A 57195-nucleotide genomic window follows, 5' to 3' on the forward strand; every position below is an offset into this window, starting at 1 on the left:
CCGCAGACGCGACGCGGTGTCGCTACGCGACACTTCCCGCGCTCCGCGCGGGAGGGCGGAACTCCGTTCTGCCTGGCCGTATCGCTCCGCGATACGGCGATCCGGCTGACGCCGGATCAGTCCCGTACCGGCTCGCTCCGCAGTCCAGTACGGGACCTGACGCACCCTCCGGGCGCGCCAGAAAGGCGGCAGTAAGGGGGGAGGGGTTGGTTGTGTCTCTGACCCGCTGACTCTAGGTCGACTCGTCACATCTCCACCCACTTCCGAACAACGGTGTGCGTCACTTCTGCTGGGTAGATAGAGTCTGGGATGTTAGGTAGGTGCCTCTCCAGGTAATTTTGGGTCGGAGCGGTGAGGGACTGGATGGATTCCAGTATCTGAGTTCCTTGAACTGAGCAGCCCTCGATTCGCCTCGTGGAAAGAAGCGGGAGAAGGAGGAAAGAATGTCATCTGTGACGTTGCGTCCGCATCAGGTTGAGGCCGTTGATTCGGTTCTGAGGGTTCTCTCTGAGCCGCCGGGTGGTTGGATGCCGCCGGAGGGGTTGCGGGCGCAGGTAATTGCTGCGACTGGGTCCGGTAAGACGCTGATTGGTGTGGAGTCTGCGAATCGTCTTTCGGCTCGCCGGGTGCTGGTTTTGGTGCCGACGTTGGATCTGCTGGTGCAGATGGCCGGCGCGTGGCGTGGTGGTGGTCGGCGTGGGGCGATGGTTGGGGTGTGTTCTCTGCGTGCTGAGGAGAGTCAGGGTGTGCCGTGTACGACGGATCCCGGCGAGTTGGTGGCGTGGACGGCGGGGCCGGATCTGGTGACGGTGTTTGCGACGTATGCCTCGGTCGGGCAGGGCGTGTTGCAGCGTGCGCATGAGGCTGGTCTGCCGGTGTGGGACTTGGTGGTGGTGGATGAGGCCCATCGGGTGAGTGGTGATGCGGGTCGGCCGTGGGCTGCGGTGCATGATCAGCAGCAGATTCCTGCGGTGCGCCGGCTCTACATGACTGCCACCGCGCGTATCTGGGAGGCCGAGGGGGGCAGCCCTCGTCTGGTGGCGAGTATGGACGAGGACTCGCCCGTCTTCGGGCCGGTGGCGTACAGGCTGCGGTTGTCGGAGGCGATCCGGCTGGGGCTGGTGGCGCCGTATCAGGTGCTGTGTCTCGATATTCGTGATCCGGAGCTCTATGCCGCGCTGACGGGCGGGGACACCGGGTCCGCTGCTGTGAGGGGGGCTCGGCTGGCGGCGGTTCAGGCTGGGTTGATGCGGGCTGCTGTTGAGGAGCGGTTTTGTCGTGTGCTGGCTTTCCATAGTCGGGTGGGTGAGGCGGAGGCGATGGCGGCCGGGGTGCCGGCGGTTGCGGCCCGGCTTGCCGGGGAAGACCCCGACACGTTCCCGCCGGCGGAGCGGGTGTGGGCGGACTGGCTGTACGGCGGGCATGCGCCTGTGCATCGACGTCGGGTGCTCGACGAATTCGCCTCCGATTTCCTCGGAGGGCCGGAATTTGAGGGGCGTGATGTTCAGGCTGCGTTGCGGGTCTTGTCTTCCGTTCGTGTTCTCGGTGAGGGTGTTGATACGGCGCAGTGTGATGCTGTGCTTTTCGCTGATGCGCGGGGGTCGATGATTGACATTGTGCAAATGGTGGGGCGGGCGCTGCGTATGCAGCCGGGGGCGGGGAAACTGGCCACGTTGATCGTGCCGGTGTTCCTCGGTCGTGATGAGGATCCGAATGAAATGCTGACGTCGGATTCCTTGAGCACCCTGGCGAAGATCCTCGGGGCGTTGCGGTCTCATGATGCGGAGGCGATCGAGGCGCTCGCGGACCCTCGGATCCGCAGCGGCCGCCCGGCAGCCGAACAGGACGGGATGCAGGGCGGGTTCGAGAGCGAGGACGGCGGCCAGGAGCGCGGCGAGGGGGGCGTGCGGGTGAGTGGAGCGGCGGCCGGTGTGCTGCGGTTCAGCGAGGAACGTGATCCGTTCGCGCTGGCGCAGTTCGTCCGGCTGCGGATCATCGATCCTGAGGGCGCGTACTGGCGGCGCGGCATCGAGGCGGCGACGCGGTGGTTGCGCGAGACCGGTAGCGGTGAACTGCGGGTGCCGTACGTGTTCACCGCGCCAAAGGAGTGGGGCGCGGTGGGGGGGTATCCGCTCGGGCGGTGGATCGCGGACGTACGGCGCTACTACGCCGCCGGCACCCTGGAAGCCGGGCGCGTCGCCGAGCTGGAGCGGCTGGGGATGGTGTGGTCGGCGTGGGACACCGCGTGGACGGACGGGCTGGCGGTGGCGCAGGACTACGCGGCGGTGCACGGGCACCTGGTGCCGCCCACCAACGCGGTGTGGGGTGGCGACGGCATGGCGATCGGGGTCTGGCTTAAGAATCAGCGTGCAGCCGCCCGGAAGACTCGTGAGAACGCCGAGCGGCGTGCTGCCGGGGAAGTGGGCGTGTCGTGGGCTGGAGAGCTGTCGGAGAGTCGCATGGAGGCGTTGGACGCGATCGATCCGGCCTGGTGCCCGGTGTGGGGGATCGACTGGCAGCGTGGATTCCACCTCACGCTCATGTACCTGCGGTCTGCCGGCACTGTGCCGGTGCGGGCGGGTGAGGTGATCGTGCAGGGCGAGGATCTCGGGGCCTGGACGGTCGCGCAGCGGGTCGGATGGGACAAGCTGGCGCCCACGCAACAGTGGCTGCTGGAGAGTGTCCTGGGGGTGGAGCCCGCGGGCGGGGGTGAGCTGCAGCCGGTGCGTAAGACTCAAGCGGACCGGTGGGCCACCCACCTCGCAGCCGCCCGTCAGTTCCATGCACGCGAGGGCCACCTGCGCGTACCACGCAAGCACGTGGAAGAGGTTACGGGTGAGGACGGTGAAGTCGTTGGACTGCGGCTTGGTGGGTGGCTGGACAACACGCGGCGCAGGGCGGCCAGACTCGCCCCGGAACGTCGGACCGAGCTCGACGAACTCGGAATGCGGTGGTCATGACGGAGAAGGGCATCGGGTCGCAGCTTCAGGTCGTCCTTGCGGGTGGCGTTGCTCCTCACGCGGTTACGGGCGGCAACGCCGTCAGCCGGCTGCGCGCTTCTCGAGGGTGTAGGTGTGGGCGCGCTTGAGCGGGTGCACGTGCGGTCCGTCCCCGGCGACGGAGTGGTGCAGGGCCGCGCGTCGTGTCCGGCGGCGTCAAGGGGTCGTTGCACAGGACAGCGCGCACCGGTCTCATGCCCCCACGGTGTGACCGGTGCGCGAGAGGTTGAGAACTCGGCTTCCGCTGTCCGGTCTCGAGTTTTCAGCTGTAGCCCGGCCCCGACCGCGCTCTGGACGGGACCGGGCTACTTGCTGCGCTGGCGGCGTCCGAAGAGCGCGGCGCGCAGGGTCGGGTACTGGCGGATGTCGCTGCGGCAGGTGGGACAGTGCCGGCCATCCTCCGGCGAGTCGAACACGGCATCGTCCTGCCCGTCCTGGCCGGTGACCGGCAGCCCGCACCGCTCACAGGGCGGGACCGGAGCGGGAACAGGATCCGGGGCGGTTTCGTCGGGCCACGGGTCCAGGTCCGGTGTCGGGTCCGGTGTCGGGGGCCAGGCCGACGTGCGTGGCGCATGCTCTTGCCGGCTGGCTTCTTCGGCTTCCTTGTGACGCAGGCGCCGTTGCTCATCGCGGGCGTGCCAGGCGGAGTGGTCGGCTGGGTTGGCGAGAGCGGCGGGGAGGATTTCCCACTGCCCGTGGCCGCACCGCCACCACACCACACCGCGTGGGCCGTCAGCCTGCAGGCGGTCCAGGGTGGTGAACAGCAGCGGGATGGCGTCGGTGTAGTCGTAGAAGCCGTCCTTGTCCTGCGCGCCGTATCCGCGGTCCGGGTGGTAGTCGCCGGACCAGGCGGTGCGGGTCAGTTCCATGACGGTGTTCATGCGGTTCTTCAACGCTTGCGGGCCGGTCCGGGTGCCGGGGTTGAAGACGATGAGGACCGGCGGATGACCATCCCGGCCCGACGGCCGGTACAGGGCGCGCCAGGCCGGCATGTCCTTACCGACCGAGTTTTTGATCTTCGCCCGGAAGTAGCGGAGGTACTTTTCGAACTTCGCCGCCAGGATCGCGGCGGACTCGGTGCAGTTGTCGACTTCCACGAACAGGACCGGCAACTCCTCCGGCGCCTGCAGGACCGCGTCCGCACGCACCCCGGCCCGGCCGGCCTTGCTGCCGGGCAGGCTGAGGGGGACTTCGGTCGACCAGGAACCGATCCAGCCCAGCCCCTGCATCTGCGGCACCCCATCCGCTGGGTTTGGCGGCGGCACGTCGCCGCGGGCCGGTGATTGGTCCGGCACTCCGGGCGTCTGGCGGGGCACGGGGCGCGTGGCCGCGGCGGGCGTGCGGGTGATCGCGATGACTGTCTCGTTCACCGCCATCGCGTGCGCGGCACCCGAGCGGGCCGCGCCCCGGGCTGTGCCGCCCATCTCCCCCGCCGCCCGGCCCAGTACCTCGGCAGCGGCGTCCAAACCCAGCGGGGTCAGGTTCCAGATCTTGTTGCCGTCACGCGCGCTGCCCTCAGAGACCACCAGGCCGTGCCGCGCCAGGTCCAACGCCGCGTTGCGGAAGGCCTTGTTGTCCTTGTGTCCGGGCGCCATCAGCCGGTGCATCTGATCCGCCGTCGCCACCTTCAGCACCCCCAGCGCCGCCAGGACGTGCGCGCGCACCGCGCTCGTCGACCCGTACGGATACGTCTTCGACCCACCCACCCCAACCCCTCACCCTCAGCCCCTGAACCCCGCACTCACAACACCGACCCGGCAGCCCCCAACGCCTCACCCAGGGGCGCTGAGCTGCGCAAACCGTGAGCACGCTACTCCACGGCCCGGCAGGGGACTTGGTCGGGGGAACGGTAGGGGAGCCGGTAACTTCCCGCCTCTGTCCACCACCGTGCGCGGCATCCGCACCCGGGCACGGCGCACTCCGCACACAGACACCACGGAGACTGCGCAACCGGAACACCGATGCGCAGCCCGAGCAGCTCCCTCCCCCTCACGACCGCGGCCCCTCCTTGGGCAGCAGCACATCCGGGACCAGCAGATGACTGCCGGCCGTGGCGCCAGACCCATCCGCACCCCCGGCGCGATCACCAGGTGCTTCTGTTCCGTGGTCGTCATCCGGTACTGCGCCAGCACTGCCAGCGCCAGCCGGTCCCCCACCCGCGTCCACGTCGGTGATCACGGCCGGCTCCCGCCTCGTACGGTGCGGTGCCGTCCTGCCCGGCGTCGCGCGTACGACGAAGCGCAGCAGGCGGCCCCCACCGGAAGGCCCACCGTGAAGGCCCCACCACGGTCACGGTGCGACAACACCGCCCCCGTCCAGTCCGACAACCCCGCCGACATCCCCTCCGACAGCCGCCCCTGCGCTCGCGGGCTCGGTCCACAGCCACGCAGGTCACCGTGCCATTCCGGTCGTGGTGGGCAGCCCGACATCCCCTCTATGCCCCCGGACCACGCCCCTCAGCAGGAAGAAAGAGAAAGGGTGGGGGTGGGAGACAGCTTGGCCGGGCGGCGGGCGAGGGGATCGGGCGCCCCGGGGGGTGGTCCTCGCGCGACGGCGGGGCCGCGCTCACCTTCCGGGCAGACGAGCCGCCCGGAAGGTGAGCCGGGCAGCAGTGGGCCAGTGCGGGCCCGTCCCGTACGCGACGGGCCCCGAGGGGTATCAGCCATGACATCCCCGGGGCCCAGTTCGCGGGGGCGCTTCGGTCCAACGACGCCGATGCCCTCGCCGTCACGCGGGGTGCGGCGGGATTGTCAGTCTTTCTCGGAGTGCAGGCAGTACGTGCATCTGGACGCTGAGTCGACCAGGCCCATGCACCGCCGGCAGGTGCCGCGCTCCCGGAACGGCCCGCGGAAGAAGGGGAGTGGGGCGGGGGCTGGTGTGTGGGAGGGTTTCTGGCATGCGTAATGAGCTTCCGCTGACGGTGATTGGGAATCTTGTGGATGATCCGGAGTTGCGGTTCACGTCTGCGGGGGTGCCGGTGGCGCGGTTCACGGTGGCGTCGACTCCGCGGGTGTTCGACCGGGATTCGAACGCGTGGCGTGATGGTGAGCCGACGTTCATGGACTGCAGTGCGTGGCGGCAGCTGGCGGAGAATCTGGCGGGGTCGGTGTCGAAGGGGTCGCGGGTGGTGGTGGCGGGGCGGTTGCGGACCGACCGGTGGGAGACCCCGGAAGGAGAGAAGCGTTCGCGGATGGTGCTGGATGTCGATGATGTGGGGGCGTCGATGACGTTCGCGACGGTCACGATCACCCGGACCACGCGCCCTGTTCCGTCCCGTGAGACGGCTCCGGATGATCCGTGGGCCACGGCGAGTCCTGTCCGGCCGGCTGAGGCCGTTGGCGGCGCGGAGGCTCTGGCTGGGGAGCCTCCGTTCTGATGGCGGCGGGGCCGGCCGGGGATCGGGCGGCACCAGGACGTGCGCTGGAGCCGGTGCTGCAGCGCGGTCGCGGCCGGCAGCTGCGCGGCCCCGGCTCCACGTCGGGCTCTACAACAACGACGCGGTCAAGCTGGACGCCGTGTACCTCTACGCCTCGGGTGCGATCGGATGGACGAGACGTTCGAGGAAGTCCCGGGTGCTCTCGCGTGCGGTGGCGACGGATGTCGCGGAGCGGGCGGTTGCGGCATCCGCGCGCCCCGTCGCTATGGTCGCGTCCGCCCCCGCGGCGTGCCACCACTCGGTCGGACCCGGTCTCGCCATCCGCTGTTCAGCGAAGTCCCAGGCCAACGACCTGGTCCTACTCGGGTTCGGGCGTGGTGGCGATGAGGATCTGAGCGGCCTGGGTGATGTTGTCGGCGTGGACCGCGCGGGCCATCGCTTCGCGGGCGGCGTCGGCGGTGGTGTCCGGGGGAACCACCAGCAGGGCGAAGTGGTCGTTGTGGCCGCGGGTGATGAGGACGGTGTCGTCGCCGACCGGGTCGGAGTCGAGGTGCACTACCTGGTCGTCGATGACCAGGCGGGTCGGGAGGCCGTTCCAGGCGGATGCGTCCACGCTGACCCGGGTGATCGGCCCGAGATGCCCGGTCAACACGCTGATCAGCGCGGGCAGTTCGGTCTCGATGTTGCGCGTGCGGGGCCACCACGCGCCGTCCAGGAGGCCCTCCCGGGACCGCGTGGTCTCCAGCCGCAGCAGGGCCGTACCCGGTTTGACCGCCTGGTGGATCGCATCCGGCAGGAGCAGTGGGGGCGTGTGAGGGATGTCGGAGTCAGCCATGTGAGTCCGCCCGTCTTCGGGGTGCGGCCGTACGCCGTCGCAGTTCGGCGCCGACGCCGTTGCCCGTTGCCCGTTGCCCGTTGCCCGTTGCCCGTTGCCCGTTGCCCGTTGCCCGTTGCCCGTTCGGAGACGTGCACGAGCCCGCCGTCGTTTCACGATACTCCCGCCGCCCGCCGGAAAATACCTGGTCACGCCGGTCATGGCCCGCCGAGCAGGCGTACAGTGAAACCACCGGGAGTACTTCGCACACCGGCTTTCACGCGGGTGTCATTTCCGGCGATCACGAAAAACCGGGCTGTCGACGGGCAGCCCGGGGGCAGGTCCGCATCATGACCACGACCTTCGACCGGACCGCGCCCCGTGACCTCGCCGCAGAGCTTCCGGCACGCTTGTCCCTCACTCCGAAGACCACGCTCGCTGGCCAGCTGGACGGGGCCTGGTGGCCCTACTCCCGCGACCTCGAAGCCGAGCTCCCACCGCTCGCCGCAGCCCTGCAGGAGCCCTGGGGGCGCATCACCCGCGTCACCGTGAACCCCACCCGCTGGCCTGTCGTCCCGCACACGGTTGCTGTGGACGGGCGCACGCTGCACGTGGGCTGGTTCACCGAACAGGACCCCGACAAGCTCATCCTGCTCTCCTACACCGTCGGCCGCTGGGACCTTCTCGTCATCCCGCCCGAGACTGCACCCACCGCCGCGGCCCGCCTGATGGCCGCCGCCGCGATCCCGGGCAGCGTCCTCACCGCGGGCGTCCTGATGACCAACGAAGCCGTCATCGGGCGCGGCATCCGTGATGCCGTGCGCCGGGAAGCCACCTGGGAGGGCGAGGGCGGGGCCTGCATGTCCCCCTTCGGGTACCCGATGAGGCGAAGCGCCCTGCCGCAGCCCGGAAACGGCTGGAGGTGAGCTCCATGGAGACCCTCGTCATCATCGCGGTGATGGTCCTCGCGACCGGCATCGGAACGCGCCTGATCCACCTGCTCAACGCCCAGCACGACGCACGGATCGCGGCCTACCACTTCAGCGACCCCCTGCCGAGACCTCCCCGCCTGCCAGACGACCGGTGAGGTACGGGCCTTCCTCCGACCGGGGGCAGCGGGTAAAGGCGCCACGGTTCCGCTACCGCCAGCTTCTCGCCCACCCCGAAGGGAACACGCCCACGTGAAGTACATCGAGACCCACACACTGGCCTCGCTCGGGCACGCCGAGGTACGGATCATCGCGCACACGCCCGAAGCCGCCCGAGCGGTCGCGGAGGCGCTTCGCCACTGCTTCGCCGGAGCGGAACAGCGCAGCTATCCCGGCCTCGACGGCGACACCCGCCTCCACCTCACCGTGGACACGGCAACTCCCGCCGGCCCCGCCCGCTCCTGGCTGGCCGCCAGCCGGAGCCCCGTCGGCACCAGCGCCCACTCCGACGAGACGTGAGCGCCGCCGCGGGCCCCGGAACCTACCCCCGCACACAGGCAGGCAGCCGCGGTTTGTTCTGGAGAACCAGAACAAACCGGTTTACCCAGTGCTACCGACCATCCGCGCCACACCCACCTGATACGGCAGCTGTAGATAGTCCTGCTTGTGCTCATCGTGATGGTCAGCGCCGTGATGGGGGTGGGTGCGGGCATGTGGACGGCCGCCCCGATCATGACCTGGTGTGACCCAAGATCAAAAGGAGACGGCCGCTTCGGCCACGGTAGACGACACAGGCCACGAGAGGGCGTTCGGGGCCTTGCTGGCCTCGTTGTCCGACTGCTTCGCCCGCTCCGAGACCCGGGAGACGTTCGCGCGGATGACCCGGGGCATGCTGATGGAGCTCGAGGACGTCAACTGCTGGAGCCTGGCCGAAGCGATCGGCGAGCGGGGCCCGCACCGCCTGCACCATCTGCTCTCCCGCGCGGTTTAGAACGAAGTCATCCCGGGCCCTGGCGGGCCCGCCCCGCGGCCGGGAAAATCCGGGGTGGTGCCCGTCCGGATGACGTCGATGGAGCTTGGTGCCGAGTTGTGAGCCCGAAACGAAGTCGGACGCGGGGGCCGAGCGCAGGAGTCCAGTGATGTTGCCACGAGCACGCAAGAGAGCTTCTTCGAATCCTGTGGCCCCGGAAGGGCGGGCACCGTCACGCGAGCGGACGGGAAGGCAGGGGCGGGTATGGACGTGTTCGAAGAGCGGTGCGCCGGGGCCGACCTGGGCAAGGTGGACTGCAAGGTGTGCATCCGCGTGCCGGGGACGGGCAAGCGGGCCCGCCGTGAGGTACGCACGTTCTCCACGATGAGTGACGGCCTGCTGGAACTGCGGGACTGGCTGCTGGAGAACAAGATCGCCAGGGTGGGCATGGAGGCCACGGCGTCGTACTGGAAACCGCTGTACTACCTGCTGGAGGCCACCGAGGGCATCGAACCGTGGCTGCTCAATGCCCAGCACATCAAGACCGTGCCGGGCCGTAAGACCGACGTGAAGGACTGCCAGTGGATCTGCCGCCTGGTCGAGCACGGCCTGGTCCGGCCCAGCTTCGTGCCCCCGCGCGACATCCGGCAGCTGCGGGACCTGACCCGGTACCGCACCGAGACCGTCCGCGACCGGGCGAGGGACGTGAACCGGCTCGCGATGTTCCTTGAGGACGCCGGGATCAAGCTCAGCTCGGTGGTGTCCGACATCACCGGCCGCTCCGCCCGCGCGATGCTGGACGCCCTGGTCGCCGGGGAGCGCGACCCGCAGGTACTCGCGGCGCTGGCGCTGGGCCGGATGCGGGGCAAGGTCCCGCTGCTGACCCACGCGCTGGCCAACAGTTTTACCGGCCACCACGCGTTCATGGCCGCGGCGATGCTCCGGGCGATCGACGAGGCCGACGCCCGGATCACGCAGCTGAGCCAGGAGATCAACCGCCAGTTGCAGCCGCTTCAACAGCAGGTCGAACTGCTCATCACGATCCCCGGGGTCAGTCTGACCATCGCCCAGGTGATCATTGCCGAGACCGGGGTGGACATGGGCCGGTTCGCCACCGCCGGCCACCTCGCCTCCTGGGCGGGGATCTGCCCGGGTAACAACGAGTCCGCCGGGAAGCGGCTGTCCGGCCGGACCCGCCACGGCGACACCTGGCTCAAGACCGCTCTGTACATGGCGGGCTCCAGTGCCGCGCGCGCGAAGGGAACCTACCTCGGCGCGCAGTTCAGAAGGCTTGTGCCACACCGCGGCGTGAAACGGGCGACCGTCGCGGTCGGACATTCCATCCTGGTCGCCGCCTGGCACATCCTGCACGACCTCGTCCCCTACCAGGACCTCGGCGCCGACCACTTCACCAACCGGCTCAGCAAGGAACGCCAGACCCGCCGCCTGCTCGCCCAACTCACAGCCCTCGGCCTCGACGTCACCGTCACGCCCCAAGAGGCCGCTTGAACTGCACCAACGCGAACCGTGTGCACGTCATTTTCAAGAGAGCTGTTCGGCAACGAAGTCCACTATCCCGGTCGGCACCTCAGCCGGCGCAGTCACAAATGTCCCGAGCATCCGCACGGTGCCCCACTGCACCGCCCAGCCAAGGCGATTGTGCGGACGGCGCTTCGTCCCGGCCACCTCCAGTGCCACGCTGTCCAGCCGGAAGAACTCCTCCAGTTCCTGGGCGGACGGCTCCTCAGCGAACCGGCCGTACCGGGCGACCTGATCATCGGACAGATACTCAACAGACACAGCCCGTCACGCTAGGCACCCGCCGCGCCCAGTCCAGCAACAACGAGCCAGCTTCTCTAGCGTTCAATCCTGGAGGAATACCGGCGAGACCCCGCCTTCGGACGCCGAACCCGTACCTCGGTGCCGTCCAGGCGCGGCTCAACCCCCTTCGCGGTGGCGTAGGCGAAGACATCGGCCAGCGTGTGCAGGCGCAGTCCCGCCTCGCCGGGGACCGCGAAGCCCCGCGCCGCCAGGAGCGGACGGATCTCATGGACGGCCCGCGTGACCGTGGAGCGGTCCACTCCGTAGAAGACGGCGAGGACGGCGTGCGGAAGCTGGAACCGCAGGATCACCAGGGCCGCGATCACCCGGTCGGTGAAGACCAGTTGATGGCTGGGCCCGCCGCCCTCTGCCCGCAGACGCTCATGGCCTCGGCGTTCGCCCAGCCGGGACTCCTCCCGCGCCATCCACGGGCCGGCCAACTCGGCTATGAGCGCCCCGAGTCGACGCCTCGAGATGCCGGTGCAGATACGATGCGAGAGAGCCGTACGGGCCAAGGATCGCTTCACAACCATCCAACCCGTACGGCTCTCCTCACGTTCCAGACCAGCCGAAACCGCTGTCGTACACAACGCCCTAAGGAAGATCACCAGTCGGCGCCAGTCCGATGCTCCAAGACGGAACTGTGTGCGGGCGGCTTTGAAGGATGCCGTCACAGCTCCGCGGGCGTATTGTCCGTTTATGGGTGACGTGTGTTGTGAGTGGTGCGGGGCACTGTTCCCCGGGCCAGCGGCGCGTGGCCGCCGGTACTGCCGGCCGGCGCACCGGCAGGCGGCCTGGCGTGCACGGCGCCGCTGGCAGGAGGCGGCCTCGGCACGGGAAGAGGTGGTTGTGGCCGGTGAAGACCTGGTCTTCCAGGTACTGGCCGTTGTCCGGCAGGCCCAGCCGGCCTCGCCGAGGGTGCTGCCTGCGGGATGGCACTGCGCCACGGTGGTCCGTGTGCCGGACCTGGCCAGCCGGATGATCAGGGCAGCAGTGTGGGCAGATCGGCAGACCGGAGCCAGTTGGGCACAGATTGGCACGAGCCTGGGCATCAGTGCCGAGGCGGCTCGGGGCCGCTTCGGCCGCACACGTACAGCTACCGTGCCTGCTGGCAAGGCCGGGTGAGATCCGTGCAGCAGCCTGGTAATCCTGGAATCGAGTCCGGTCCCGGGCGTCTGGATGCCCTGATGACTGATGTGGTGCGCGATACCAGCGCATCGATCGGCCTGCTGTATCTGCTGCCGCCCGGCGAGCGGGTGCTGGGGCTGGCGCTGGTGTCCGGCGCCTCACCGCGGCTGGCCGCGCCCTGGGCCCGCGTCCTGATGGACACTTCGACGCCGGTCAGCGACGCCGTGCGGCAGCGGCGTCTGGTGTGGCTGGCTAGCCGGGAGGAGGTGGCCAGCCGATACCCACAGCTGGGCTTCGTGCTGCCGTACGACTTCATGCTTGCCGCCGCCCCGCTGGCCAATGGCGGCCCCTCTGCATGGGGCGGGATCGCACTGCTGTGGCCGCTCTGGCACCCTCCGCAGCTCAGCCCGCATGAACACAACACGGTCACCAGATTCAGCCGGCACGCGGCAGACCTCCTTCAGCAGGCTGCCGGCGACGGCCGTCCGCTGCTGCCGCCCGCAGAGCCACGGCTGCTGCCGGCACCCCTGCACGAGGCCGATCCCGCCCAGGCCATGGACGCGCTCCGTTTCACCGAGCGCCTTCCGGTCGGCTGCTGCGCCCTCGCCCTGGACGGCCGGCTCACCTACATCAACCCCGCCGGTGCCGAACTCATGGGCGCCGGCGCCACCTCCCTCGTGGGCAGCCGCCCCTGGGAGGTACTGCTGTGGCTGCACGCCCCCGTCTTCGAAGAGTGCTACCGGTCGGCAGTGATCTCCCGCCAGCCGACCTCATTCACCGCTGTGCGCCCCCCGGACACACCGCTGCTCTTCCAGCTATACCCCGGCGACAGCGGCATCAGCGTCCACATCACCCCCGCCGCGCAGCAGGAAATCCCACCCCGCAAGAATGCACCATCGCGAGAAACGGTCAGTGCGGTGGCGCTTTATCACCTGACGCACCTGGCCGCCGCGCTCGCCGAGGCCGTAGACGTCCACAGTGTGGCCGATCTCGTCGCCGACCAAATCGTGCCCGCCTTCGGCCCACAGGGCCTGGTCCTCATGACCGCAGAGGAAGGCCGGCTGCACATCATCGGGCACCGCGGCTACAGCGCCGAGTTCGTCAGCCGCTTCGACGGAATGCCCCTGGCCGCCCCCACTCCGACCGCGCATGCCCTGGCCACCAACACCCCGGCCTTCTTCCCTACCTTCGCCGACTTCCAGCGCGCCTACCCCGGCGCGCCACGCTATGAGGGCAGAGGCGCCTGGGCCTTCCTGCCCCTGACCGCCTCCGGCCGCCGCATCGGCTCTCTCGCCCTCTCCTACAACCAGCCCCAGCCCTTCCCCCCTGCCGAACGCGCCATCCTCACCTCCCTGGCCGGGCTCCTCGCCCAGGCCCTGGACCGCGCCCGCCTCTACGACGCCACCCACACCCTCGCCCACGCCCTCCAGACCGGCCTGCTGCCCCCGGTACTGCCCCGCATTCCTGGCCTGGACGCCGCCGCCCGCTATCTGCCCGCCGGGCACGGCACGGACATCGGCGGCGACTTCTACGACCTCATCCACACAACCCCCACCGCTACGGCAGTGATCGGCGACGTCCAGGGCCACAACCCCACCGCAGCCGCCCTCATGGGACAGGTCCGCACCGCCGTCCACGCCCACGCCACCACCGGCACCGCCCCCGGCGACCTCCTCGCCCGCACCAACCGCCTTCTCACCGACCTCGACCCCGGCCTGTTCACCAGCTGCCTGATCGCCCAGCTCGACCCCACCCACCACCGCGCAACCCTCGCCACCGCCGGACACCCCCCACCCCTGCTCCGCCACCCCGACGGACGAACCGAAATCCTCCGCCTGCCCCCCGGCCTTCTGCTCGGCATCGAACCTGAAGCCGACTACCCCACCACCAAGATCGACCTCCCGCCCGGCGCCGTACTCGCCCTGTACACCGACGGACTCGTGGAAGCCCCCGGCACCGACATCGACGACACCACCCACGCCCTCGCCCAGCACCTCGCCCAGGCTCAGACCCAGGACCTGGACGACCTCGCCGACACCCTCATCCGCCACGCCGAACACTCCGCCCCCCGCCACGACGACATCGCCCTCCTCCTCATCCGCCCCTCGCCAGACCCGAGGCCCCTCACTCAACTTGACAGCGCCCGGCTGTTCACCGGCTTGCCCGCGCCCGAGCCTCCGATGTCATTCGCTGAAGTCCAGGCGCTGCTCACCTGACGACTGGACGGCGAGCGGCTCCGTCCGTCCCTGCCACTACCTCCACCGATGCGCTGCGGCGCCTATTACGTCGTAATAGGCGCCGCAGCGCATCGCTTCCCTAGTCCGCGTCACCGTGTCCCTGCACAGCCTGCAAGTGCGGATGTCAGCTGTCGTGGCTCGGGGAGGACTCGGCTTGCTGGTACAGGACCTTTTCGAATGCCGCCGGGTTCCGGTCCTTAGCCAGCCGATTGAGCATCTGAAGCATCTCGAAGAAGGCCGGCTCCTCCATCTTCCGCGTCAAGTGCATGGCGATGAAGTACGGGTCGTCGTACGGCAGGGTGCGCGGCTGCTGTGGGGGCTCTGCTTGGTCCTCGAACTTAGAGACTCCAGTGTGGGAGCGCGGTTCGGGCACTGGTTTCCCGGTGCCGCTCTCGTTGTCCCACTCCCCCGCCCTGGTGTCGTCCGTCTTGTTTGCTGCCGTGCTGTCGGGCACCGCAGCTTTGGGTTGCCTCCCGGGCTTACGGTTCGGCTTCTCGGCTTCCTTCCTGGCGCGCTCGGCCTTCAGTTCTTCCAAGGCCGCCGCCTGCTGGTCGGCCTGCTTCCCTCCGACGGCGCGCAGCAGGTCGATGGGCTCCTGGCCGATGCGAGCCTGAAGTTCTTCGGTGAGGTTGAGCAGCGCCAGGCGTTGTGAGACCCATCCCTGGGAACGGTGGAGGCGTTTGGCCAGGGCCACCTGGCTGCCGTGGATGGCGAGGAGGCGTTGCAGTGCGCGGGCTTCATCGAGTTCGTCGAGGTCCTGGCGGTGGATGTTGGCGACGAGGGCGGATTCGAGGAGTTCCTCGGAGGTGGTGCCCTGGTCGTCACTCACCATGATCTTGAGGGTGGCGAGGCCGGCTTCGCGGGCGGCGGCGAGGCGGCTGCTGCCGTCGATGACGACGTGGCTGGTGTCGGGTTCGAGGTCTGCTTCACGCTCGGGGTTGGCCTTGATGTAGGCGTCGCGGTTCATGACCGTGATCGCCTGTTTCTGCCCGTGCGTCTTCAGGCTGCCCGCGAGGTCGGTGAGATCTCCCAGGGTGGACCGGGGGTTGTCGGGGTTGAGACTGATGCGGCCAGTGGGCAGCTCGGTGGGCGGTGCTACGGCGTCGGTAGGGACTCCGGTCGCGGCGGCGACGGCCTGCCGGCGGGCGCTGACGGGGCGCACCGTGCCGCCGAATCGGCCGGCGCCCAGCTGATCGGCCTTGCTCATGCGATCTCCCGTGCCAGTGCGCGCATGCCGATCGCCTGCTGCGATTTGGGCGCGTACGACAGCAGAGGCTGCTTCATCCGTACTGCTTCCTTCTGCTCCTTGAGATCACCGATAAGACCGACGACCCGTGGATCCTTTATGTCCACCCATCCCTGAAGGGAGGAGGTGGCAATGAAGCCGCGGCGGGAGTCGTAGAGATTGACGACGATGCCGAGGTAGTCGATGTCGACCTGAAGGTCGTTGCGCAGGTCCTCGATCTGCGTGGTGAGCAGTTCGTAGGCGTCGGCGGAGCTGTCCTCGGCCTGCACGACGATCAGCGCTCCGGACTGGCCGAGCTTTTCGCCGTCGCGGCGGCGGCCATAGTAGGCGGCGGCGTCCATGCTCAGCCCCAGGCTGGGCGGGCAGTCGACGACGATCACGTCGTAGTCGGCTTCGAGGGGAGCGAGGGCCCGCTCCAGGGCGGCTTCTCGGGCGCGCACGGCCGAGAGGCGTACGTCGAGGAGGAAGGCATCGTTGCATGCGGGCAGCAGGTGGAGCCGGCCGTCGAAAGTGTCGTCCGCGATGGAGACGATGAGGTCGCGTAGGTCGCCTTTGGGGTCACCCGCCATATGGGTGGTCAGGCTGTCACCGTTCATCGGCAGGGGAGTGGCACCGAGTTGATTGGTGAGGTGGCACTGCGGGTCGAAGTCGACGAGGAGGACCCGCAGTCCGAGGCCGGGCAGGTTCTCGATGTCGAGCGGGTCGCTGGCCGGCTCGCTGTCGGCCTGGGTTTCGCTGGAGCGCAGGGCTTTGGCGAGTGCCTTGGCCACTCGGACCGCTTGGAGTGAGTTGGGGTCTTCGGCGAGTGCTTCACCCAGGCCTGCGGTGATGGCGGTCTTGCCGACGCCGCCCTTCTGGTTGCAGACGATGATGCGGCGGGTGATCTCAGGCCGCTCAACATCCGGTGCCGGGTTCGAGTCGAGCCAGAGCTGGACGGACTGGGCCAGACCCTGGATCAGGGAGACGCGCCGGTCGGTGGTGATCTGACGGAACTCCTCCCACTGGCCCGGGGGGAGGAAGGTCGAGAAGGAGTCGGCGCCGGCGGTGTCGACGGTGGCCGGCGTGGATGCCAGGCCGCACCAGTCGTTGATGCCCTGTTCGACGGCCGCCTGAATCTCAATGCCGTGCTGGGCGGCTCTGATTTTGAGGTTCTGCCGGAGCCATCCCGGCAGTTTGGAGACGACCTTCTCGCGGTCGCTGGAGGTGGCTGGAGAGCTCATGAAGGACACCTTACTAACGCGCATGATCTTTTGCAGCATCGACACGTTAGCTAGACGTAGTTGATGAGCCCCCGAGACCAAGCCACCTGTCCTGCGGCGCTATTACGCGTAATTGCGCCGCAGGACGCAGCCCACCCTGAGATGCCTATTACGCCGTAATAGCCTCGAGGAGCAGTCCCGCTGGGGCGACACTCCGGTTGTGATCTTGTCCCGTCTCACTCATCGAGTCGTTGCTCAACGAACCGGGTCATCCGGGCTTCTGTCTCAGCGAACCCGGTCGCCGGCTGAGCGGGGCTGGGGCTGGATGGCTTTCCTGATCGTCTTGCGGTCCACTCCCAACGACGCGGCCAGCTCGCTCTCGGAGCGGCCCGCATACCAGTGGACGTAGATCTCGGTCACATCGACCACGTTGAACGTTCTCCTTGCCATCGTGCGCTTCCCTCGACCTCGAACCACTGATCGAGGAAGCGTCCGCCTTGTCGACGGCCAGGACTATGACCTCCGCCACCCGTCGTCCCCATGGGGAATTACGGGCTCTGTCGCTGATCTTGTTTGCGCCGTGAGGCGCTGTTGGTTCGAGTGGAGGTGAAAGACCGTGCGCCACGAGGTGCTGTGATCCGCGTGCGGGTGTGAGACCCGCACCGTCGTTCCGTCGCAGCGGGACGACAGAAGCAGGGGGTAGCTGGGCCCGGCGAGTCGGCCGGGTCTGGTGGAGAGCAGCCCCGACAACGACGGGACGCACTGGAACTACCGGACGGTGCGGGTCCGGCAAGCGAGACGGGAAGGTGGACGCGAGGAACCAGCGGTGTAAAGCCCCTCAAGACCTCCGCCAGCTCAAACCCGGTGGATCTGGGCTGGATCGCGGTGCGCACTGCCCGTATGGGCAGGAACTCCTGGATCGGATTGATCTTGCCGGTCGGGAGGCCACGGAGAAGGGCTGCGGCGTAACCGTGGCGATGCCGCAGGGGCAAAGCTGGCCGCCTCACCCGACGAGCGGATCACAGTGAACGTGGGAACCACCTCGGAGCTTTCGTCTCAGCGCTCTCTCCAGGTGCGATGGGGCGGGAAGGCGCGACGTCCGCCGACGGCCCGGGGTGGGGCGGAGGGCTGGTAGTAGTCCGGGGGCGGGAAAGCCGTCCACATGGCGAAGCAGCCCAGCGGATTCAGGTAGTTGAGGAACTGTAATGGACGGAGACGCTGGTGAATACCGGTGATCTGTGGCCCGACCCCGATGGGGCCTGGCTGCGGGTACGACGGATGCAGACCAAGCTGCACCGATGGGCGGTCGGTGATCCCGACCGCAGGTTCGATGATCTCTACAACCTTGTCCATCACCCCGATTTCCTCACTGTCGCGTGGGAGAGGGTGAGGGGCAACAAGGGCGCGCGCACCGCCGGCGTGGACCGGGTCATCCCGGCCTTCATCGCCGCCGACGCCGACATCGTGGCCTTCCTGAAGAACACGCGGGAGCAGTTGAAGGCCCGCACGTTCACCCCTCTGCCGGTGCGGGAGCGCATGATCCCCAAGCCGGGCAGCGGGGGAAAGCTCAGGAGGCTGGGGATTCCGACGGACACGGCATAGTGCCGCGTCGTCCAGGCAGTCTTTGGGTTCCTTGACGGTGACCCACCCGTTCCATGCGCTGGCGGGCCGGCAGCTGGACAGGCGTTGTCAAGTTGTCCGTGGTCTGGGTGGTTGAGGGTGTGTCAGGGTGGGGTGGGGCCGGTGATGATGCCGTGTTCAGACGGTGGTGGGCATGCTGGCGGTGCCGGTGATCTGGTTCCAGAGGGTGAAGCGGTGCTGCATCTCGGCGCGGTAGCTGGGTGCGGTCATCCGGTGGCGGCGAGGCCGGAAGTGGGGCCGAGATCTGGCTGAACACGGACAGGAACTGTTGGGTTCTGCCGGCGGAGCGGAAGCCCTTCATCGCGCGTTCGCGTTGCCTCGTTGGCTGATGGCTGTTCTCGGCCCGGTTGTTCAGGCCCTTGTGGGACCGGTGCTCAACCGAGCGCATCAGCGTCCGGCGGGCAGTACCGTAGCTCTTCAGCTTGTCGGTCACCAGAACCCGGGGCACCCGCTGTTGCTTCTTCATCAGCTTGGCCATGAAGCGCCTGGCGGCCTTCGCGTTCCGCCTCGACTGCAGCAGGATGTCGAGCACGTTGCCGTCCTGGTCGACGGCTCGCCACAGGTAGTACCGGACCCCTTTGATCTTCACGAATACCTCGTCCAAATGCCATTTGTCGCCGGCCTTCGGCTGGCGACGGCGTAGGGCGGCCGCGTACTGGGGCCCGAACCGGTCACACCACTGCCGGATGGCCTCGTGGGAGACGATGATCCCGCGCGCCAGCAGCAACTCCTCGACCTCGCGGTAGCTGAGCGGGAAGCGGTGGTACAGCCACACCGCCTGGGAGATGACCTCCGCCGGGAACCGGAAACCCTTGTACGACACCGTCGCTTCGGACTCCACGGCCGCCCCCTCCCCGGACGATCAACAAACCCGACGATCATCCCAGACCCGAGGCCCCTCACTCAACTTGACAGCGCCTACCGGACCACCCCAGAAACGCCGCTACCAGCATCGATCTAAATCAGACGGTCTCTGATCTCCAACTGAAGGGACTGCGCGATGACCTCCACCGGGTACCGGTGACGCTTGTACGAGGGCGACACACTCGCCACGGCAGACCTCCCAGCCCGATCAACCCGAAGATCATCCCACGCCACCAGAGTTAACGTGACAGCACCGTCCAGACCGACCTATCGCGCTGATGCTTACTTGTCACTGGTGAGTAAAAACGGCAACTTCTCGGTCGAAGCCGACGACTAGTTCACCTCCGGATGCGATCGCCAGGCTCGTTATTGGATAGGGGAAAGTCAAATCGGTGCCGAGCCGTGTACGGGTAACGAGATCCCATGCCTGCACTGTCCCGTCTTCGCGGCCGGCAACAACCGTAGGTCTGCCATCCACAATGCCGGTGGCCACCGCGCAGACAGTTGAGGTTGGCCCCGTGAGCGGCTGACCAATCTGCTGCCTACTGGTCAGATCCCACACCCGCACCGACCGGTCCCTGCTTCCTGTAACGGCAATGGGTATGCCATCCAGCACCGTGGACGCCACCGTGCACACCCAGCCGGTGTGTCCGACCAGCGGTGCGCCCATCTGCCGTCCGCTGGACAAATCCCACACTCGCACCGATCGGTCTTCGCCGCCCGTAATGGCGATGGGCTCACTGTTCAGCACCCCTGTGGTCACGGCACGCACTCTGCCCGTGTGTCCGATGAGCGGTGCTCCAACCTGATGTCCAGTGACCAGATTACGTACAGTAACGCATTTGCCTACTTCTGTGATCATGACAAGGGGGATGCCCAGCTCGGCCACATCCCGTTCCGGCCTCTCAGTGATGTTGTCAATGCTGGTAGTGCCGATCTGCCGGCCGGAAGCGAGTTCCCAGGCCAGTACGGTCTTGGCATCGGATCCGGAGACGGTGACGGCAATCTGTGTACCGTTGGCAACCCCCGTGCTGATTGTGTGCACAGGACTGGTGTGGCCGACGCGCGGCTGGCTGAGCAGACGCGGGGCAGCCAGGTCCCACACGCGCACCGTCCCGTTCTCCCCTCCCGTGACGACGAAGCAATGGTTGTCCACCGCGGCCGTAGCGATTGACCACACGGTATCTATGTGTCCGGACAGGGGCCTGCCAGTTTGCTGGCCGGTGGCCAGATTCCGGATCTGCACCCAGCCGCCTGACCAGTCCACGGCCACGACCGTAAGCCCGCCGTCAAATGCAGTAGTGGTCACTGCATGCATCGGATTACTGTCCTGGCTGGTAAGGAATTGGCCTGTTTGTTCGGATTCCCGTAGATCCCACACGCGGAGGGCATCCCCGGTGACGAAGTTTCCGGTAAAGCCGACGGCGACGGGCTTGGCGTTCAACTTTGCTGTCGCTACTACCGTAGGCATGCCAGTAGGACCCATCAAGGGCGCTCCGGTCTGCTGCCCCGCCACCAAATCCCACCGTAAAACTGTTCCATCCGAGCCGCCGGTGATGGCGACGGGCCAGCCACCCACCACGGCTGTGGCGACCGTAGTCACTTCAGAGTTGTGGCCGGTGAGAGGTTTCCCGACTTGCTGGCCGACGGCCAGGTCCCACACGCGGACCGTGCCATCGGCACCACCGGTGACGGCGAGCGCACAACAGTCAACGATGACAGTCTCCGCACACCGGACGGTCCCGTTGTGGCCAGTGAGAGGTTTCCCGACTTGCTGGTCGGTGGCCAGGTCCCACAGGTGGACCGTGCCGTCGGCACCACCGGTGACGGCGAGCGGCCGGTCATTGACAACGGCTGCCGACACCGCAGTCAGTGCTACGCCATGACTGACGAAGCACTCACCGATCTGAGAGCCGGTAGCGAGGTCCCACCACCGAAGAGTTCCGTCATTGCTTCCGCACAAAGCGACGATTCTACTGCCTAGCGTCACCGTCGCCACGCCGCGAATCCCACCCTGGCAGCCATCGATGGAATACAGGAACCGAGAGTCGACCAGCGAGCCTGTCGCCCAGCCCACTCGCCATTGCTCCCCGGGCGCTCCTGCCACATTCACTGCGGTGATCCGCTCGGCCAGATCACGAGCCCCGAAGCGTGCCGCGTCCAGCGCCAGCGCTTGCCGACGCAACGCAGGTGTTGCGGTCCGCCATCGAGCCACTGACGTTCGATACACCGCAGCCATCAACTGTGAATCCCGACCGGCAGTCCTGTCCAGCAAAGGAAGCACCCGCCCGGAGTCGGCAAGCACCATGAAGCGGGGATCCCTCAAACCGCCATCTGCCTCAGCCCCGTCGAACCATCGAGCTTTAGACGACACATCCTGTGACATGCCAGCCAAATCTACAGGCGCCCAGTCAGTTTGAGGCGCCCCGAAGTTCTCGGGCAGTGGTCCCCAGGGCCCGGCGAGTGCCCGGCTCGCCCCGACTTGGGTCGGTTGGCCTTGAGGGTGAGGCCCGGAAGCAGGTGAACACGGCACCTGTGGATCATGTAGTTCTCTACGCTGCAAGATCCGCGAAGGTGCCGTGTTCGTTTCTCCATCATCCCCTGTCGCTGTCCCCGTGCCTTGTGCGCCCTGCCTGGAAGCCCTCGGCGAGGGTGCCGCCAAGGAGCAAGTGCGCTGCCTGGTCGCCGAGTTCGAGTCGGTCACCGATCCGAGAGGGGCTTGCGGAGTGCGGTACCGGCTCTCCTCGCTGCTGGCCCTGGTGGTCTGCGCGATGCCCCCGTCCGGCCACGACTCGATCACCGCGGCGGCGGAGTGGTGCCGACGTGCGGCGCCGGAGGAACTGGCCGCCTTCGGCCTGCCCTACCACCCACTCCTTGGCCGCTACCGGGTGCCGAGCGAGAAGACCCTGCGCAGCGTCCTGGGGCGACTCGATCCCGGTGAGATCGGCGCGGCCGGTTACGACTACCTTCGGCCTCTGCTGTCCGCACAGCCCCGCCGGCCGGAGCCGGTGATGCCCGACGGTGGCACCGAACGTGAACAGCGCCGGGCTCACCGGGCGGCCGCCCGCGCCGAGCCGGTACGGCTCCGGCGGCGGGCGATCGCGGTGGACGGCAAGTGCCTGCGCGGCGCGAGGCGCCCGGACGGCAGCCGCGTCTTCGTCCTGTCCGCCGTCCGTCACGGCGACGGTGTCACTCTCGCCTCCCGCGAGATCGGCGCGAAGACCAACGAAATCCCCGAGTTCGCACCTCTCCTCGACCAGATCGACGACGCGGATCTCACGGGGGTGGTCGTTACCGCCGATGCCCTCCACGCCCAACGCGACCACGCCATCTACCTGCGCGAACGCGGCGCTCACTACCTGCTGACCATCAAGAACAACCAGCGCGGCCAGGCCCGTCAACTCCACGCCCTGCCCTGGAAGGAGATCCCTGTGATCCACCGCGACGACGCCCGGGGCCACGGCCGTCACGAGCAGCGGCTCGTGCAGGTCGTCACCGTCGAGGGCCTGCTCTTCCCGCACGCGGCCCAGGTCCTGCGGATCCAGCGCCGACGCCGTCTCTACGGGGCGAAAAAATGGTCCAGCGAGACCGTCTACGCCATCACCGACCTGCCCGCCGAGGAAGCGAACGCAGCCGAGATCGCGTCCTGGGCTCGCGGGCACTGGACCGTGGAAAATACCGTCCACTGGTGTCGAGATGTCACTTTCAACGAGGACAAGTCCCAGGTCAGAACCCGCAACGCGCCCGCCGTACTCGCTGCCCTCCGCGACCTGATCCGCAGCGCGCTCAAGCTCGCCGGCTACGTCAACACCGCCGCCGGACGACGAGCCCACACCGAGCGCCCCCGCGTCCTCGCCCTCTACGGCATCACATAACCAAACCGGACGATCCAGGCACACGCCGGGGCCCTGTGGGTTCCGCAGAAGTCGGCTCGAATGAGCAACCGGCTCGAACTCGGTCCGCTTGGGAGCAGAGCAGGCCGCTGACCTGCCGCTGACGGCGGGAATCGGACAGTGAGATGGATCTTTGTGATCGTCCACAAAGAGTTCCGTCCCTGACACTGCTCTGGCGTTCTGCGTGATCAGCTTTTGACAGGGCGTCGGCCGGGAAGCAGTGCGTACTCAAGTGTGATCCGAATTCGCTCGCGCAAGCTGGTTGAGATTGGTAGGGGGTCTCTGGGACCGCTGAGGGCGCCCGGTCCCCGCCTTTGTGATAGGGATCACTGCAATGCGTGCGGCTGGTCGGACAGGACTGTGCGTGGACATATCACTACGCGCCCGGGTACGGGCCGGGGACCCGGCCGCATTCGGGCAGATCTTTGATGCGCACGCCCGTGTCGTGTACCGGCACGCGGTGCGCTGGACCGGTGACTGGGCCGCGGCCGAGGACGTGGTGTCCCTGACGTTCCTGGAGGCCTGGCGGCTGAGGAAGAAACTGCGCCCGGGCGGAGAGAGTCTCCAGCCGTGGCTGCTGGGAATCGCCACCAACGTATTGCGTAACACTGCCCGCGCTGCGCGTCGGCACCAGAAGGCGTTGACCCAGCTGCCGCTACGCGAGGCTGTGCCGGATTTCGCGGAGGAGCTGGTCGGGCGGCTCGCCGATACCGAGCAGCTGGCCGCGGCCAAGGCCGCGCTTGAGCGGTTGCGGCCGGCGGAGCGGGAGGTGTTCGCCTTGTGCGTGTGGTCCGGCCTGGAGCACGCAGCGGTGGCCGAAGCGCTGGGCGTGCCGGTCGGCACAGTCCGATCCCGGCTGTCGCGGGCGCGCAGCCGCCTGCGGCAGCTCACGGAGCAGGAGCTGGCCCGGGTTCCGAAAAGTATGCAACGCGACTCTGCCAGCGGACAGATACCGGGTGACCGCGCATCCGCGGTCCGGTCGAAGCAGGAGAAGAACCGATGAATGCCACCCCGCACTCGCCGCGAAGCCCGGAGCGTGAGGAACTGTCCCGGCTACTGCCAGCAGCGGCAAACCCGGATCTCTCCCGCGACCGCCACCGTCTGCTGAAAGAACACCTCATGAATCACGTACAAGAAGAGTCCGGTCTCACTGCCAGGCGTTGGCGGCTGGCCACACGCGTTGCTGCTCCGCTGGCACTGGCAGCGGCCGTGGCTGGTGTCGCGGTGAGCGTCGGCCAGACGTCCGGCAGCAGCGACACCGTTACCGTCGCGGCCGGCCCGGGCCAGATCCGTAACGTGGCCTACACCCTGGACCGGGAGCCCAACAGCACGGTGAAGATGAGCCTGCGGGTCAAGGGAGGGGAGATGAAGTGCGTCAATGGCAAGTGCACCACCCCCGGCGAAGCCTGGCCCGGGCGAACGAGGGTGGTGGCAGACCCCGCCGAGTTGCAGCACGACCTGGACCGCATGGGCGTGCCCGCCCGTGTCTACCGCGATGATCCCACCTGCCCCATCGCCCAGAAGGACCTCAACCGGGACAAGGAGGCAAGCGGGGCCGCAGTAAGCAAGGTTGAACGCGTGCACAACCGGCTGGTGGCAACCATTCACCGGGACAAGATTCCCGACGGATCTACCCTCGTGGTTGTCCTGCCGTCCGGTGAAGGCAAGGATGAGGGACTTTTCGGTACGGATGTCCTCAAGGGCGACCTTCCGTCCTGCTACCACGCCCAGAAGGCGGAACTTCCCTAACGAAGGACATGCCTCGCTGAAGATCTTCAACGCTCACCGCGGCAAGTAGCCACCTCTTAAGAGACCGTCTGATTTAGATCGATGCTGGTAGCGGCGTTTCTGGGGTGGTCCGGTAGGTCGTGACGGGGCTGGTGTTGGTAACTCTGCGTAGCATGATGCCGGCCATGGTCCAGTAGATCTGGGATTCCTGGGAGCGGGGTGTGGTCTCGTAGTCGCGGGCGAGGCGGCGGGAGCGGCCGAACCAGCCCAGGGTGCGTTCGATCTTCCAGCAATGCCATAGGGGTTGGAAGCCTTTGACGCCGAGTCCTTTCGTGGTGATCTCGAGGTCGATGTTCTTGGTGGCGGCGTGGTCGACGGCTCCGCGGTAGGCGGTGTCACCCCACATCTTGCTGATCGTGGGGTGCCGGTCGGCCACCATGTCGACCAGGTGACGGCCGGGATGGACATCGTGGACGTTGGCCGCGGTGACGAGGACCAGCAGGAGCAGGCCGAGCGTGTCGGTGACGATGCTTCTCTTGCGCCCCCGGACCTTCTTGTTCCCGTCGATGCCCACCGTGTCGGCGTCCGTGCTGAACGCGCTCTTCGCGGACTGCGAGTCGAGCATGGCCGCGGTGGGCTCGTCAGCGCGACCGTGGTGCTGCCGGGTCTTGGTCCGCAGCAGGTCGTGAATGGCCTGGTCAGTACCGTCCTTGGACCACTTCGCATAGTAGTCGTACACCGTCTTGGCCGGCGGGAAGTCATGCGGCAGTAGGTCCCACGGCACGCCGGTCCGGTTCACGTAGAAGATCGCGTTCACGATCTCCCGCAGACCATGGACCGGAGGCCGGATCGAACGCCGATCCGCCCGCCACTTCGTCAAGACCGGTTCGATCAGAACCCACTGTTCGTCCGTCAGATCTGTCCGGTAAGGCCGCCTCGTCGTCATACCGCTCACGGTCACGCTCCGCAGCCAGCTTCGTCAACTCACGACCATGACAAACAGGCTTCAACCGGACAACTCAAATTCAGATGGTCTCTTAGTGGTCTGAGTCGTAAGTCCTTCGGGGGTTGACTTCGGAGCTGGTTGTGGGTGTGCGCGGTCAGGTGTCGAGGGCGGTGAGGTGGAGGTGGCAGGCGGTGTCGAGGGCGTCCTCGGGGGTGCCGCTTGCGCTGCCGGTGGGCAGGAGGGCGTCCTGGTAGCGGTCGCTGGCCGGGTCGTGCGGGGCGAAGCCCCAGCGGCTCGCGGTGCCGTGGTAGCGCAGGCGCATCAGCTTGATGCACTCGCCGTCGGCCAGTTCGCCTTCCACGTAGGCGAACTGGCCCCGGTGGCGGACGTGGAGGCCGGCCAGCTGCGGCCAGGCGGCCTGGGCGCGCATATTCAGGTACAGCTCAAGCTGGAGCCGGGTATGTTCCGAGGGCGTTGGCACAGCGGACATCCTGCCGCAGGGCCGGGGACCGGGATGCGGCAGGATGCGGCCTGTCCTGATCCACTTCTCGTGATCGGCATGTCTGCCTTGCCCGTTGCCTCCGCCTGCCCGATCACTCTGACCGCCTCCGAGCGCAAGCGGCTCAAGACCATGGCCTACGGTCACAAAACCGAGCACCGGCACCGCCAGCGCGCCCAGGTCGTCCTGCACGCGGCCCGGAACCGCTCCAACGCCCGCATCGCCCGGGAGACCAGGCTGCACCTGGACACCGTCCGCACCTGGCGCGGCCGATTTGCCGGGCACCGGCTGCCCGCCCTGTCCGACCGCAAGCGCTCCGGCCGTCCGGCCTCCTTCACGCCGCTGCAGGCCGCCCAGGTCAAGGCCCTGGCCTGTCAGCTGCCCGCCGAGAGCGGGATGCCGCTGTCGCGCTGGTCGGCCCCGGAGCTGGCCCGCGAGGTCGTCGCCCGCGCCATCGCCGGCGCGATCTCCGCCTCCACCGTGCGGCGTTGGCTCAAGCAGGACGCGCTCAAGCCCTGGCAGTACCAGTCCTGGATCTTCATCACCGACCCCGCCTTCCGCTCCAGGGCCGAGCGCGTGCTCGACCTCTATGCCCGCATCTGGAACGGCGAAGCGCTCGGCGCGGACGAGTACGTGATCAGTGCGGATGAGAAGACCTCCGTCCAGGCCCGCTGCCGCTGCCACCCCACCCTGGCCCCTGGGCAGGCCAGGGCGATGCGGGTGAACCACACCTACGGACGCGGTGGAGCGCTGGCCTACCTGGCCGCCTACGACGTCCACCACGCGAAGATCTTCGGCCGCTGCGAGCCGAGAACCGGCATCGCCCCGTTCATGGCCCTGGTCGACCAGGTCATGACCCAAGAGCCCTACGCCAGCGCGAAACGCGTGTTCTGGGTCGTGGACAACGGCTCCTCCCACCGCGGCAAGAAGGCCGCCGGCCGGCTCACCGCCGCCCACCCGAACGCGGTCCTCGTCCACACCCCGGTCCACGCCTCCTGGTTAAACCAGGTGGAGATCTACTTCTCCGTCGTGCAGCGCAAGGTCGTCTCGCCCAACGACTTCACCGACCTCAACGAGGTCGAGAACCGGCTCCGAGCCTTCGAAGACCGCTACAACGCCACGGCACAGCCGTTCCAATGGAGGTGCACCACCTCCGACCTGGACGATCTGCTGGCCAGGCTCGACCGGCACACCGCCGATCACCCAGAAGAATCCTCCGCGACGCCGGAAACATGATCAACCCCCGAAGGACTTACGACTCAGACCACTTAGTAGTCGAGATCCATGTAGTCGATGTCGTTAATAGCGACGTCTGATAGCCCCATCGCGCGGCCACCACCGTCCTGGAAATAGATTTCCTTGAACCCTTCGGCGATGATCCCACGCATCTGCTGGTCGCTGGCGCCGACGTTGCGGGCGTCGAACAGCCGCTGTGCGTACGCCGGGGGGAGGTGCACGGTCAGTCGCCGAAAGCGTCCGTCGTCGGTGGTACCGATCGGCGCGGTGTACCCGAACCGGGCCCTCGTCTCCACGGTGATCCCGCCCGTGGTCGCGGCCTGCTGCTGCCGACGCTTGCGTACCTGCGGCTGCCACCGCTGCCGTACCGCGTCCTCGATCTTTGCCGCGACGTCGGGGCGGGCGTGTTTGCGGGCGCCGCGCCGGTAGCGGTTGACGGAGTCGGCCGTGACCCCGATCTCCTGCGCGACGGCCTTCGCGCTGCCCAACTGCCTGATCAGGTAACCGATCTGACCCTTCAGCGTCTTCGGCGGCTGGCGAGTGAACGCTTCCCGGTCGGCCCGCTCGATCGCGTCGTCGATCTCTCCGGCCACGGCCTACTCCCCTTCGTCCAGGACGGCGTCGCCGCCCTTGATATGGCGGGCCGGGTTGAGGCCCTGCTCCATCAGGTCGACCGCCCACAACATCGACTGGACGCCCTCCAGCTTCGCCAGACCCGGCGTCGGCCCCAGCCGGAACCCGCCCGGCTGCGGCTTCCCCGACGCCGCATACGGCAGGAAGTCCAGCGGGCTCTCGCCGGGGCTCGGGTAGACGACGCAGTCGGACAGCACCGCGAGCGGGAACAGGCCCGTCATCCTCGCCATGTTGTGCAGCTTGCGGTGCATGTTCACCCGCGCCTTGGAGATGACCGCGGCGCGGATGTCGGGGCGCCACGTCGGCCGCTCAAGGGCCGGCCACCGCTCGCCCTGCTTGTAGGACTTGCCCTGCGGCCGCTCCCGCAACTTCCCCACCCCGCCCTTCACGGTCGCCTTGATCGCGGACAGGACGGCGGCCATCGCCGGGTCGACGTCCTTGTGCCGCTCCATGGCGGCGAGGAACTGTCGGTCGTCCAGGTCCCGCGTGACGCCGAGATCGGCGAGCGTGTCGACGTAGGCGGTCTTGAGGCGGTCGTGCCACGGATCCAGGTACGCGCCTGTCTCCCGGCGCAGGTACGCCTCGATCGGGGCGACGTTGTAGCCGAGCTCCTGGGCGTAGGCGACGGTGTGCGTCTGATACCAGGCCGGGCCGGTCGGGCGGGTGCCGTCCGGCGTGAACGGCGAGGGCAGGCGGGGGTCGAGTTCGATGTGCGAGAGGTCGACCAGCCAGGAGCCGGGGATCTTCGGGTTGAACGCCGGGGCGTGGAAGTGGTCGGGGGCCGACAGGCCCACGGTGAGGCGGGCCGCGGCGGCGAGGAAGGCGGTGTTCAAATCCAGGCCGACCGCGAAGGGCAGCAGGCACTCCTCATCGCTCAGCGAGTCGACTTCGCGCACCCACTGGTACGCCTCCTCATTGAGGAAACCGCCGCTCCAGCCGGAGTTGACGACGACGGGGTGTTCGGGGGTGGCCTCCGGCGGAGCCGGGTCCACCGGCTCCGTACCCAGGCTGCCGGGATTGTGGCCGGGGATCCAGTTTCCGGTCGCCGGGTCCTGCACGGCACGGGTGGGCGGGCGCAGCGCCGTCATCAACTCCAACCCCGACACGGCGGTGGAGCCGCGCGGGGTGATCACCCGAGTCGCGTAGACGCCCAGGACGCGGGCGATGTCAGCCGGCTCCATCTCCGCCACCCCGGGCCAGGACCGCTCGTCCAGAGCGTCCCAGGACAGGATCGCCAACTGCACGCACTGCCGCTCACGGCCCTGCGCCTTGCGGTAGATCCGGGCCCACGGGCCGAACCCGCGCTGAGTGAGCTGCCACTTCGCCTTCACCACCTGCCTGACCACCGGGTGATCCTGCGGCAGGCGCAAGGAGCGGCGCTGCTCGTGGCCCTCCAAACGCTCCGGCAGCCCCAGCTTCACGGCGGCCGCGGCGGTGAGCACGAGCAGCGGGTCGGAGTCCTTGCCGTACCGGTTCAGCTTCGCCGCACCCAGACCCGACTCGCGCAGCGTCCACTCCACCAACTCCGGGACGGTGGTCGCCGGGCAGTCCAGCACGATCCCATCGACTCCGTACGCCGAGCCGTCACCGTCCAGGACCGCGAGCGGACCGTGCGGAAATCGCGGGTCGGCCGGCGGTGCCGCGGCCTTCTTCGCCGGGCGCCGCGAGGACGTCGCCGAGCGCGCAGCTGGCCGCTCGGGTACGGCCGGGACGGCGGGAGCTTCTACCGGCTCAGGGGCCTTCAGTGCGGGCGCGGCCGGGCCGGTGAAGGTCTCGGGTGTCGTCGGCTGCGGAGCGACCGCAGGTTCCGGTACTGCGGGAACGCTCGGGGTGAGGGGGGTACCGTGCGCGGGGAACTTCGCCGACCACCCGTTCAGCAGCCGCTGGTAGGCCTCCAGTCGGGGCGGGCGCGGCTCGGAGCGGCCGTTCTCCCAGTTCTTCACACTCTGGGTCGTTGTGCGCAGTGTGGTTGCGAGACGCGCCTGGGTAATCCCGGCAGCTTCACGCAGGCGGGCGCGTTCCGCCGGCGGCGGGAGCTGCGGCTCCTCTGCCAGCAACGCGTCGACCGACGCGAACAGCTCTTCCTCGGATGGCATGCGCAGATCTCCTCTCCTACCCTCACGCTAGCAGTCTTTAGCTCTCGATTTATCCTCATCGAAGGATTCGCTTAACCCGGTTGGGATTTCTTGCCCAATCGGGGCGGCCGGCGAGATGGGCTGGCGCGCCGCGTCCTGCAGCCTCCGCACCCAAGGCCCTGCCCACGAGTAAGCCCGTGATCGACTACACGGGCCGCTGAGCGCCGAACTCCGACCCGAGGGGGATCTACGCCCGGGCCGCGAAGATCGACGCCACAAGGGCCCCTCACGCCCCGCTACGGCGATCCCTGCGCCAGCTCACGTCTGCGCCATGTCCACGAAACGGCTGTAGTGGCCCTGGAAGGCGACCGTGACGGTGGCGGTGGGGCCGTTGCGGTGCTTGGCCACGATGAGGTCGGCCTCGCCGGCGCGGGGCGTCTCCTTTTCGTAGGCGTCTTCGCGGTGGAGCAGGATGACCATGTCGGCGTCCTGCTCGATGGAGCCGGACTCGCGCAGGTCGGACACGAGCGGCTTCTTGTCGGTGCGCTGTTCGGGGCCTCGGTTGAGCTGGGACAGGGCGATGACGGGTACCTGCAGTTCCTTGGCCAGGAGCTTGATGCTGCGGGAGATGTCGCTGACTTCCTGCTGGCGGCTTTCTGCGCGGCGGTTGCCGCTTTCCAGCAGCTGGATGTAGTCGATGACGACCAGGTCCAGGCCGCGGTTTTGCTGGATGCGACGGCACAGGGCCTTGATCTGGGTGAGGGTGTTGACCTGCTCGTCACTGATGACCATGGGGGCGGTGCGGATCTGGTCGCTGACGCGGGCGATGCGCTTCCAGTCCTCGGCGGTCGTGGTGCCGCCGCGCAGGTGGTGCAGGCCCACGCGTGCTTCAGCGGACAGGATGCGCATACCGAGTTCGCTCTTGCTCATCTCCAGGCTGAACACCGCGCTGCTGAGGCGGTGTTTGATGGAGGCGGCGCGGACGAAGTCCACGGCCAGGGTGCTCTTGCCCATGGCAGGGCGAGCGGCAACGACGATCATCTGCCCGGGCAGGAACCCGTTGGTGAGGTTGTCCAGGTCGGTGAAACCAGTCGGGATGCCTTGCTCCGTGCTGCCGTGTTCGATGGCCTGGATTTCATCGATGATGTCCGGGAACAGGTCGTCCATGGCGGTGTAGCCGGTGCCGGCGCTGGTGGTGGCCTGGGTGACCTGAGCCAGCGCCTTCGAGGCGTCGTCCAGGATCTCGTCGGCGTCACCCTCGCCGGCAGCGGCCATCTGCGCGATCTCAGTGCCAGTCTGCTGCAGGCGGCGCAGCTTGGCCCGGTCCAGCACGATCTCCGCATCGTGGACCGAGAGCGTGGTGCTCGGGCATGCCTCGATGAGCTGGGACAGGTAGACGTCGCCGCCGACGCGGGCCAGTTCGCCGTCCTTCTTCAGCTGATGCCCGAGGCTGATCGACGTGACCTCGTCCCCCTTCGCGTACATCGCGGTGATCGTGTTCCAGATCGTCTCGTGTACGGGCAGGTAGAACGCTGCGCCCTTCAGCGGTTCCAGGGCTTCGGAGATGTCACCGATGGCGTCCTTGGACAAGATCGCCGCCCCGAGGGCGGAACGCTCCGCGGCCACGTCGTACGCGGCGCGGGTGGGGGCGCTCGCGGGGGCGGTCTCACCGGCTGGATTCTCGCCGGGCCGCCGGCTACTCGGTACGGTGGTCATGTGCACTCCTGAACTCGTGTAATGGCTGGTGATGGGTGCCGCGCGGGCCGCCCTGGCAGGGGCTGGCCCGCACTTTTGTCTGTCACGCGTTCAAGGCGGCGTTGTGTGCTTCGTGACGGCGGGTCTGCTCCTGCTCTTCCGCCACCCGCCGGCGTTGCGCGGCCGTCAGTCGTGGCCGCTCACCGCGCGCGGCATCAGCGGCGGCCCCGGCCTGGAGCCCTTTGACGTAGGCCACCACATCAGTCGGCACCCCGAACTCCCCCGGTTCGCCGGGACCCGCTTCCTGCCCCGCGCCCTCAGCGGGAGCAGGAGCCGTGTCCGCGCCTGGCAGGACAGCGGCGGCGCGAGCGGCCCTGCGGGCGGCCTTGATGCAAGGGCCGCAATCGACCTCGCGGAAACCCGGATGCCGCGCACACATCCCCGCCGGCGCCGCCGGACGGGCCCCAGCAGGCTTCCGGGTCCGCAGCGGCAGCGCCGCGATCCGCTTGTGCTCCAACAGCCACAGGTAGTTGCTCCCGCCACCCGGATTCGACATCAGCTGCTGACGCAGCTCCTCACCGAACGACCAGCCGCGCTCGAGCGCGGTGCTGGCGAGCAGCGGCGCCAAACGATCGGCGTCTGTGGGCCCCACATGCCAGGGGGCCGTCAGCGACAGCAACAGGGATCGGGCCTGCGCCACCTGTTCATCGGAAACGTCGCACCCTGCCCCCACCGGCTTCGGGGGGGCTGAAGCGCCTACGGGTGCTTCCCCCGGGCGCCCGGTTGCACCGTCGAGCGGCAGCTGCTGCCCCACGGCCATGCTCCGGTCGCGGGTCTCCCCCGGCACGGGGGCCCGGCTCGCCAGGTACAGCGGCAGATCCTCGATCCGCTCCTGCAAGACGCCGGCCGCGTCCACCTTGCCGCGGGTGCGGCGTGTCAGCTGCGCAACCAGTGCCGGACCCAGCGACCAGCCCTGCACGGCAACCGCTTCCGCGAGCAGCGGAGCCAGACGCGCGGCCGTCTTGCGGCCGCAGGCCCAGCGCCCCGGCAGCAACGCGAGGAACTCACCCGCCTTCCGCACTGCTGCCTCATCCAGCCCAGGCACCCCGCCTGCCGCAGTGGAGGAACCCTTCAGGGAGGAGGAATCCTCCTCCTCCCTAGAGAGGGGGGGAGTGGGGGGGGGACCGGACCCGGGGACGGCAATGCCGTCTGCGGTGTGACCTGCGGTTTTGTCGAGCTGGCCGGGGACGGCATCACCGGCGCCGCCATTCCCGGCGCCGGTAATGCCGTCTGCGGTGTGACCTGCGGCTTTACCCATATCCGCAGGTCGGACCGCAGACGGCACTGCCGTCCCCGGTGTGACCTGCGGAAACATGGTCCCGGGACGGGTCGTGCCGGACCAGTCGGGGTTGTAACCGGGGTGCAGGAACAGCTCGTACTCGACCTTGCCGAACCCACCCTTCTCGTTCGGCTGAGACCTGCGGATGAACCCGGCCGCCTCCAGCCGGCGGAAGGAGCCGCGTACCGCGTCACGACCGACCAGGCCGCTCCCGTTCGATGCGAGGATGCCCTCGCTGCGCAGGGAAGCGAGTACGTCGGCGACGGTGAAGGGGCGCTGCGCAGCTGCCAAAAACATGCAATGCAGCAGAACCGGATAGTCCAAAGCGTCGGTCAGTCCGGACCCGAACACCATGTGTTCATGCACCGAGACGGGAGGTCGCGGCTCGCGACCTCGACTCGCAGCAGGGACGACCTCGCTGGCTGTGAAGCCCGGATCGGTCACAGCGCACCGCCTACAGCGCGCGTCACGAGACCTTCAGCGAGCAGGAAGTCCACAGCTTGGCGTACTTCCTCCGCAGGCAGTGGCGACTCACCGTCGCTGTCCATCACGCCCAATTCGGTGAGCGTCGACCAGATCGAGTCCGCAGTACGCGGCCGCCCGTCCCTCTCGCGGTCGCGCCAGTGCAGGAGCACCATCAGGCACAGCGGGACCGGGGAGCAGAGCAGGAACTCCTGGTAAGTGATCGTGATGCCGTCGGTCTCGTCCGGCTCATCGGCCCGGACGAAGACAGCGTCCTCAAAGTCCTCGGCTGCACCGGAGTGCAGTTCAGTAGGGTGTTGCGGGCTGTGCAACTGGGTCATCTCCCCAGGTCGGGGAGTCGCAACTAGCGGCTGTGACCTATCCGCCTGCCCGGAGTAGTGGCGTTGCGCAATCTCCTGCGCATACTCTGGGTATAGGTGACCACGCAGGCCCTTGGGCCTACGGGCATCACCCGGCAGACGAGGTCACCTCGCTGCTCACGACTCGGGACTTTTTGAGGGTGCGAGTCGAATCGCTAGGAGAGGCTCCGTTGTGGCGACGGGGCCTCTCAGCGTTTCTACGAGGCGTATTCAGTTGTGTCGCGGCTATGCCTGTTGAGGAAACTTGGTGGCGAGCGCGTCCAGGAATCGGGCGTACGTCTGTCGATGAGGCTGGCGAGGTTCGGCCCGGCCGGTCTCCCATCGCACCACCTGCACCCGATGTACACCGAGAGCATCGGCAACTTCGGCCTGCGTCAGGTTCGCTGCTACGCGCAGTCGAGCCCTTTCCGCGGGACCAGGAAGGGCCACGGCCCGACTCAGCAACGACTCGATCGGTTGAGGGAGACCTTCTGTGGTCGACATACGCCTCCTTTCAGTGACTGGCTTCCCGAACGCTACACGAGAGTGATCAGCTATGGACGGCATATGGGACTTGCTGACGTGTCGGGACCAAAGGGGTCGGGCGCGTACTCAGTTGCGCTCCTTGGGCGCATAGCGGATGAACACGACGTCATCAATTGCGCGGACTTCCAACACCGTCATCCGAGCTGTCGTCCCGCCCGGGTAGTCGGCGGTGCCAAGGAAACGGGCAGCTTCAGGCTGGCCGACCAGAAGCGGGGCGATAGCAAGGTGAACTTCGTCAGCGAGGTTCGCGGCCATCAGCTGCGTGTGGATGGTGCCACCGCCCTCCACCATGAGCCGACCGACGCCGCGGCGCCCGAGTTCATCGAGGACCAGGCCCCAGTCGAGCTCAGGGCCGACACCGACCACGTCAGCTAGGTCGCCCAGAGTGGCGCACACTTTCTCCACCGCGCTGTCCACAGTGACCACCAGCTTGTCGCCGCCGTGGTGCCAGAAGTTCAGGTCGGCGGAGAGGTCGCCGGACTGGGTGACCGTGACCTTCAGCGGGTACTCCGGCTTGCCGTCTGCGACGCGCTGAGCGCGCCGTTCATCGCTGTTGACCAGCAGACGCGGGTTGTCCCGACGCATGGTGTTCGCGCCGATCAATATGGCGTCGGATTCAGCGCGGACCTGGTCGACGCGGTCGAAGTCCTCCGCGTTGGACAGGCGCAGCCGCTCAGGGCTGGTGTCGTCCAGGTAGCCGTCAACCGACATGGCGGCGGAGAGCAGGACGTACGGGCGGGAGGTCATTTGATCAGGCTTCCGTTTCTGTCTCGTGGACAAGGGTGGAGTCGAAGGCGGCGCGGAACTCCGCGACCTCGGACACGCGTTGCCAAGGGATCAGGGCCCTGTCGAGCCGAGTGAGCTCATTCGTAATCCGGCCCGAGCCGGTATCCCCCGCGACCATCAGCGCGTGCATACCGACCGCAGCGGCCTGCTCCGGCACCCGGGCGCCGGCCAGAGCCACGGCCTGCCGCGCCATGTAGACGCCGCGGTCTCGGTGGTAGCCGTCCGGCATTAGCTGGAGAGCGGCGTCGAACGCGTCTGCCGCTTCCTGGTGCTTACCGAGGGCCTCCAGGCCCTGAGCACGGTGAACCTCCACATACGAGGCGTTCAGCCATACGCCCCACGGGGTGGGATCGGCGGCCGCGCCATCGAGGGCGTTGCGGACGTCATCGATGGCGCGCTCGCTCTCGTCAGCGTCACCGCGGAGCGCGTGCCCGTACGCCTCATAGGTGCGTGCGACGGCGGCCAGCCGGCTGCGCGGCCGAGCCATGCGCTGAGCGGCTTCGGCCAGGTCGACGACGTCGACCAAATCCGCCGTGTCGCCAGCCAGCTGAGCCTTGCGGGCCATGACGTATGTGCTCAGGTCACCGTCGCCGACGGTGGTCGACCACTGCATCGCCCGGTCCAGCCAGTATGCCGCGGCCTGCGGGTTGCCCAGATCCTGATAGATCCAAGACAGGAACTCTCCGTATTGCGTCTGTAGCTCCATCAGATCCCGCCGGTCGCTGCCCTTCGCGTCCCGCCGGAGTTCCTGAATGACTTCGATGTAGTCATGCACAGCTCCCACCGCACGCCCGGGCCCGAGCAGGTTGTCCGTGTCGATCAGCACCCGTCGCGCGCGGCGTAGATGTTCCACCGGCGTCGATCCGTACGCCGATGCGGCGCGCGCCTTTCGTACCAGACCGGGCACGGCACTTGAGTTTGCGGCGGCCGGCGAACCGATGCCGACGGTCGCCGCGGCCCCGAGTCCCACTCCAGCGCGTAGCAGCGCACGCCGATCCAGAGCCACCCAAACCACCGATCCATCCGTCAGACGACACGGGACAGAGATCCCCTCACCGTTCGACGCTGCCTGGTCGGGCAGGACGAGGGCTAGATCCACTGACGACTTGGCCACATGAACCGATGAATTGGCCACATGGCCACGCTCATCGCCGATGCGCTCCCACAGTCGGAATAACATCCCGTTCGCGCCCAAGACCTGGTCCAGGAGCGCGGCCTGGGAACGGTCGGCCTTCCGCTCGGCACGTTCGAATCGTCCCAGGTGGCTGTGGTCAATCCTGGCCGCACGCGCGAGCCCGCGCAGGGTCATCCCACGCATCTTCCTGAGCTCCCGCAGCTCGTAACCCCAGTTGTGCAGGGGGGACACCCAGGGCGTCAGCTCCCGAGGTTTCTGTGCCATCCCGCCTCAATCCTGTGGCTAATGTGGCCAGTCCGCCCGGCCACATGTGAGTTGTGGAACTGGTGGCTCCTCCGGGTTAGAACCGACTCGACGGTTCAAGCCCACGAGGGGGTGTCGTTGCTAGTGCCTATTGTTGGACGGTGCGGTCTCCAGCGTCGGTCCCGTTCCTCGGGCGTAATCGGCTGGGCGCTGGAACAGGGCGCCGCTGCTGCGATCGTCGGCTTCTACGGTTCGAATGTGTGTGAAGCCGCGGTCGGCGTAGTACCGCTGCAATCCCTCGTTGGAACGCCAAGCGTCCAGGCGGAGCAGCTGCTTGCCCTGGCTCAGGGCCTGCCGTCCAGCCCAGTCGAGCATGGCCGATCCAAGGTCCAGGCCCGCGGCGTCACGGCGCACGACCATGCGATGTACGTAGAGTGCGGGTTCGGCGGCCTCGGCAGAGCTCCAGAAGTCGGAATCCGCGTGCTCGTCAATCGTGATGGTCGCTACCGGGGCGCCGTCTGCTTCGATAATCCAGCATTCGCCTGCCTCGATGTTCGCCTTGATGCGGTCCTCGCGCGGTGGGTACTGCCACTGGTCGATGCCGCGCTCGCTCAGCCACGATGCGGCGTGCTCCCACAGGTCGATGACCGTGCGAAGGTCGGCCGAGATTGCCTGACGGACGGTCAGTGCAGCCTCAAGCTGCGGTCGGCTGCGCTCGTAGGTGATTACGTGTCGGTCACCGGGCAGGACGTTGACCACTGCGCGAACGGGTCTTCCGTCCACGGTGTAGCCCGTGCACAGGTGCACCGCGACGGGGGTACCGGGGCCGAGTTGCAGGCGGTCGGCTTCCTCGGGCGTCGGCATGCGGACGTGGAACTCATCGAGCGCGCGGACCTGCTCGTAACCAAGCTCCGACATGACGACATTGGCGCCTCGCGCGATGTCGTCCGGGTTCATGATCTCGCTGCTCTGCACCACGGACAGCGGGAAGTGGCTGTCGTTCGTGTTGTAGGGGATGCCATCGATGAAGCGGACGCGCCGACGGACAACAGCCAGTTCGCCTTCGGGGAGTTGGAGTCGCTCACGGATTTGGCGCGACGGGGTCTCCACCTTCACCTCGATGTGCTGACTGGCCTCCCGACCTTCCTCGGACATCTGGGTGAGGAACTGGTCCATCTCCGGGCTCAGCGGGCGCTTGCGGAATTCAGCCTGTGGCCGGTAAACCATCGGCTTCCGACTGCGAACGAAGTAGCCCCGGGGGCGATCCGCGATGATCAAACCTTCGTTGACCAGGACTTTCAGTCCCTGAACGGCAGTCGAACGAGTAGTGGTCCACTCAGAGGCGATTTCCGCCTCAGTCGGCAGGCGGTCACCTGGAGCCAGGGTCCCATCGGTGATCTGGACGCGGATGTTGTCCGCGATTCGCTGGTAGAGGGCCCGTGCCCTGCCGCTGACTGCCATGGGAGATGTCTACATGTCAGGGAATGACTAGTCAATGTAGCCGAAGGGACTTGACCTCGCGTCGCCCACCGTGCATGCTTCATTGCGGCGGGCATTGAGTAGTCAATGTCATTCTACTAGCTGATGCCCGTCGCTTGACCGCACTACCGAAAAACAGCAGGAGTCCGAAGCCCTAGCCACCTCGGTGGCCGGAGCCTGAGGTGAAAGCCGGTAGGCAACACCTCACATTGCACTTGCACCACCGCAGTTCTGTGGCTCGTCTTTTCGGAGGTGGGCAGGTGGTCGGAGGCGGTAGCACGATCAAACCCCCCGGCCGGCAGGACTGGTTTGCACGACCTCAGCGCTGATGCGCTGTCTGTCTGCCAGGACTCGGGCGTTGGCTCGCGGGCCTGGTGGGCGGAGAGAGCATCCGCCCCGCGAACACCCCCTCTTTCTCTCTTCCTGTAGAGGAGTCGCCATGCCTGAGCTCGCCATGCCCAAGGCCGCTAAGCGCAAGGGCCGCACCCGTACCTCCCGCGTCAGCCCCCTCGACGCGATTGCCCTCTCGACCCTGTCGCCCGGACACATCGACATGCGGACCGTGGAAACGACACAGACCCGCCGCATCTCGTTGGTGTGCCCGGACTGCGACACCTGGGTGGCCGTGACCCCCCACCGCGGCACCTACCTGCTCAAGACGGTCCCGCACCACACCGGCAAGGCCGGCGTCGCCGACGCGATCCGCTGCCGCTCCAGCAACCGCCTCATCGACGTAGACATCACCGACTACGCCTGGCGCCGCCAGTACAAGGACTGGGCGCGCGACGAACGCCTCGCCGTCGACCTCACCCGCTACCGCCGCGCCACCGTCCAGACCCTCAAGGTCGCCCGGCCGCAGGAACGCCCCGCCGACCGGCGAGCCCAGTGGGAACGTGCGATCCCCGCTGCCCGCCAGGCCGACGCCGCCCGCGTTCCTGCCGACGCGATCCCCACGACTCGCGGTGCGGCCGTCGACGGACCCGCCGGCGCCCCGCTGGCCATGAACCCCCAGACCGCCGGGGACCCCCGCTCAGTCCGCGCCTTAGCCACCGGCATCCTTCGCGCCCTGACCGACGCCAACCAGGACCGGTGCGCGAGTGACGCCCTCGCGGAATACCTCACCCGCGCCGCCTACACGCACCTGGCCACGGTCTGGCGCCGCCCCCTGACCCCGGCAGACCAGCCCACGCACACCGTCCTGGTGACTGCGGTCAGGGCCGCGCTGCCCGCCCCGACCCCGGGCGAGACCACCGCCGCGTACACCGCCCGCTGCAAAAGGCCCGCACTCGCCGCCTGACCCGCACAACCACCCACGGCCCGGGCCGTTCTGCTCCCTAGAGATGAGGACGACGTGACCGACCCCGACGCAGAGCGCGGCGGGCAGAACTGACGCAGCCTGCGCTGCCCGCCGCCGACCGACCCGTTCCGCGCGGGCCTGGTCGACGGTGGAGTGCGCAGGACGCACTCCCCGCCGGCTGCGGCGGGGCCACGACGCGACGAACCCCCAGGGATTACGCCCCTGGGGGTTCTTTGTCGCAGGCCACCCTCACGAAAGGTCCGACCTGCATGCCCAGCATCGCACCACTCATCGAGGCTGCCCGCCCCCAGCTCCCCATGCGGCCGACGCCGCACGAGCGGGACGGGCGCCAGCCCGCCCCCTCCACCGGCCGCCCCCACCCCCAGCGGGCGATCGCCGACGAGATCGGGCCCCGGCGTCCGGGCGCGATTTACCAGAACACTGACGGCCGTTTCGAGGTCCTGGCGCTCATCACCGACCCGCGCGAGGCCGCGCAGCTGCTGCGCCGCGACTGCGCGCAGTGGGCGCTCATCGTCCGCGACACCCTGCGCCCCGACGGCCAGCCGTTTGGCGTGGGGACGGTGTGGATGTGCTCGGACTACCTGATCCGCCCCGCCACGCCGGCCTACGCCCCCGCTGCCTGACACCCCTGCACGACAAACCCTTCAACAGAGACAGGGCACGGCCATGGGCGACAACTTCACCACCCGCATGTTCAGGGAGTCCGAAGACGTCTATGCCGCGATCGAGCGCGGCGAGGTGACCGACGTGGAGGCCGCACTGCTGGACGCCCAGGTACGGGCGTCCGTCGCAGACGAAACGGCTTGACGGTCCGCCACGGTCCCTCTCCCACCCCACCAGAGCGTTGGGGGTGGGAGACGGGCCGTGGCTGGCCGTCCGGCCAGTCACACGGCGACAGCCCCGGAACTGTGACCTTCCGGGGCTGTCCGGTCAAAGGAACAGATGGAGGCCCCCTTGACCACGACGATCATGACACGATCCGCGGTCGGTGCGACAGAGACCGCCGCCAACCTCGAGTACGCGTGTGAGCGGTGCGGCACCTGGCATGCCGGTCCTTGCTCGGCCCTCGCGCACCGTCAGCTCGGTGTCCTTGTGGCGCGCATGGTCCGCGAGGCCGACGCCGGCATCCCCGCCGGGCGCCGGGCACGGCGGACCGTGCAGGAGATGGCGCCCGGCTACGAGCGTCAGCCGGTCCTGACCCTGTACCGGCCGGTGATGGCGGACGACGCGTGCCCGCTGTGCGGCCGGTGGTCGTGCACCGGCAGCGACTGCCCGCCTGCGGCTTCTGCTGTTCCGGCGCCGGTGACGGCCGGCGCGGGAGTGCAGTGTGACCGCTGCGGCGGCTGGTTCGGCGCCGCCCCGGCCCAGCCCGGCCCGGTAACGGCCTGGACGTGCGGGGCCTGTCAGAACCTCGGGTCTTGATGCCGCACCTCATACGGGCGGCCCGGGCGGCGCAGCATCAGGCTGCCCGGGCCGCCCGCCTGGTCGGCCCCGCCCATCCGTGGGCCCGGCTACTGCTGGCCACCGCCGCAGTAGCAGCGACCGCGGCCTGGGAGGCCGGCCACCACGTTCACGACCTGCACCCGAGCACGAAAGGCCGGCCACCGCGTGGCTGACGACCTCCACACCCGCTACCTCGCCGCCGACCGCACCTGGCGCGCACACCGAGACGACTGCACCACCTGCACCGACCACACGCACTGCCAGACCGGCACCCCACTGTACGAGGTGTTCGCGCGCCTGCAAGACGCCTACCTCCAGCGCCAGAAGAAGCGCTGACCCCCCCAACAGAAGAGTCAGAGGAGAAGCCCATGGCTTCGAGCACCGTCACCCCCGCGCTCGACACCTCCGGCACGGCGCAGCGTCTGCCGGACTCCCTGTGCCAGCACACCCCACGCTGCCCGGCGGCCGACAGCCCGGACCGCGAGGCCGCACACGTCGTGGCCGCCCAGCCGGAGCAGGGCTGGTCGGTTTTGTGTAACGCCGTCGTCTTGTTCGACGACCGAGGCGAGCTGCTCCCCGACGGACAGGTGATCGCACCGCACCGGCACCTCGCCGTCGTGGCCTGACCTGCCCCCCAAGCCACTGTCCCAGCCTGACACCGCCACCTCTGTCGGCTGCCTGACCCGCCCGGCCCAACCCCCGCGCCCCCATGCGGCGGTCGGTCCGGGCGGTGTCCAGGGGAGCCGCGCAGCCGCGCAGCCACAACCCACCTTCACGGAGGTTTTCCGCCGTGTCCCGTCTCCTGCCGTTACACGCGCCCCTGGACGAATCCGCCCTGCCGCACCAGCGGCCGGCCCCGCTCCCGCAGGCACGTACTGCCCCCCGCCCGGCCCCGGCCGCTGCCATCGAGCAGCCCCCGGCATCCCGTCAAGGAGCCCCCGCCATGCCGTTTGAGAACACCGTCACGATCACCGGCGACGAACACGCTGAGATCTTCAACCGGCTCGCCCCCTACCTGCCGTCCAGCCTGAAGAAGGTCGAACCGAACCCGTCCGGCTGGGGCCTGCGCTTCACCTTCGCGCCCTTCACCGGCCGCGAGGCACGCCCCAGCATTCCCGCCGCCTACTACGACGACCCCCGGCTGCGCTGCGGGGTGAAGACGGAAGATCCGGCAGAGCAGCGTCTGCGCAGGGCCGCCGACACCATCCTCGGCGACATCTACGAGGCGGCGGCCGAAGAGTGGAAGGAAGCGGCCTACGTCGCCGACGTAAAGGCCGTCGTCCAGGACGCGCCGGAGCGGTGGCGGGCCTACGAGCGTGAAGCCAAGGCGCTGGAGTCGGCGTACGCGTACCTGCGTCAGCCCGAGGCGGCCCGGGAATGGCCGGCCGCGGTCTCCCGGCTCATCGACGCCCAGGACCGCACCCGCGCTGCCGCTGACATTTTCGAGGCCAGGGCCCGGGACATCGCCCGGGTCCACGCCCAGCACCTGTACGCCGACCTGGGCCACACCGCCGCCCTGGAAGCGGCCGGTTACCCCGAGGCCGGCAACTGGCACATCGGGGACGCCTTCGGGGGCTCCTACAGCAACTCCCTGACAAAGGATGTCGCCCGCCGCATCCGGGAGCAGGAAGACCACCTGGCGAAGGTCGCCCGCCTGTCCGGCACCACCAGCTGACCGGTCTGGTCCGCCTCGCCTTCAACCAACAGGAGCCCCCGATGCGGTTCGTCTACCTGCTCGGCATGTTCAGCCCGCTCATCGTCGCCCTGGTCGTCCTGCTGGCCCACTGACCGGTCCTTCGTCACCCGCCCACATCAGAAACGGAGAACACGCATGCCCTGGAACATGACCGGCTCCCGCGAGAGCGACGCCGAACCCCGACAGTGGCCGTCCCCGCGCGGGATGGTCCTCACGGTCCTGGGGGTCATCACCCTCGGGGTAGCGATCCTGTCGGTGGCCGTCAGCTACGACATCCTCGAACCCCGCTTCGGCGCCTGGGCGGTGCCCACCGTCGGGGCCCTGGACGCCCTGTGGGTCGTCTTCCAGGCCACCGAGATCCTCGCGGGCAACCACCGCCGCCGCGCGCGGCGGGTGCAGGTGGCCGGCCTCGCCCTCACGGCCGTCAACGCGGCTATCCCGACCCTGCACCTGATCTTCGCGGACTCCAGCCACTTCGACCTGGCGTTCGTCATCACCCCGCTCGCCATCGTCGCGACCAAGGGCGCCTGGTGGCTGGCCATGCCCTCGCTCGGCCGCAAGGTTTCGACCGGCACACGCCAGCGCATCGGGACCAAGCGCCAGACGGTCGCCGACCAGCTGGAGGAAATGGAGGCCGAAGCCGCCCACCGCATCGAGCTGCTGGCCCTGGCCACCACGCTGGAAGAGCAGGTGGCCGAAGCCGAGCAGACCTACCGCCAGTCCAAGCTCAGGATTCAGCAGCAGATGGTCGAAAGCCTCCACCAGCAGGCGGTGGACACCGAGAAGGCGATCGCGGAGAAGGCGCTGCCCGCTTCCGTGGCCGCCATCCAGCTTCCCGAGCTCGGCACATGGACGCCCGCCGCGCTGGCTCTGCCCGGCACACCCCTCGGCACGGTGACCAGCCCGGAACTCACCGGCCGGGACACCGACGGCACGCAGGTCAGGGCGCTGCTGGAGGGAACCGGCACGCCCGGCGGCACACCGGACGGGACGCCTGACGAGGACCCGGCACACGCAGCGGCACACGCTGCCATCGCCGAACTCGCCGCCGTCGCAGGCGTGCCGGCCCCACAGCCGGGCGGGACGGTGAGTGACGAGCAGATGGACGTTGTCCTGCGGCACCTGCGCTACAGCGAAGCCCCGCCGGACTCCTACCGGTCGGCCCGCGACGCCTACCGCGCGCTCGGCTTCGTCGGAAGTGAGGAGCGCATCCGCATCTCCTGGAACGCGCTCATCGCCAAGGAGCACGGCGCCCGCCAGAGCGATGACGCCGACATGCCCGAGGACACCGAGACCGAGCCCGAAGACACCAACGCATAGCCGCCCATGACCGTCCGGCACCACCAGTGAGGGCCAGCCCGCACCCTGCGGGCTGGCCCTTGCTGCGACTGCCGGAAGCACGCACCACCGCAGTCGACCTGGTGCAGACCCGGCGAGTGACCCGGCGAGTGGACCGAGCGTCCGCAGACCCGGCAAGCAGACCCGGCGAGCACCCGACCACCCCGCAGAAGCCGAACACGCGGCGGGGCGCCCGTGTTCACGACCACCACGGAGAGCATGTGGGAAGGAAGAAACAGCAGGCCAGCGCCATGGCCGCTGACGATGGGTACGGGCAGGCGGCCGGCGCGATCGGCACCCTCGCGATCGCGTTCGGCATCCTCGCCGCCATCAAGGACAAGCTCGGTCTGTCCTGGCCGGCCACCGTCCTGCTCACCGCCGGCGCGCTGGTCGCGCTCGGCTACACCGCCTGGCGGACCAAGGCCCTCTTCAAGGCGATGTGGGCGAAAGAGAAGGAGCCCGCGGCAGCTCTGAAGCAGGAATCGTCATCGTCCACGGCATCGGCCGGTGAGGCTGAGGCGGCCGTGGAAAACGTCCCGGTACATCCGGAGTTGACGGCTGCGCTGACCACGGCTGGTGCGATCGGCCGGGACCAGGTCATCCGGCAGGACGAAGCCACCGTCACCGACGTCCAGACCGGCAGCCTCTACGACTTCCTCGTGCCCAAGGGGCGTACCTATGAGGACGTCGAGAAGAAGTTGGGCACGGTGGCCGGCATGTTCGGCGTGACCCGCCTGCATCTGAAAATGGAGCGCAGCCGGGACAACGAACGGCGCGTCAAGCTCCTCAAGCTGCACGAACCGCCGTTCACCCACCCGTTCCCTGCCCCGACCCGGCAGGAGATCGCGACGTTCGCGGGGGTGCCGCTCGGGCATGACGTCACCGGCCAGCTGGCCGGTGTGCCCACGTTCGACAAGGCGTCCATGCTGGTCGCCGGCATGACCCAGATGGGCAAGACCACCCTGATCAACGGGCTCATCACCTGCCTGCTGATCGCCTACGGCGACTTCGAACTGTATCTGCTGGACGGAAAGTTCTGCGGACTGACCCGGTTCGAAAAGGCCGCCTTCCGCTACGAGTCGTCCGACGATCCGGCCGTCTACGAGGACATGGTCGATGAGCTGAACGGCCGCTCGGACAGGCGTTATGCGGAAATCAAGGAAGCCGTCCAGGACCGGAAGCCGTTGCCGAAGTTCAAGCCGGTCATCTTCATCGTGGATGAGGCAGCCGACTTCTTCGCCAGCGACGAATCCAAGGAGGGAAAGGAAGACGCCCGGCGGATCGCGGAAAAGACCCGCTCGTTGGTCGCAAAATCACTGGAATCGGGTATCTCCACGATCCTCATGACCCAGCGTCCGTCCACGAACGCCATTCCAGTCATGGTCCGCGATCAATTCCTCTACCGGCTGTGCCTGTACGTGGCATCGTCCGGAACGGCCAAAGTCGCCCTCGGAGACACCTACTTCGAAACGGTCGCGCCGATCAACCCGGCACTCCTGGACCCGGACATCAAGGGCCAGGCCGTCCTGTTCACCCAGGGACGCTCCACACTGCTCCGCGGATTCAACTTCGAGGATCAGTTCATCTGGGACGTGGTCGATGAAGTGATCGACAGGCAGAAACAGGCGATCGAAGCCAACCCGGAATCTCCACTCACCAAGGCAATCGCCTTGCTGCGGAGCAACGAGGCAGATTTCATGCCCACGGCAGAACTGGCGCCCGCACTCGGAATCCACGAGGACGACGCCACCGAACGCGGAAAGCAACTGAGCAATTTGCTCGGTGTTTCCGCCAGCCGCACAGGAAAGGGCCGCGGCTACCTGCTGGCCGACCTCATCAAGGCCGCCAAATCCGGCTCGTGACCGTCACGAGGCACCGACAGACCACCGTCACAGGACCGTCATCCACCGTCATGGCACCGGCATGCCGCCTCGCGCATGCCGGTGCCATGACGGTCCCCCGGCGGTCCTCCATGACGGTCTTGACCAGTGCAAATGATCAAAAACGTCAGGAAGGAGGGAAACCGCGTTGCGAGCCTCTGTAGCCACCACGATCGGCATCGGGGCAACCGTGGCCGTCGTCGCGGCCGCGCTCGTCCAGGCCGCCGGCGACGACCCCGTCATGGGAGCCGCTCTCAGCCTGTCCATCCCCGCCCAATACCGGTCCCTCGTGCAGGACGCAGGAAATACCTGCCCCGAAGTCACACCCAACCTGCTCGGCGCCCTGCTCACACAGGAAAGCGGCTTCAACCCGAAAGCCAGCTCGCCTGTGGGTGCCGAGGGCGTCGCGCAGTTCATGCCGTCCACGTGGGAAACCCACGGCATCGACGGAAACGGCGACGGTAAACGCGACGTGTGGGATCCCGCAGACGCGATCCCCTCCGCCGCGAAATATCTGTGCGACATCGCCAAAGACGTCGAAGGCGTTCCCGGCAATGCGCAAAGCAACATGCTCGCCGCCTACAACGCCGGATCCGGCGCCGTCAAAAAATATGGCGGTGTGCCTCCCTACAAAGAGACACAGAACTACGTCCGATCGATCTCCGCACTCGCCAGCAAACCCGCAGGCGGTGGCGCAGCGACCGCGACCACAAAACAGGCCGCCGCTGCCATCAGCGCGGCCAGCGGAATGCTCGGCACACCGTATTCATGGGGTGGCGGCAGTCCAAGCGGCCCCAGCACGGGAATCTGCTGCTCCCCCAACGGGCACTCCGGAAAAACTATTGCCGGGTTCGACTGCTCCGGGCTCACGCTCTACGCCTACGCGAAAGCAGGCATCAGCCTGCCCCGCACGGCAGCCCAGCAGTACGCCGCATCCGAACCCGTCAAGCCGGGAGATGTACGCCCCGGCGATCTCGTCTTCTACGGCACAAGCGCCACCAGCATTCACCACGTCGGAATTGCCATCGGGGGCGGCTGGATTATCGACGCCCCCCGGCCCGGCACATCCGTCCGCATCGACCCCATGGACACGATGACCGACCTGTTCGCCGTCGCCCGCCCCGTTCCCTCCCAGAACAAGGAGATCTGACCCATGCTCAAGACCATCCTCGCCAAGCCCGTCGACATGTCCGTCGGCTTCAAGGACTTCTTCGACACCATCGGCCTCACCGGTGGGGGCCTGGTCACCAAGGGCATCGCCGCCGTCATCGCCGTGATCGCCCTCCGCATGCTGCTCCAGCTGTCCAACGACCCCAAGGGCGCCCTCCGTAAGGGCTCAATGGCCATCGGCACTCTGTTTGTCGCCGTGGTCCTGGCGCTGTACGGCGACACCCTGTTCTCCACCGTCACCAATGCCAAGGGCTGACGGCATGGCAGACAAGGACGACCCCTGCGACCTCCTCAAAGGCACGCCGGGCTACGACTACTGCGCGAAAGGCCAGGACTCGGGCGGCTCCCTCAGCCCCGGCAAAGGCGGAGGCGGCATCACGGACGGCGCCACCAGCACCGTCCGAGACCTCGCCGACAGCCTGATCAGAAAGATCGGGGGCTTAATTGCGCCGGAGCACGGATGGGCTCCAGAAAAGGCGGACAGCGGGCTGTACCGGGAGTTTCTGTGGCTCGGTCAGCATCTGGCGGTCGCGATCTTCGTGTGTGTGGTCGTTGTGTGCGCCCTGACCGCTTGGCAGGGCGTACCCCGGCTGCGGCAGATGGGCGCGTCGACCGGGTGGACCCTGGCGGCCGTCGCCGGCATGGCGTCGATCCCCGGGGCGGTGATGCTGTTGAACCGGGCGGTGAGTGCGGCGTTCACGGCCATGTTCAGCAGTGACGAGTCAACGCTGTTCTCCGTGATCAGCAACGACATGGATCACGGAGCGGACGCGGGGAACCCGCTCGCGGTCTTGATCATTCTCGCTGCTCTGGTCGTGGCCATGGCCTTTGCCGCGCTGGTGTTCATGACCCGCCAGCTCGGCATCCTGATGTTCGTGTGCATGGCGCCCTTGGTGCTCGCGTCGCTGGCACGAGGGGGCGACACGTCCGCGGTCAAGACGTGGGCGATGCGGTTGCTGGGGCTGATGTTCGCTCCGTTCGCGCTGCTGTTGCTTTCCCCGTTCGTTGAGCTGGCCAAGGGCTCGCTCGTGGTGGATGCCGTGCTCCTGGTCGCCGCGGACGCTCTGATGCTGCGGATGATCTTCCATGGGATTCCGTACTTCGGGCCCAAGGTGGCTCGGGGTGCCCGGGCCTTGGTGGAGCGCCGCACGGACAACCGGCTTGCCAGGGCGGTTGTGCGGGCCGGCGCACCCGACATGTACGAGAGGGAGAACGTCCCGCGGGCTCCCCGCATCGTGGACACTCCGGGCCGCGCGATGTCGCAGGATCGCGGGGTTCTGTTCGCCGCCTACGGCGTCAGGCCCAAGGAGCGGCCAGGCCGGCTGACCACCACATCGGATGTCGCGAAGAAGACGCGGGAAGCGAGCGAAAGCGCGGCCCGTCGTGCGCAACTCCATGAGGTGCGGCAGCGGTACCAGCCCGCGACGGCCCGTGCGGGCGCGCCGCCGGCTACTCCGCCGGTCACCACGCCGGGTCCCGCCCCGGCCGCGGGTCCGGCACCCACCCGGCCGACCACCCCGTAACGAGTCGCCCGTCCCTGCCCCGGCGCCCGCTCTCCCGCCCACTGGCGGTGAGAGCGGGCGCCGGGGCCTTTCACGACCCCAGATCATGAGGAGGTTCCATCCCGTGTACTCCCTGACACCCGGTTACCGCATCCCTGCCCTGCAGCGCGGACTGAGCCCTGTTGAATCCCTGCTCACGAAGGCGAACGCGGGTGTCGGGAGCGCCGTGCTGATGTCGGCGATGCTCACCCCGCCACCGGTGTGGACGTTCGGCGTGGTCGGCGTGGCCGCGACGCTGCTCAACGTCGCGCCGGGACCGCGTTCGGTCGGCCGGTGGGCGACGGTCGGCTATCGGCACCTGCGTGAGCGCACCGTGCCCCCCTCCATGACCGGGCAGCCCGGGGCGACGGCGACATGGACGCTCTACCCGGGTCACGGCACCATGCAGGACGACGCGCGCCGGGCCGCGTTTCATGACGCGTTCTCCCGCGCGCTCACGTTCGCCGGCGGACAGGCCCGCGCCGCAGGCATCCAGGTCCACGTCACCCACCACGCCGCCGTCGGCGACTGCACCGACCACACCCAGACGGTGTCCGTCCACGTCCCCAAGGGGCTGGTCGGCCAGCCCGACCGGATCCTCGCCACGCTGGAGGGCGAGTTCGCCCGGCTGGGTGCTCTCACGCCGGTGGACCCGGAGCCGATCCTCGCCGTCACCGACCGCGGCGCCGGCTGGGTCGGCCTGGACGACGGACGGTACGCGGCCACCGCCCGGATCACCGCCTGGCCCGATGAGACCGGCGGTGATCTCATGCAGCAGCTACTTCTTGGCCAGGACAGCGACCGGTCGATGTCAGTGCTGTACCGGCCGCTGACCGCCGCTCAGTCCCGCAGGTCCACGAAGTTGAAGGACGCCGCGGCCGGCGCCTTCACCACCGACAAGATCAAGGCGGAGGCGCACGAGATCGCCAGCGGCACCACCAAGGAAGCTCTCGTACGGGGCGACTCCCTGGTGGACATCGACGCCTACCTGACCGTGTGGGGCGACAGCCCCGAGGCCGTCACCGACGCCCGCTGGCAGGCATCCCTGGCCGCTGACCGGCACCGCATCCGTCTCGACTGGCTGCCCGGCCAGCAGCACCGCGCCCACGTGATGACCACCCCGCACGGAGCCTCCACCCGGAAAGGGGCGATCCTCTGATGATCCGCCTGCCCTCCACCCACGCCGCGATCACGGCGCCCCTGGTCGCCTCCAGCGCACGCTTTCCCGGCGTCCCCATCGGCCGGTCCCTGCTCGACGGCCGGCCGTTTCACCTCTCCCCCGTCCAGACCGACGCTGCCGTGCTGCCATCAACCAACAGCCTCGCGTTGGGAGGGCTCGGCTCGGGCAAGTCCACAACGGACAAGGTCTGGCTCCGCCGCGAGATCATCGAGAACGGCCACCAGGCCGTCGTCATCGACAGCTTCGGCGAGGACGGATCGGGGGAGTGGGCGCGCCTGACCCACTCTCTCAAGGGCCGCGTGATCGAGGCCGGGAGTTTCACGCTGAACCCGTGCAGCCCTCTGTTCCCGCGTGAGGTCAGCGAGCATCTCATCCGCTCGCTGATCACGGCTGTCGAGCCGAGCGCCCTCCCCCCCGAGGCGGCGCACGCTCTCCAGCACGCCCTGAACCACCCCAAGGCCACCTCACTGAATGGCCTGATGGAAGCCCTAGTCCAGCCTGAAGACGGCAGGTGGCCGGCAGCCAGACTGAGCGAGTGGGGGGTGGGCGCCGCCGTCGCGCTGTCCCGTTACACCGATGGCAGCCTGCGCGGGCTGTTCGACGGCCAGGACGCCGGCCTGCCTCCGACGGACCTGCCGATCATTTCCTTTGATTTCTCCCGCCTGGACCGCAACAGCCCGGCCATTCCCTCACTGATGGCCGCGGTGTCGTGCTGGCTGGAGCACGTGTGGCTGCCTCAGTCGACCGCAGTGCACCGCCACCTGGTCCTTGAGGAGGCGTGGCAGATCCTGGTGTCCTCCGACACAGCCGAGCTGATCCAGCGCCTGGTGAAGAACTCCCGCAAGGCCGCGCTGTCATTGAACGTGGTGATGCACACGCTGTCCGACCTCGGCACCGGTAAGGCCCAAGACCTCGCCCGGCTGTGCGAGGTCGCCCACGTCGGGCGCCTGGGACCGGAGGAAGCGGCCATCGTCGGTGCGCTGCTCGGCCTGCCCGCCTGGGCCATCGACAAGATCCCGACCCTGGACCCGGGCCAGGCGGTGTGGAAGGTCGGCCCCGACTACGTCGATGTCATCCAGACCGTCCTGAGCGAGGAAGAGGCCATACTGACCGACACCTCATCGCGGCGCCGCATGGCGCAGCAGGTTCTGGCGCGCGATGACCTGGCGGCCGACCAGGACACCGCTGCGGCGCAGACGGAGCTGGAACCCGGCGCGGACGGTGACGAATACCAGAGCGAAGGTCTGCCGCAGCCAGTCGAGCCGCACATCGGCGACGCTGCTGCAGACGACGTTGTTGGGGAGGGCGATTGGGACTGGGATCTGCCTCCGAACGTCATCGACTCCAGCGAATTTGACCTGGCCCGGCATGAGCGGGTCCTGCAGCCTGCGCTGGAGGGCCGGTTCGATGAAGCTGCTCAGCTGGCAGCCGTGTGCGAGCGGGAGGACATCAACGCCCACGGCCTCAACTCCACTCAGGCTCTTGCCTGGTTGGAGACCCGAGCGCAGGTGGCAGAACTGCGCGGGGAGCCCGGACAGGCCGTGCAGCTGCGCGCTACCGTCGCCCGTATGGGCAACGACGCCGAATGGTTCGAGAAGAGCGGCGACCGGACGTCTCCGGCATGGCACAGCGTTCCCCAGCCGCCCACACCCGCACCGGCACTCGGCGGCGAGCAGACGGAACGGTCGCGCCGGCGCACTTGGCCTTACGCCGCCGTCATCGCAACCCTGGCCCTCGCTGGCACGGGCGTATGGCAGCACGCCCAGAATGAACAGCACACCCAGGAACGGCAGGAGAAAGCGGCCGCCTACAAGGGCAGGTCCGGGGCGGCGCTCACCATCGACGGCGTCAAGGCCGAGATTGTGGCGCACTGGAGCACTGACAGGGATCGCGTGATCCTGGAGCTGAGTTCGTATTTCGATCGGAACGCTCGGTATCTGCGCCTTGATGCGTCCGACAAGACTGCCAGCAGTGTCCGGGAGAACGGATGGTTCCCTAAGGACCCCGAGATCGAGCTGCCGGTGGAGGATCCTCTGGCCGATGTGACGGTTCGGATAGCGGTCGGCGGACGAACCTGGAAGGAAGGCACTCGGGGAACTTCCCGGTCGATCCGCCTGTCCCCGACCGGGATTGCGTACGACGCAGAGACTGGAGAGAGCCTCCCTTCCGATCTTTGACGCACGCTCTTCTCCCGCTGATGGCTCGCACCCAAGGTGCGGGCCATCAGCGTTTGCGCCTCCAAGCAGGCCAGCGCCGCCTTCGGGCGCTCTGGCTGCTTCAACTGCCGCTCATCACGCCCCGCCGGAATGCCACATCGCCGGCGGGGCGCCCTCATCTGTGCCCAGACCTTGCTGGAGGAATCGCTCGTGCTCACCCCCCGACCCCGCCGCCGGATCGGCCGGCCCCGCCCGCAGCGTCCCGGCCCCCGCTACCCGCACCGCCCCGGCCGGCTCCCTGGCACTTGGAGCAGGTGATGGCCGACCAGACCGAGGACCTGGTCGACGTCGACCCGTACGACCCCGGCGACGGCTCCCTACCGGTCTTCCGGTGGAGGCAGGCCGGGCACGCGAACCTCGCGACCCGCCGCCAGCTGCGGGAGATGGGACTGCGCCCCGGCGGCCAGGAGCCGATCGCGCGGATCGAATGCCGCGGCGGGAAGCGCTTCGCGTGGTTGTACCGGATCGACCTGGCGAAGCCGGTACGGCCGATGACGCTGGCCAAGGAAGCCGCGCTCGATCGCGCGATGGCAGCGAGGCAGACCTGTCCCCGGTGCCGCCGACGTTTTGACGCGTGCTTGCCCTTGCGCACCCTCGGCATGTGCCTGGAATGCCACGACGGAACCCCCGCCACCCCTGGGACCTACACCCTCCCCCCTGACACCACCCATCACCTCGCCGCCTGAGCAAGCCGGCCGAAGGAGTACTCACCCATGACTCTTGCCTGGTCCTCCCGCACCCCAGCCACGCCCACCGCCACGGCGGTCCCCAGCACCGCAGCCGTCGACGCGGACCGGAACCTGGACGCCGCATGCGCCACGGTGGCGGGCGAGATCGCCCGAACCGACGGCAAGGCATCCCTGCTGCTGGCCTTCAACGGCGCCGTCTTGGCCGGCCTCGCGTCCGTCGCCGACGCGGACCTGCCGCTGCTCACCCGGGCTTTAGGTGAGGCCGCTGTCCTGGCTCTGGCCGCGGCCGCTGTGCTGCTGCTCCTGGTGGTGCGGCCCCGCCTGGGCGGCGATGACCGCGCGTCTTTTCCGTACTGGGCCGGCCTGTACGACGACCACGAGATCGTCGCCTGCATGCAGGGCGACAGTCGGGCCGCCCGTATCCGGGTGTTGTCGCGGATCGCGGTCGGCAAGTACCGGCAGTTGCGGCGTGCGGTCGACCTGAGTCTCGCCGCCCTGGCCCTGCTCCTGCTGGCCGGCGCCAGTGCCCTGGTCTGAGGGTCCTCCGTCCCGCCCCGCTCTCTCCAGTGCTGTCACTGGTGTGGGCGGGGCCGGGTGGTGGACCGGACAGCCCGGCCCGGCACCACGAACTGACTGGGAGAACCGCATGACCGAGACCCTGCACAGCCCGGCCCGCGCGTTCGGCGCGGACTCCCCGCTCGCCTATCTGCTGGACCTCGCCGACCAGGCGAGCGGCGCCCCCTCCGACCAGGAGCAGCGCGACGACGCCGAGACCGCCGCGGCGCATCACGTCTACCAGGCCTACGCCTACTCCCTCGCCGGGGCTGTCGATGCGGTGGCGTGGCAGGGATATCCGGCTGTCCGTGAGGCCGGCGGCCGGCGGTGGGAGGCGTCGGCGGTGGCGTGGCTGGATGGCGGACTGTGGCTGCACCACACCCTGCGCGTCACCGAGGCCGACGGTGCGAGCGACGTCCTCACGCTGATCGTGCCGTGCACGTGCGGCTGCGGTTACGTCGACATCGGCCTCGACTCCGAGGACGTCCTCATCGACATCCTGACGGAGTTGCGGCCCACCGTCGGCCGCTCGCCGCACGACGACCGGGACCCGCTCGACTGCGCCAGCGTGAAAACGGTCCCCTACATCGGCCACATCGGCTCGCCCGGCTCCTGGCGGTAGTGGGACCCGGGACGGCCGCAGCATCGGCAAGGCGACCGCCCCGGGCGCTTTCATCTCCGTCACAGGATGCAAGCCCCTCCAGCATGCCTGACCTGCGCTCACGCCGGAACCGAATGATCAAAGCGAAAGGCGCACCCCTGGCCTGCAAGCACCGGGTGCGCCTTTCTCATACCCCCGCCCCGAAGGGCGAGAACAGGAGCCATCATGCCCGCCCCCACCGCATTACGTCAGCCGTCCCGCACACTCGTCATCGCCGCGGCCGCCGTACCGCTCGCCCTTGCCGCCCTCGCCGACGACGTCCGCGTGCGCCGTCAGCTGGACGCTGCCCGGAAGGATCCGCTGTCCGGCCTGCCGGGCCGGCCCGATCTCCTGGCCTTCACCGAACGCCTCCTGGACACCGAACGCCGGGACGCCGCGCACGTCCTGGTGCTCGACGCCGTCGGCTTCAAGACGGTCAACGACACCTTCGGGCACGCCGCCGGCGACGCCGTCATCCGCCATATAGGCCAGCGCCTGGCCCGCTGGACGTCGGGCCGCCAGGCGATCGCGGCCCGGCTGGGCGGGGACGAATTCGCCGTCACCGCGGTCCTGCCGAACGCGTCCGCGCTCGCAGACATCACCGCGCTGCGCGAGCAGCTGCAGCAACCCCTCACCCACGACGGGCGCACCCTGCACGTGGGCATGTCGGTCGGGATCGCCCGCGTCGCGGATCTGCCCGGCGAGGACGCGAGCCGCATTGTGCGCGGCGCCGACACGGCCATGTACAAGGTCAAGACGGGGGCGCAGACCTTCCCCTATCTGGCGACCCGCGAGGACGCCTACGCCGACACGGTCAACGGCCGCCGCACCGGCCGCACCGGCACCCACCTGCCCGTCGCATGAGCGCGCAGCCCGCACCGGAGCCGACGCCACGCGATGGCCGTCGCCGGAAGCCGCTGTTCGAACCCGGCCTCATCCCGGCCCCGGGCGCCCTTCTGGACTGGCTTGACAGCAGGCACTTCGACCGCTGGCAGGACCTGCCGTGCGTGCTGTGCACGCAGCCGACACCGATGCGCTCCCACCACGGCGAACCCGTGCACAAGACGTGCGCCGAGGACTGGCTCAGCGCGCATCCCAGTGAGGCCCGCCTTGGACGGTTCGCCTCCGACGTCCAGCCCAAGCGCCGGCGCGACGACACCTCCGCCCACGCCTGACCCCACCCCCAACTGACTGTTCCGCATGGAGGACTCACTCATGAACCGGCCCCCGGCTGTCTACCAGGACGCCGACAAGATCCCCTTCCCTGTCTTCTCCTCCCCGACCGCATGCCGGCGCAGCCCTCACCTGTTCTCCCACGACCGGCTCACCACGCCGACAGCCCAGGCCGACACCGAGCAGGCCAAGCGACTGTGCGCCGGCTGCCCGATCGCGGCGAGCTGCCTGAAATGGGCGCTGGCCCACCCGTCCGAGACCCGTGTCGGGGTATGGGCGGGCACCACCACCCGCCAGCGCGCCCACCTCCGCCGGCGGCTGGCAGGCCGCCTCGGCACCCGCTGGGTCAGCGTGATCGCCCACCGCGACCAGCGCCGGCAGCCCCACGCCACCCGCGTCGCCCGTTCCACCCAGGCGAAGTCCGCCGCATGAGCTCCTTCAGCGCGACACCGGGCCAGCCCGACTGCCACGAAACCGTCTGACGACCACGGGGACGGCCAGCCTTGCCTCTGGCCGCCCCTGAGCATTGCCACCCCATACGAAAGGGCCCTCATGAACTCCCGCATCCCCTCCCGCCCACCGATCGTCGTGCTGTGCGGGTCGACCAGGTACTGGGAGCAGCTCGCCGAAGCCAATCTGTACGAGACCGCAGCCGGCCGCATCGTCCTGGCGCCCGGCTGCAACATGAAGCAGCTACACCCACTGTGGGCCACTGCCGCCCAGGCCGACCGCCTCAAGCAAATCCTGGACGACCTGCACCTGCGGAAGATCGACCTCGCCGACGAAGTCCTGGTGGTCAACCCAGACGGCTACATCGGCGACAGCACCCGCCGCGAGATCGACTACGCCCGTAACCTCGGCAAGCCCATCCGCTACACCCACTCCGCAACCGAAACAGCGCCCCGGCGGTGAGCGGCATGACCGGCCCCGCCGGGTGAGCCCCGGCGTGGGCGGCCTGACCACATGGCAGCACCACTGAGGCCCGTGCCCTGCGAACGTCGCAGGGTACGGGCCTCTTTTGCGTTACAGCCCTTCGCCGACCGGACCTGGTCCGGCGACGAGGGACCTTTGCTGATCACACACAGCCCGTTTGTTGTCCGCGGACAACAAACGGCGTACTACCCGAGCAGAGTGGTCACGAAGTGGGTGACCGTCTCACTGGCATTCACGAGAGCAGGGATGCCCTCTTCCATGGCGTAGTGGACGCTCAGGTCAACGGCCTCCCACAGGGCCGCACCTGCGAAGGCGTAGAAGGTGGCACCTGTCGGGGCTACCGGGTCGGGCAGCCAGTGCCGCGGGGGGTGATAGTCGATGGGCTGGGATTTCTTGGCCGCTGACCTGCTCGCGCGGGCCTTCCGTGTGATTAGCTGGAACACGGCATGTCCTCTGCTCTGCTGTGGTGGATGCTGCCGGAACGGGCCCTTCCGCCGGGGTATTCGACGCCTACCGGTGTGGGGCCCGTTGCTATTCAACTCCTAGCGCCTCAGGCGCTTGTGCCACGGGATCAGTCGGTTGTACGGAGCAGGGTGCGCAGCCATGCAGTGACAGCGCCTGGTACCGCGCCGGTCAGCGCCAGAAGCACAGATCCGGCTTCTGGGTGCAGAACATCGGTTGTGAGAAGCAGGCCAATGCATCCGATCACCGCCGTCACGGTAAGAGACGTCCAGGTGAGCACGACGGTGTACCTGGCGTCCCGGCGGCGCTGATGTTGCATTATCAGCTGGGCCCGCTTCCTGATCCGGTCGTGCGGGATCGCTTCGACTTCCATTCAGAAATCCCCTCCCTTCTGCATATAGCTGTCGAACAGGGCTTGGGCGGCCTCCGATGAGGCACCCACCGTCCGGTCGATCCTCTGCTCGATGCGAGAGGTCATCGGTCCGACGGAGTTCTTGTTGACGTCCATGCGCTTGGAGGTCTCGTGTACGGTCCAGCCGAAGACGCGGCGGGCTTCGTAGACGTGAAGGGCTTCGTTGACGCGAAGGGTGCCTTCACGGAGGGCCTTGGCCTGGCCCGCTTTGTCGATAGCCGCGATGGCCCTCAGCGCGGCTAGCGCTTCCGGCCCGGCCACGTCGCCGAAG

General features: G+C 68.3%; 56 protein-coding genes and 1 pseudogene (1 of these 57 only partly in view). 34 read left to right on the plus strand and 23 right to left on the minus strand.

The features are described 5' to 3' along the window. Positions 1-443: 443 nt before the first annotated feature. Positions 444-2960 carry a Helicase associated domain protein gene (locus OG985_RS48785; RefSeq protein WP_331719022.1) on the plus strand — a complete coding sequence of 839 codons (2517 nt, stop codon included), beginning with the start codon at positions 444-446 and terminating at the stop codon, positions 2958-2960. A gap of 344 nt (positions 2961-3304) precedes the next feature. On the opposite strand, the gene OG985_RS48790 is transcribed toward OG985_RS48785, so the two are convergent. Then, positions 3305-4705: a replication-relaxation family protein gene (locus OG985_RS48790; RefSeq protein WP_331719023.1), complete on the minus strand. Its 1401-nt coding sequence runs from the start codon at positions 4703-4705 to the stop codon at positions 3305-3307. A 1190-nt stretch (positions 4706-5895) separates the two neighbouring features. Between OG985_RS48790 and ssb the strand changes: the two genes are divergently transcribed. Beyond that, positions 5896-6375 carry a single-stranded DNA-binding protein gene (ssb, locus tag OG985_RS48795; RefSeq protein ID WP_331719024.1) on the plus strand — a complete coding sequence of 160 codons (480 nt, stop codon included), beginning with the start codon at positions 5896-5898 and terminating at the stop codon, positions 6373-6375. A gap of 358 nt (positions 6376-6733) precedes the next feature. Here the strand turns inward: ssb and OG985_RS48800 are convergent, their stop codons facing one another. Beyond that, on the minus strand, positions 6734-7210 hold the full coding sequence (locus OG985_RS48800) for a DUF5994 family protein (RefSeq protein ID WP_331719025.1): 477 nt from the start codon (positions 7208-7210) through the stop codon (positions 6734-6736). Positions 7211-7539: 329 nt separating this feature from the next. Between OG985_RS48800 and OG985_RS48805 the strand changes: the two genes are divergently transcribed. From OG985_RS48805 to OG985_RS48825, 5 genes are all read left to right on the plus strand, one after another. Next, positions 7540-8115 (plus strand): DUF5994 family protein, encoded by a 576-nt coding sequence (locus OG985_RS48805; protein ID WP_331719026.1) that lies wholly within the window; start codon positions 7540-7542, stop codon positions 8113-8115. A gap of 5 nt (positions 8116-8120) precedes the next feature. Beyond that, complete coding sequence (locus OG985_RS48810) at positions 8121-8276, plus strand: hypothetical protein (RefSeq protein ID WP_331719027.1); 156 nt, start codon at positions 8121-8123, stop codon at positions 8274-8276. A gap of 94 nt (positions 8277-8370) precedes the next feature. Beyond that, positions 8371-8637 (plus strand): hypothetical protein, encoded by a 267-nt coding sequence (locus OG985_RS48815; protein WP_331719028.1) that lies wholly within the window; start codon positions 8371-8373, stop codon positions 8635-8637. A gap of 223 nt (positions 8638-8860) precedes the next feature. Further along, positions 8861-9109, plus strand: coding sequence for a hypothetical protein (locus OG985_RS48820; RefSeq protein ID WP_371674741.1), 249 nt, complete (start codon positions 8861-8863; stop codon positions 9107-9109). A 243-nt stretch (positions 9110-9352) separates the two neighbouring features. Further along, positions 9353-10597 (plus strand): IS110 family transposase, encoded by a 1245-nt coding sequence (locus OG985_RS48825; protein WP_331719030.1) that lies wholly within the window; start codon positions 9353-9355, stop codon positions 10595-10597. Positions 10598-10630: 33 nt separating this feature from the next. On the opposite strand, the gene OG985_RS48830 is transcribed toward OG985_RS48825, so the two are convergent. Together OG985_RS48830 and OG985_RS48835 are read right to left on the minus strand one after the other, a co-directional pair. Then, positions 10631-10888, minus strand: coding sequence for a DUF4158 domain-containing protein (locus tag OG985_RS48830; protein ID WP_331719031.1), 258 nt, complete (start codon positions 10886-10888; stop codon positions 10631-10633). A 56-nt stretch (positions 10889-10944) separates the two neighbouring features. After that, on the minus strand, positions 10945-11424 hold the full coding sequence (locus tag OG985_RS48835) for a transposase family protein (protein ID WP_371674742.1): 480 nt from the start codon (positions 11422-11424) through the stop codon (positions 10945-10947). A gap of 672 nt (positions 11425-12096) precedes the next feature. On the opposite strand from OG985_RS48835, the gene OG985_RS48840 reads away from it, so the two are divergent. Then, positions 12097-14253 (plus strand): SpoIIE family protein phosphatase, encoded by a 2157-nt coding sequence (locus tag OG985_RS48840; RefSeq protein ID WP_331719033.1) that lies wholly within the window; start codon positions 12097-12099, stop codon positions 14251-14253. Positions 14254-14398: 145 nt separating this feature from the next. Here OG985_RS48840 and OG985_RS48845 read toward each other — a convergent pair whose 3' ends face one another. From OG985_RS48845 to OG985_RS48855, 3 genes are all read right to left on the minus strand, one after another. After that, entirely contained in the window at positions 14399-15481 is a 1083-nt protein-coding gene (locus tag OG985_RS48845) for a ParB/RepB/Spo0J family partition protein (RefSeq protein WP_331719034.1), read from the minus strand. Further along, positions 15478-16740, minus strand: coding sequence for a ParA family protein (locus OG985_RS48850; RefSeq protein WP_331719131.1), 1263 nt, complete (start codon positions 16738-16740; stop codon positions 15478-15480). Before OG985_RS48850 ends, OG985_RS48845 begins: the two co-directional genes overlap by 4 nt. Positions 16741-17004: 264 nt before the next feature. Beyond that, on the minus strand, positions 17005-17148 hold the full coding sequence (locus OG985_RS48855) for a hypothetical protein (protein WP_371674743.1): 144 nt from the start codon (positions 17146-17148) through the stop codon (positions 17005-17007). Positions 17149-17997: 849 nt separating this feature from the next. Between OG985_RS48855 and OG985_RS48860 the strand changes: the two genes are divergently transcribed. Further along, the gene (locus tag OG985_RS48860) at positions 17998-18321 is read left to right on the plus strand and encodes a hypothetical protein (RefSeq protein ID WP_331719036.1); all 324 of its coding nucleotides are present in this window, start codon (positions 17998-18000) and stop codon (positions 18319-18321) included. Positions 18322-18477: 156 nt separating this feature from the next. Here OG985_RS48860 and OG985_RS48865 read toward each other — a convergent pair. Next, positions 18478-19201: pseudogene (locus OG985_RS48865) on the minus strand (IS6 family transposase). A 312-nt stretch (positions 19202-19513) separates the two neighbouring features. Next, complete coding sequence (locus tag OG985_RS48870; protein WP_331719037.1) at positions 19514-21532, minus strand: WD40 repeat domain-containing protein; 2019 nt, start codon at positions 21530-21532, stop codon at positions 19514-19516. Between the two features lie 271 nt (positions 21533-21803). Here OG985_RS48870 and OG985_RS48875 point away from each other — a divergent pair, with 271 nt between their 5' ends. From OG985_RS48875 to OG985_RS48885, 3 genes are all read left to right on the plus strand, one after another. Beyond that, positions 21804-23099 carry an ISAs1 family transposase gene (locus OG985_RS48875; RefSeq protein WP_331719038.1) on the plus strand — a complete coding sequence of 432 codons (1296 nt, stop codon included), beginning with the start codon at positions 21804-21806 and terminating at the stop codon, positions 23097-23099. A gap of 382 nt (positions 23100-23481) precedes the next feature. After that, positions 23482-24120: an RNA polymerase sigma factor gene (locus OG985_RS48880; protein ID WP_331718588.1), complete on the plus strand. Its 639-nt coding sequence runs from the start codon at positions 23482-23484 to the stop codon at positions 24118-24120. Beyond that, positions 24117-24866 carry a hypothetical protein gene (locus OG985_RS48885; protein WP_331718587.1) on the plus strand — a complete coding sequence of 250 codons (750 nt, stop codon included), beginning with the start codon at positions 24117-24119 and terminating at the stop codon, positions 24864-24866. Before OG985_RS48880 ends, OG985_RS48885 begins: the two co-directional genes overlap by 4 nt. Before the next feature lie 73 nt (positions 24867-24939). On the opposite strand, the gene OG985_RS48890 is transcribed toward OG985_RS48885, so the two are convergent. After that, positions 24940-25791 (minus strand): IS5 family transposase, encoded by an 852-nt coding sequence (locus OG985_RS48890; RefSeq protein WP_331719039.1) that lies wholly within the window; start codon positions 25789-25791, stop codon positions 24940-24942. 154 nt (positions 25792-25945) lie between these two features. Next, complete coding sequence (locus tag OG985_RS48895) at positions 25946-26272, minus strand: hypothetical protein (RefSeq protein WP_371666639.1); 327 nt, start codon at positions 26270-26272, stop codon at positions 25946-25948. A 78-nt stretch (positions 26273-26350) separates the two neighbouring features. On the opposite strand from OG985_RS48895, the gene OG985_RS48900 reads away from it, so the two are divergent. After that, a complete protein-coding gene (locus tag OG985_RS48900) occupies positions 26351-27526 on the plus strand; it encodes an IS630 family transposase (protein WP_371666640.1) in 1176 nt (391 codons plus the stop codon). A 32-nt stretch (positions 27527-27558) separates the two neighbouring features. Here the strand turns inward: OG985_RS48900 and OG985_RS48905 are convergent, their stop codons facing one another. From OG985_RS48905 to OG985_RS48945, 9 genes are all read right to left on the minus strand, one after another. Beyond that, positions 27559-28119 carry an XRE family transcriptional regulator gene (locus OG985_RS48905; RefSeq protein ID WP_331719042.1) on the minus strand — a complete coding sequence of 187 codons (561 nt, stop codon included), beginning with the start codon at positions 28117-28119 and terminating at the stop codon, positions 27559-27561. 3 nt (positions 28120-28122) lie between these two features. Beyond that, positions 28123-30255, minus strand: a complete 2133-nt coding sequence (locus OG985_RS48910; protein WP_331719043.1) for a helix-turn-helix domain-containing protein — start codon at positions 30253-30255, stop codon at positions 28123-28125. A 297-nt stretch (positions 30256-30552) separates the two neighbouring features. Next, positions 30553-31950, minus strand: a complete 1398-nt coding sequence (gene dnaB, locus OG985_RS48915) for a replicative DNA helicase (RefSeq protein WP_331719044.1) — start codon at positions 31948-31950, stop codon at positions 30553-30555. An 82-nt stretch (positions 31951-32032) separates the two neighbouring features. Beyond that, positions 32033-33634 (minus strand): hypothetical protein, encoded by a 1602-nt coding sequence (locus OG985_RS48920; RefSeq protein ID WP_371674745.1) that lies wholly within the window; start codon positions 33632-33634, stop codon positions 32033-32035. A 74-nt stretch (positions 33635-33708) separates the two neighbouring features. Continuing rightward, a complete protein-coding gene (locus tag OG985_RS48925; protein ID WP_331719046.1) occupies positions 33709-34071 on the minus strand; it encodes a hypothetical protein in 363 nt (120 codons plus the stop codon). A gap of 264 nt (positions 34072-34335) precedes the next feature. Then, complete coding sequence (locus tag OG985_RS48930; protein WP_331719047.1) at positions 34336-34656, minus strand: helix-turn-helix transcriptional regulator; 321 nt, start codon at positions 34654-34656, stop codon at positions 34336-34338. Between the two features lie 45 nt (positions 34657-34701). After that, positions 34702-35382, minus strand: a complete 681-nt coding sequence (locus OG985_RS48935) for a dihydrofolate reductase family protein (protein WP_331719048.1) — start codon at positions 35380-35382, stop codon at positions 34702-34704. Between the two features lie 4 nt (positions 35383-35386). Then, a complete protein-coding gene (locus OG985_RS48940) occupies positions 35387-36820 on the minus strand; it encodes a helix-turn-helix transcriptional regulator (protein WP_331719049.1) in 1434 nt (477 codons plus the stop codon). A gap of 120 nt (positions 36821-36940) precedes the next feature. Continuing rightward, positions 36941-38260 carry a GNAT family N-acetyltransferase gene (locus OG985_RS48945; protein WP_331719050.1) on the minus strand — a complete coding sequence of 440 codons (1320 nt, stop codon included), beginning with the start codon at positions 38258-38260 and terminating at the stop codon, positions 36941-36943. 457 nt (positions 38261-38717) lie between these two features. Between OG985_RS48945 and OG985_RS48950 the strand changes: the two genes are divergently transcribed. From OG985_RS48950 to OG985_RS49050, 21 genes are all read left to right on the plus strand, one after another. After that, positions 38718-39575 carry a hypothetical protein gene (locus tag OG985_RS48950; RefSeq protein ID WP_331719051.1) on the plus strand — a complete coding sequence of 286 codons (858 nt, stop codon included), beginning with the start codon at positions 38718-38720 and terminating at the stop codon, positions 39573-39575. Between the two features lie 269 nt (positions 39576-39844). Next, on the plus strand, positions 39845-40219 hold the full coding sequence (locus OG985_RS48955; RefSeq protein WP_371674746.1) for a hypothetical protein: 375 nt from the start codon (positions 39845-39847) through the stop codon (positions 40217-40219). A 43-nt stretch (positions 40220-40262) separates the two neighbouring features. Beyond that, positions 40263-40403 (plus strand): hypothetical protein, encoded by a 141-nt coding sequence (locus tag OG985_RS48960; protein ID WP_331719053.1) that lies wholly within the window; start codon positions 40263-40265, stop codon positions 40401-40403. Positions 40404-40550: 147 nt separating this feature from the next. Further along, the gene (locus OG985_RS48965) at positions 40551-41018 is read left to right on the plus strand and encodes a hypothetical protein (RefSeq protein ID WP_371674747.1); all 468 of its coding nucleotides are present in this window, start codon (positions 40551-40553) and stop codon (positions 41016-41018) included. 186 nt (positions 41019-41204) lie between these two features. Then, complete coding sequence (locus OG985_RS48970; protein WP_331719055.1) at positions 41205-41375, plus strand: hypothetical protein; 171 nt, start codon at positions 41205-41207, stop codon at positions 41373-41375. Between the two features lie 98 nt (positions 41376-41473). Further along, positions 41474-41665, plus strand: a complete 192-nt coding sequence (locus OG985_RS48975) for a DUF5999 family protein (protein WP_331719132.1) — start codon at positions 41474-41476, stop codon at positions 41663-41665. 317 nt (positions 41666-41982) lie between these two features. Next, positions 41983-42714, plus strand: coding sequence for a hypothetical protein (locus tag OG985_RS48980; protein ID WP_331719056.1), 732 nt, complete (start codon positions 41983-41985; stop codon positions 42712-42714). A 156-nt stretch (positions 42715-42870) separates the two neighbouring features. Continuing rightward, a complete protein-coding gene (locus OG985_RS48985; RefSeq protein ID WP_371674748.1) occupies positions 42871-44055 on the plus strand; it encodes a hypothetical protein in 1185 nt (394 codons plus the stop codon). Positions 44056-44294: 239 nt separating this feature from the next. Then, on the plus strand, positions 44295-45935 hold the full coding sequence (locus OG985_RS48990; RefSeq protein ID WP_331719058.1) for an FtsK/SpoIIIE domain-containing protein: 1641 nt from the start codon (positions 44295-44297) through the stop codon (positions 45933-45935). A 166-nt stretch (positions 45936-46101) separates the two neighbouring features. Beyond that, positions 46102-47103 (plus strand): bifunctional lytic transglycosylase/C40 family peptidase, encoded by a 1002-nt coding sequence (locus tag OG985_RS48995; RefSeq protein WP_331719059.1) that lies wholly within the window; start codon positions 46102-46104, stop codon positions 47101-47103. A gap of 3 nt (positions 47104-47106) precedes the next feature. Then, positions 47107-47379 (plus strand): hypothetical protein, encoded by a 273-nt coding sequence (locus tag OG985_RS49000; RefSeq protein WP_331719060.1) that lies wholly within the window; start codon positions 47107-47109, stop codon positions 47377-47379. 4 nt (positions 47380-47383) lie between these two features. After that, positions 47384-48646 carry a hypothetical protein gene (locus OG985_RS49005; protein WP_331719061.1) on the plus strand — a complete coding sequence of 421 codons (1263 nt, stop codon included), beginning with the start codon at positions 47384-47386 and terminating at the stop codon, positions 48644-48646. Between the two features lie 103 nt (positions 48647-48749). After that, positions 48750-49823 (plus strand): hypothetical protein, encoded by a 1074-nt coding sequence (locus tag OG985_RS49010; protein WP_331719062.1) that lies wholly within the window; start codon positions 48750-48752, stop codon positions 49821-49823. Further along, positions 49823-52021 (plus strand): hypothetical protein, encoded by a 2199-nt coding sequence (locus tag OG985_RS49015; RefSeq protein WP_331719063.1) that lies wholly within the window; start codon positions 49823-49825, stop codon positions 52019-52021. The genes OG985_RS49010 and OG985_RS49015 overlap by 1 nt, the downstream gene beginning before the upstream one ends. Positions 52022-52317: 296 nt before the next feature. Continuing rightward, positions 52318-52746 carry an RRQRL motif-containing zinc-binding protein gene (locus OG985_RS49020; RefSeq protein ID WP_331719133.1) on the plus strand — a complete coding sequence of 143 codons (429 nt, stop codon included), beginning with the start codon at positions 52318-52320 and terminating at the stop codon, positions 52744-52746. Between the two features lie 27 nt (positions 52747-52773). Continuing rightward, positions 52774-53286 (plus strand): Pycsar system effector family protein, encoded by a 513-nt coding sequence (locus OG985_RS49025; RefSeq protein ID WP_331719064.1) that lies wholly within the window; start codon positions 52774-52776, stop codon positions 53284-53286. A gap of 109 nt (positions 53287-53395) precedes the next feature. Beyond that, complete coding sequence (locus OG985_RS49030) at positions 53396-53926, plus strand: hypothetical protein (protein WP_331719065.1); 531 nt, start codon at positions 53396-53398, stop codon at positions 53924-53926. 204 nt (positions 53927-54130) lie between these two features. Further along, positions 54131-54808: a GGDEF domain-containing protein gene (locus OG985_RS49035; RefSeq protein ID WP_331719066.1), complete on the plus strand. Its 678-nt coding sequence runs from the start codon at positions 54131-54133 to the stop codon at positions 54806-54808. Then, complete coding sequence (locus OG985_RS49040; protein WP_331719067.1) at positions 54805-55119, plus strand: hypothetical protein; 315 nt, start codon at positions 54805-54807, stop codon at positions 55117-55119. The genes OG985_RS49035 and OG985_RS49040 overlap by 4 nt, the downstream gene beginning before the upstream one ends. A gap of 40 nt (positions 55120-55159) precedes the next feature. Continuing rightward, positions 55160-55549 carry a WhiB family transcriptional regulator gene (locus OG985_RS49045; RefSeq protein ID WP_331719068.1) on the plus strand — a complete coding sequence of 130 codons (390 nt, stop codon included), beginning with the start codon at positions 55160-55162 and terminating at the stop codon, positions 55547-55549. Between the two features lie 120 nt (positions 55550-55669). Beyond that, positions 55670-56029, plus strand: coding sequence for a hypothetical protein (locus tag OG985_RS49050; protein WP_331719069.1), 360 nt, complete (start codon positions 55670-55672; stop codon positions 56027-56029). Positions 56030-56235: 206 nt separating this feature from the next. Here the strand turns inward: OG985_RS49050 and OG985_RS49055 are convergent, their stop codons facing one another. The 3 genes from OG985_RS49055 to OG985_RS49065 form a co-directional block, all read right to left on the minus strand. After that, positions 56236-56493 (minus strand): hypothetical protein, encoded by a 258-nt coding sequence (locus OG985_RS49055; RefSeq protein ID WP_331719070.1) that lies wholly within the window; start codon positions 56491-56493, stop codon positions 56236-56238. Between the two features lie 128 nt (positions 56494-56621). After that, positions 56622-56885 carry a hypothetical protein gene (locus OG985_RS49060; RefSeq protein ID WP_331719071.1) on the minus strand — a complete coding sequence of 88 codons (264 nt, stop codon included), beginning with the start codon at positions 56883-56885 and terminating at the stop codon, positions 56622-56624. Then, positions 56886-57195, minus strand: partial view of a hypothetical protein gene (locus OG985_RS49065; RefSeq protein WP_371674749.1) — the final stretch only. 332 nt of this gene lie beyond the right edge of the window; the window shows 310 of its 642 coding nt (coding positions 333-642); its start codon lies beyond the right edge, outside the window — the gene reads right to left on this strand; the stop codon is at positions 56886-56888.

It is taken from the genome of Streptomyces sp. NBC_00289 (assembly GCF_041435115.1).
In the GTDB taxonomy this organism is placed as follows: Bacteria; Actinomycetota; Actinomycetes; order Streptomycetales; family Streptomycetaceae; genus Streptomyces.

What these genes read in the sequence shown, in the direction of transcription:
- OG985_RS49025 (WP_331719064.1), top strand. Translation starts at nt 52,774, where the DNA reads ATGACTCTTGCCTGGTCCTCCCGCACCCCAGCCACGCCCACCGCCACG.
- OG985_RS48985 (WP_371674748.1), top strand. Translation starts at nt 42,871, where the DNA reads ATGCCCTGGAACATGACCGGCTCCCGCGAGAGCGACGCCGAACCCCGA.
- OG985_RS49030 (WP_331719065.1), top strand. Translation starts at nt 53,396, where the DNA reads ATGACCGAGACCCTGCACAGCCCGGCCCGCGCGTTCGGCGCGGACTCC.
- OG985_RS48785 (WP_331719022.1), top strand. Translation starts at nt 444, where the DNA reads ATGTCATCTGTGACGTTGCGTCCGCATCAGGTTGAGGCCGTTGATTCG.
- OG985_RS48935 (WP_331719048.1), bottom strand. Translation starts at nt 35,382, where the DNA reads ATGACCTCCCGCCCGTACGTCCTGCTCTCCGCCGCCATGTCGGTTGAC.
- OG985_RS48960 (WP_331719053.1), top strand. Translation starts at nt 40,263, where the DNA reads ATGGGCGACAACTTCACCACCCGCATGTTCAGGGAGTCCGAAGACGTC.
- ssb (WP_331719024.1), top strand. Translation starts at nt 5,896, where the DNA reads ATGCGTAATGAGCTTCCGCTGACGGTGATTGGGAATCTTGTGGATGAT.
- OG985_RS48980 (WP_331719056.1), top strand. Translation starts at nt 41,983, where the DNA reads ATGCCGTTTGAGAACACCGTCACGATCACCGGCGACGAACACGCTGAG.
- OG985_RS49060 (WP_331719071.1), bottom strand. Translation starts at nt 56,885, where the DNA reads ATGGAAGTCGAAGCGATCCCGCACGACCGGATCAGGAAGCGGGCCCAG.
- OG985_RS48870 (WP_331719037.1), bottom strand. Translation starts at nt 21,532, where the DNA reads ATGGTGCTTGCCGACTCCGGGCGGGTGCTTCCTTTGCTGGACAGGACT.
- OG985_RS49035 (WP_331719066.1), top strand. Translation starts at nt 54,131, where the DNA reads ATGCCCGCCCCCACCGCATTACGTCAGCCGTCCCGCACACTCGTCATC.
- dnaB (WP_331719044.1), bottom strand. Translation starts at nt 31,950, where the DNA reads ATGACCACCGTACCGAGTAGCCGGCGGCCCGGCGAGAATCCAGCCGGT.
- OG985_RS49020 (WP_331719133.1), top strand. Translation starts at nt 52,318, where the DNA reads ATGGCCGACCAGACCGAGGACCTGGTCGACGTCGACCCGTACGACCCC.
- OG985_RS48890 (WP_331719039.1), bottom strand. Translation starts at nt 25,791, where the DNA reads ATGACGACGAGGCGGCCTTACCGGACAGATCTGACGGACGAACAGTGG.
- OG985_RS49045 (WP_331719068.1), top strand. Translation starts at nt 55,160, where the DNA reads ATGAACCGGCCCCCGGCTGTCTACCAGGACGCCGACAAGATCCCCTTC.
- OG985_RS49000 (WP_331719060.1), top strand. Translation starts at nt 47,107, where the DNA reads ATGCTCAAGACCATCCTCGCCAAGCCCGTCGACATGTCCGTCGGCTTC.
- OG985_RS48885 (WP_331718587.1), top strand. Translation starts at nt 24,117, where the DNA reads ATGAATGCCACCCCGCACTCGCCGCGAAGCCCGGAGCGTGAGGAACTG.
- OG985_RS48930 (WP_331719047.1), bottom strand. Translation starts at nt 34,656, where the DNA reads ATGCCGTCCATAGCTGATCACTCTCGTGTAGCGTTCGGGAAGCCAGTC.
- OG985_RS49005 (WP_331719061.1), top strand. Translation starts at nt 47,384, where the DNA reads ATGGCAGACAAGGACGACCCCTGCGACCTCCTCAAAGGCACGCCGGGC.
- OG985_RS49040 (WP_331719067.1), top strand. Translation starts at nt 54,805, where the DNA reads ATGAGCGCGCAGCCCGCACCGGAGCCGACGCCACGCGATGGCCGTCGC.
- OG985_RS48955 (WP_371674746.1), top strand. Translation starts at nt 39,845, where the DNA reads ATGCCCAGCATCGCACCACTCATCGAGGCTGCCCGCCCCCAGCTCCCC.
- OG985_RS48845 (WP_331719034.1), bottom strand. Translation starts at nt 15,481, where the DNA reads ATGAGCAAGGCCGATCAGCTGGGCGCCGGCCGATTCGGCGGCACGGTG.
- OG985_RS48910 (WP_331719043.1), bottom strand. Translation starts at nt 30,255, where the DNA reads ATGCCATCCGAGGAAGAGCTGTTCGCGTCGGTCGACGCGTTGCTGGCA.
- OG985_RS48810 (WP_331719027.1), top strand. Translation starts at nt 8,121, where the DNA reads ATGGAGACCCTCGTCATCATCGCGGTGATGGTCCTCGCGACCGGCATC.
- OG985_RS48860 (WP_331719036.1), top strand. Translation starts at nt 17,998, where the DNA reads ATGCAGACCAAGCTGCACCGATGGGCGGTCGGTGATCCCGACCGCAGG.
- OG985_RS48900 (WP_371666640.1), top strand. Translation starts at nt 26,351, where the DNA reads ATGTCTGCCTTGCCCGTTGCCTCCGCCTGCCCGATCACTCTGACCGCC.
- OG985_RS48945 (WP_331719050.1), bottom strand. Translation starts at nt 38,260, where the DNA reads ATGGCAGTCAGCGGCAGGGCACGGGCCCTCTACCAGCGAATCGCGGAC.
- OG985_RS48940 (WP_331719049.1), bottom strand. Translation starts at nt 36,820, where the DNA reads ATGGCACAGAAACCTCGGGAGCTGACGCCCTGGGTGTCCCCCCTGCAC.
- OG985_RS48850 (WP_331719131.1), bottom strand. Translation starts at nt 16,740, where the DNA reads ATGAGCTCTCCAGCCACCTCCAGCGACCGCGAGAAGGTCGTCTCCAAA.
- OG985_RS48925 (WP_331719046.1), bottom strand. Translation starts at nt 34,071, where the DNA reads ATGACCCAGTTGCACAGCCCGCAACACCCTACTGAACTGCACTCCGGT.
- OG985_RS48805 (WP_331719026.1), top strand. Translation starts at nt 7,540, where the DNA reads ATGACCACGACCTTCGACCGGACCGCGCCCCGTGACCTCGCCGCAGAG.
- OG985_RS49015 (WP_331719063.1), top strand. Translation starts at nt 49,823, where the DNA reads ATGATCCGCCTGCCCTCCACCCACGCCGCGATCACGGCGCCCCTGGTC.
- OG985_RS49050 (WP_331719069.1), top strand. Translation starts at nt 55,670, where the DNA reads ATGAACTCCCGCATCCCCTCCCGCCCACCGATCGTCGTGCTGTGCGGG.
- OG985_RS48950 (WP_331719051.1), top strand. Translation starts at nt 38,718, where the DNA reads ATGCCTGAGCTCGCCATGCCCAAGGCCGCTAAGCGCAAGGGCCGCACC.
- OG985_RS48825 (WP_331719030.1), top strand. Translation starts at nt 9,353, where the DNA reads ATGGACGTGTTCGAAGAGCGGTGCGCCGGGGCCGACCTGGGCAAGGTG.
- OG985_RS48800 (WP_331719025.1), bottom strand. Translation starts at nt 7,210, where the DNA reads ATGGCTGACTCCGACATCCCTCACACGCCCCCACTGCTCCTGCCGGAT.
- OG985_RS48840 (WP_331719033.1), top strand. Translation starts at nt 12,097, where the DNA reads ATGACTGATGTGGTGCGCGATACCAGCGCATCGATCGGCCTGCTGTAT.